At 62.5% G+C, this 57,671-nt stretch carries 50 protein-coding genes, 1 tRNA gene and 1 pseudogene; 20 read left to right on the top strand and 32 right to left on the bottom strand.

The annotated features are described in order from the left end of the window. The first annotated feature begins 253 nt into the window (after positions 1-253). Positions 254-865 (top strand): LabA-like NYN domain-containing protein, encoded by a 612-nt coding sequence (locus XI08_RS01855; protein WP_271573123.1) that lies wholly within the window; start codon positions 254-256, stop codon positions 863-865. A 23-nt stretch (positions 866-888) separates the two neighbouring features. On the opposite strand, the gene pcaG is transcribed toward XI08_RS01855, so the two are convergent. Then, entirely contained in the window at positions 889-1,515 is a 627-nt protein-coding gene (pcaG, locus tag XI08_RS01850) for a protocatechuate 3,4-dioxygenase subunit alpha (protein WP_271573122.1), read from the bottom strand. Between the two features lie 4 nt (positions 1,516-1,519). Further along, positions 1,520-2,308 carry a protocatechuate 3,4-dioxygenase subunit beta gene (pcaH, locus tag XI08_RS01845; RefSeq protein WP_271570814.1) on the bottom strand — a complete coding sequence of 263 codons (789 nt, stop codon included), beginning with the start codon at positions 2,306-2,308 and terminating at the stop codon, positions 1,520-1,522. Positions 2,309-2,403: 95 nt separating this feature from the next. Here pcaH and XI08_RS01840 point away from each other — a divergent pair, with 95 nt between their 5' ends. The 3 genes from XI08_RS01840 to XI08_RS01830 all read left to right on the top strand — a co-directional run bounded on the left by XI08_RS01840 (position 2,404) and on the right by XI08_RS01830 (position 6,271). Further along, a complete protein-coding gene (locus XI08_RS01840; RefSeq protein ID WP_271573121.1) occupies positions 2,404-3,333 on the top strand; it encodes a LysR family transcriptional regulator in 930 nt (309 codons plus the stop codon). A 79-nt stretch (positions 3,334-3,412) separates the two neighbouring features. Further along, complete coding sequence (pncB, locus tag XI08_RS01835; RefSeq protein WP_271573120.1) at positions 3,413-4,717, top strand: nicotinate phosphoribosyltransferase; 1,305 nt, start codon at positions 3,413-3,415, stop codon at positions 4,715-4,717. 246 nt (positions 4,718-4,963) lie between these two features. Beyond that, entirely contained in the window at positions 4,964-6,271 is a 1,308-nt protein-coding gene (locus XI08_RS01830) for a GGDEF domain-containing protein (RefSeq protein ID WP_271573119.1), read from the top strand. 14 nt (positions 6,272-6,285) lie between these two features. Here the strand turns inward: XI08_RS01830 and XI08_RS01825 are convergent, their stop codons facing one another. Continuing rightward, positions 6,286-6,906, bottom strand: a complete 621-nt coding sequence (locus XI08_RS01825) for a TetR/AcrR family transcriptional regulator (RefSeq protein ID WP_271573212.1) — start codon at positions 6,904-6,906, stop codon at positions 6,286-6,288. Between the two features lie 674 nt (positions 6,907-7,580). Between XI08_RS01825 and XI08_RS01820 the strand changes: the two genes are divergently transcribed. Together XI08_RS01820 and XI08_RS01815 are read left to right on the top strand one after the other, a co-directional pair. After that, entirely contained in the window at positions 7,581-10,985 is a 3,405-nt protein-coding gene (locus tag XI08_RS01820; protein WP_271573118.1) for an acyl-[ACP]--phospholipid O-acyltransferase, read from the top strand. A gap of 5 nt (positions 10,986-10,990) precedes the next feature. After that, the gene (locus XI08_RS01815; RefSeq protein WP_271573117.1) at positions 10,991-11,665 is read left to right on the top strand and encodes an esterase/lipase family protein; all 675 of its coding nucleotides are present in this window, start codon (positions 10,991-10,993) and stop codon (positions 11,663-11,665) included. Positions 11,666-11,669: 4 nt separating this feature from the next. Here XI08_RS01815 and tcuB read toward each other — a convergent pair whose 3' ends face one another. The 3 genes from tcuB to tcuA are packed head-to-tail and all read right to left on the bottom strand — an operon-like array spanning position 11,670 to position 15,222. Continuing rightward, positions 11,670-12,770, bottom strand: coding sequence for a tricarballylate utilization 4Fe-4S protein TcuB (gene tcuB / locus XI08_RS01810; protein ID WP_271573116.1), 1,101 nt, complete (start codon positions 12,768-12,770; stop codon positions 11,670-11,672). 4 nt (positions 12,771-12,774) lie between these two features. Next, positions 12,775-13,803 (bottom strand): esterase, encoded by a 1,029-nt coding sequence (locus tag XI08_RS01805; protein WP_271573115.1) that lies wholly within the window; start codon positions 13,801-13,803, stop codon positions 12,775-12,777. A gap of 27 nt (positions 13,804-13,830) precedes the next feature. Next, positions 13,831-15,222 carry an FAD-dependent tricarballylate dehydrogenase TcuA gene (gene tcuA, locus XI08_RS01800; RefSeq protein ID WP_271573114.1) on the bottom strand — a complete coding sequence of 464 codons (1,392 nt, stop codon included), beginning with the start codon at positions 15,220-15,222 and terminating at the stop codon, positions 13,831-13,833. A gap of 156 nt (positions 15,223-15,378) precedes the next feature. On the opposite strand from tcuA, the gene XI08_RS01795 reads away from it, so the two are divergent. Further along, a complete protein-coding gene (locus XI08_RS01795) occupies positions 15,379-16,059 on the top strand; it encodes a GntR family transcriptional regulator (protein ID WP_271573113.1) in 681 nt (226 codons plus the stop codon). A 17-nt stretch (positions 16,060-16,076) separates the two neighbouring features. On the opposite strand, the gene XI08_RS01790 is transcribed toward XI08_RS01795, so the two are convergent. From XI08_RS01790 to mobB, 9 genes are all read right to left on the bottom strand, one after another. Beyond that, entirely contained in the window at positions 16,077-17,162 is a 1,086-nt protein-coding gene (locus XI08_RS01790; RefSeq protein ID WP_271573112.1) for a HupE/UreJ family protein, read from the bottom strand. Positions 17,163-17,180: 18 nt separating this feature from the next. After that, on the bottom strand, positions 17,181-17,654 hold the full coding sequence (gene ybaK, locus XI08_RS01785) for a Cys-tRNA(Pro) deacylase (protein WP_271573111.1): 474 nt from the start codon (positions 17,652-17,654) through the stop codon (positions 17,181-17,183). A gap of 275 nt (positions 17,655-17,929) precedes the next feature. Then, positions 17,930-20,698: a formate dehydrogenase subunit alpha gene (gene fdhF, locus XI08_RS01780; protein ID WP_271573110.1), complete on the bottom strand. Its 2,769-nt coding sequence runs from the start codon at positions 20,696-20,698 to the stop codon at positions 17,930-17,932. Continuing rightward, complete coding sequence (locus XI08_RS01775; RefSeq protein ID WP_271573109.1) at positions 20,695-22,398, bottom strand: NADH-ubiquinone oxidoreductase-F iron-sulfur binding region domain-containing protein; 1,704 nt, start codon at positions 22,396-22,398, stop codon at positions 20,695-20,697. The genes fdhF and XI08_RS01775 overlap by 4 nt, the downstream gene beginning before the upstream one ends. A gap of 154 nt (positions 22,399-22,552) precedes the next feature. Further along, entirely contained in the window at positions 22,553-22,834 is a 282-nt protein-coding gene (locus XI08_RS01770; protein ID WP_271573108.1) for a hypothetical protein, read from the bottom strand. A gap of 94 nt (positions 22,835-22,928) precedes the next feature. Further along, positions 22,929-24,584, bottom strand: a complete 1,656-nt coding sequence (locus tag XI08_RS01765; protein ID WP_271573107.1) for an OFA family MFS transporter — start codon at positions 24,582-24,584, stop codon at positions 22,929-22,931. 320 nt (positions 24,585-24,904) lie between these two features. Beyond that, positions 24,905-25,168, bottom strand: a complete 264-nt coding sequence (locus tag XI08_RS01760) for a sulfurtransferase TusA family protein (protein ID WP_271573106.1) — start codon at positions 25,166-25,168, stop codon at positions 24,905-24,907. A 44-nt stretch (positions 25,169-25,212) separates the two neighbouring features. Continuing rightward, entirely contained in the window at positions 25,213-26,469 is a 1,257-nt protein-coding gene (locus XI08_RS01755) for a molybdopterin molybdotransferase MoeA (protein ID WP_271573105.1), read from the bottom strand. A 9-nt stretch (positions 26,470-26,478) separates the two neighbouring features. Then, positions 26,479-27,006 carry a molybdopterin-guanine dinucleotide biosynthesis protein B gene (gene mobB, locus XI08_RS01750; protein ID WP_135177827.1) on the bottom strand — a complete coding sequence of 176 codons (528 nt, stop codon included), beginning with the start codon at positions 27,004-27,006 and terminating at the stop codon, positions 26,479-26,481. A 244-nt stretch (positions 27,007-27,250) separates the two neighbouring features. On the opposite strand from mobB, the gene fdhD reads away from it, so the two are divergent. Next, positions 27,251-28,141, top strand: coding sequence for a formate dehydrogenase accessory sulfurtransferase FdhD (gene fdhD / locus XI08_RS01745; RefSeq protein ID WP_271573104.1), 891 nt, complete (start codon positions 27,251-27,253; stop codon positions 28,139-28,141). After that, a complete protein-coding gene (gene mobA / locus XI08_RS01740; protein WP_442869748.1) occupies positions 28,122-28,763 on the top strand; it encodes a molybdenum cofactor guanylyltransferase MobA in 642 nt (213 codons plus the stop codon). The genes fdhD and mobA overlap by 20 nt, the downstream gene beginning before the upstream one ends. A gap of 362 nt (positions 28,764-29,125) precedes the next feature. On the opposite strand, the gene XI08_RS01735 is transcribed toward mobA, so the two are convergent. Genes XI08_RS01735 through XI08_RS01725 form a run of 3 tightly spaced genes read right to left on the bottom strand, consistent with a single transcriptional unit; the run spans position 29,126 to position 33,083 of the window. After that, positions 29,126-31,075, bottom strand: coding sequence for a molybdopterin biosynthesis protein (locus XI08_RS01735; RefSeq protein WP_271573103.1), 1,950 nt, complete (start codon positions 31,073-31,075; stop codon positions 29,126-29,128). 13 nt (positions 31,076-31,088) lie between these two features. Further along, complete coding sequence (locus XI08_RS01730) at positions 31,089-32,195, bottom strand: molybdopterin-binding protein (RefSeq protein WP_271573102.1); 1,107 nt, start codon at positions 32,193-32,195, stop codon at positions 31,089-31,091. Between the two features lie 54 nt (positions 32,196-32,249). Beyond that, complete coding sequence (locus XI08_RS01725; RefSeq protein WP_271573101.1) at positions 32,250-33,083, bottom strand: substrate-binding domain-containing protein; 834 nt, start codon at positions 33,081-33,083, stop codon at positions 32,250-32,252. A gap of 31 nt (positions 33,084-33,114) precedes the next feature. On the opposite strand from XI08_RS01725, the gene XI08_RS01720 reads away from it, so the two are divergent. From XI08_RS01720 to XI08_RS01710, 3 genes are all read left to right on the top strand, one after another. Further along, a complete protein-coding gene (locus tag XI08_RS01720) occupies positions 33,115-33,240 on the top strand; it encodes a hypothetical protein (RefSeq protein WP_271573100.1) in 126 nt (41 codons plus the stop codon). A 161-nt stretch (positions 33,241-33,401) separates the two neighbouring features. Further along, the gene (locus XI08_RS01715; protein ID WP_271573099.1) at positions 33,402-34,295 is read left to right on the top strand and encodes a helix-turn-helix transcriptional regulator; all 894 of its coding nucleotides are present in this window, start codon (positions 33,402-33,404) and stop codon (positions 34,293-34,295) included. 97 nt (positions 34,296-34,392) lie between these two features. Further along, a complete protein-coding gene (locus tag XI08_RS01710; RefSeq protein ID WP_271573098.1) occupies positions 34,393-35,622 on the top strand; it encodes an ABC transporter substrate-binding protein in 1,230 nt (409 codons plus the stop codon). Positions 35,623-35,759: 137 nt separating this feature from the next. Here the strand turns inward: XI08_RS01710 and XI08_RS01705 are convergent, their stop codons facing one another. Beyond that, positions 35,760-36,734 carry a TAXI family TRAP transporter solute-binding subunit gene (locus XI08_RS01705; protein WP_271573097.1) on the bottom strand — a complete coding sequence of 325 codons (975 nt, stop codon included), beginning with the start codon at positions 36,732-36,734 and terminating at the stop codon, positions 35,760-35,762. A gap of 107 nt (positions 36,735-36,841) precedes the next feature. On the opposite strand from XI08_RS01705, the gene XI08_RS01700 reads away from it, so the two are divergent. The 3 genes from XI08_RS01700 (at position 36,842) to XI08_RS01685 (ending at position 40,084) form a co-directional block, all read left to right on the top strand. Then, entirely contained in the window at positions 36,842-37,816 is a 975-nt protein-coding gene (locus tag XI08_RS01700) for a Bug family tripartite tricarboxylate transporter substrate binding protein (RefSeq protein ID WP_271573096.1), read from the top strand. Positions 37,817-38,236: 420 nt separating this feature from the next. Next, positions 38,237-38,312 (top strand) — tRNA-Ile (locus tag XI08_RS01695). Between the two features lie 1,496 nt (positions 38,313-39,808). Continuing rightward, positions 39,809-40,084, top strand: a complete 276-nt coding sequence (locus tag XI08_RS01685; protein WP_271573095.1) for a helix-turn-helix domain-containing protein — start codon at positions 39,809-39,811, stop codon at positions 40,082-40,084. A gap of 44 nt (positions 40,085-40,128) precedes the next feature. Here XI08_RS01685 and XI08_RS01680 read toward each other — a convergent pair whose 3' ends face one another. Further along, positions 40,129-40,332 (bottom strand): hypothetical protein, encoded by a 204-nt coding sequence (locus XI08_RS01680; protein WP_271573094.1) that lies wholly within the window; start codon positions 40,330-40,332, stop codon positions 40,129-40,131. Positions 40,333-40,589: 257 nt separating this feature from the next. Here XI08_RS01680 and XI08_RS01675 point away from each other — a divergent pair, with 257 nt between their 5' ends. Beyond that, on the top strand, positions 40,590-41,345 hold the full coding sequence (locus tag XI08_RS01675) for a DUF3800 domain-containing protein (protein WP_271573093.1): 756 nt from the start codon (positions 40,590-40,592) through the stop codon (positions 41,343-41,345). 102 nt (positions 41,346-41,447) lie between these two features. Here the strand turns inward: XI08_RS01675 and XI08_RS01670 are convergent, their stop codons facing one another. From XI08_RS01670 to XI08_RS01655, 4 genes are all read right to left on the bottom strand, one after another. Beyond that, positions 41,448-42,104 (bottom strand): SGNH/GDSL hydrolase family protein, encoded by a 657-nt coding sequence (locus XI08_RS01670; protein ID WP_271573092.1) that lies wholly within the window; start codon positions 42,102-42,104, stop codon positions 41,448-41,450. A 58-nt stretch (positions 42,105-42,162) separates the two neighbouring features. Beyond that, positions 42,163-43,257, bottom strand: coding sequence for an acyltransferase family protein (locus XI08_RS01665; RefSeq protein WP_271573091.1), 1,095 nt, complete (start codon positions 43,255-43,257; stop codon positions 42,163-42,165). A gap of 879 nt (positions 43,258-44,136) precedes the next feature. Continuing rightward, the gene (locus XI08_RS01660) at positions 44,137-44,274 is read right to left on the bottom strand and encodes a hypothetical protein (protein ID WP_271573090.1); all 138 of its coding nucleotides are present in this window, start codon (positions 44,272-44,274) and stop codon (positions 44,137-44,139) included. A 492-nt stretch (positions 44,275-44,766) separates the two neighbouring features. Continuing rightward, positions 44,767-44,946 (bottom strand): hypothetical protein, encoded by a 180-nt coding sequence (locus XI08_RS01655; protein WP_271573089.1) that lies wholly within the window; start codon positions 44,944-44,946, stop codon positions 44,767-44,769. A 75-nt stretch (positions 44,947-45,021) separates the two neighbouring features. Between XI08_RS01655 and XI08_RS46125 the strand changes: the two genes are divergently transcribed. From XI08_RS46125 to XI08_RS01645, 3 genes are all read left to right on the top strand, one after another. Beyond that, positions 45,022-45,408, top strand: coding sequence for an HNH endonuclease (locus XI08_RS46125; RefSeq protein WP_442869749.1), 387 nt, complete (start codon positions 45,022-45,024; stop codon positions 45,406-45,408). Between the two features lie 210 nt (positions 45,409-45,618). Continuing rightward, positions 45,619-46,707 (top strand): acyltransferase family protein, encoded by a 1,089-nt coding sequence (locus XI08_RS01650; RefSeq protein WP_271573088.1) that lies wholly within the window; start codon positions 45,619-45,621, stop codon positions 46,705-46,707. Between the two features lie 285 nt (positions 46,708-46,992). Continuing rightward, complete coding sequence (locus tag XI08_RS01645) at positions 46,993-47,676, top strand: hypothetical protein (protein ID WP_271573087.1); 684 nt, start codon at positions 46,993-46,995, stop codon at positions 47,674-47,676. A gap of 114 nt (positions 47,677-47,790) precedes the next feature. Here the strand turns inward: XI08_RS01645 and XI08_RS01640 are convergent, their stop codons facing one another. The 6 genes from XI08_RS01640 to XI08_RS01615 all read right to left on the bottom strand — a co-directional run bounded on the left by XI08_RS01640 (position 47,791) and on the right by XI08_RS01615 (position 54,004). Next, a complete protein-coding gene (locus tag XI08_RS01640; protein ID WP_271573086.1) occupies positions 47,791-48,174 on the bottom strand; it encodes a hypothetical protein in 384 nt (127 codons plus the stop codon). Between the two features lie 283 nt (positions 48,175-48,457). Beyond that, positions 48,458-49,198 carry an HK97 family phage prohead protease gene (locus XI08_RS01635; protein ID WP_271573085.1) on the bottom strand — a complete coding sequence of 247 codons (741 nt, stop codon included), beginning with the start codon at positions 49,196-49,198 and terminating at the stop codon, positions 48,458-48,460. After that, complete coding sequence (locus XI08_RS01630; protein ID WP_271573084.1) at positions 49,198-49,695, bottom strand: hypothetical protein; 498 nt, start codon at positions 49,693-49,695, stop codon at positions 49,198-49,200. Before XI08_RS01630 ends, XI08_RS01635 begins: the two co-directional genes overlap by 1 nt. Before the next feature lie 83 nt (positions 49,696-49,778). Beyond that, positions 49,779-50,228 carry a hypothetical protein gene (locus XI08_RS01625; protein ID WP_271573083.1) on the bottom strand — a complete coding sequence of 150 codons (450 nt, stop codon included), beginning with the start codon at positions 50,226-50,228 and terminating at the stop codon, positions 49,779-49,781. Positions 50,229-50,375: 147 nt separating this feature from the next. Then, complete coding sequence (locus tag XI08_RS01620; RefSeq protein WP_271573082.1) at positions 50,376-51,326, bottom strand: hypothetical protein; 951 nt, start codon at positions 51,324-51,326, stop codon at positions 50,376-50,378. Positions 51,327-51,937: 611 nt separating this feature from the next. Next, complete coding sequence (locus tag XI08_RS01615; protein WP_271573081.1) at positions 51,938-54,004, bottom strand: GAF domain-containing protein; 2,067 nt, start codon at positions 54,002-54,004, stop codon at positions 51,938-51,940. A gap of 245 nt (positions 54,005-54,249) precedes the next feature. Here XI08_RS01615 and XI08_RS01610 point away from each other — a divergent pair. Continuing rightward, positions 54,250-55,651 (top strand): annotated as a pseudogene (locus XI08_RS01610) (IS1182 family transposase). Positions 55,652-55,830: 179 nt separating this feature from the next. Here the strand turns inward: XI08_RS01610 and XI08_RS01605 are convergent. Together XI08_RS01605 and XI08_RS01600 are read right to left on the bottom strand one after the other, a co-directional pair. Beyond that, the gene (locus tag XI08_RS01605; protein ID WP_271573080.1) at positions 55,831-56,196 is read right to left on the bottom strand and encodes a hypothetical protein; all 366 of its coding nucleotides are present in this window, start codon (positions 56,194-56,196) and stop codon (positions 55,831-55,833) included. An 897-nt stretch (positions 56,197-57,093) separates the two neighbouring features. After that, on the bottom strand, positions 57,094-57,495 hold the full coding sequence (locus tag XI08_RS01600; RefSeq protein WP_271573079.1) for a c-type cytochrome: 402 nt from the start codon (positions 57,493-57,495) through the stop codon (positions 57,094-57,096). Between the last annotated feature and the right edge of the window lie 176 nt (positions 57,496-57,671).

The raw sequence follows: 57,671 nt of genomic DNA, 5'->3' as shown, positions 1-57,671 counted from the left end.
CGTTGCCGGCGCAGCCACCTACCTTCGTATATGGGGTCCTATCCTTTGGATAGAGGCCCTTTACCTCAGTACGATTGAGTGGGGAATGCGCGCGCCTTACCCTGGCTGCATTCGGCGCCCTGGCGCTGGTGGCATTGGGTCCTCCCTAACCTAGGCGCAAGACGGCCGCCCCTGTCCGGTCGTCTGCGCTGCTTTTTTCAGCAAGCCATCGGCGCTTTCAGTACTTTCGCGTACAACTGGAGATTTTTGCATAATGCCTTCGATTGGGAAGATTGCACTCTTTATCGATGGCTCCAATCTCCATGCCACCTCCAAGGCGCTCGGCTTCGACATCGATTACAGGCGTCTGCTCGGCGAATTCCAAAGCCGAGGCGCGCTGTTGCGGGCCTTCTACTACACGACCGTCGTCGAGGATCAGGAGTATTCGTCAGTCCGCCCGTTGATCGATTGGCTCGACTATAACGGATACACCGTCGTCACCAAGCTCACGAAGGAATTCGTCGACGCGATCACCGGCCGCCGCAAGGTGAAGGGCAGCATGGATGTCGACCTCGCCGTAAATGCGATGGAGCTCGCCGAGCACGTCGATCAGATCGTGCTGTTCTCGGGCGATGGGAATTTTCGTTCGCTGGTGGAAGCCCTGCAACGCCGCGGTGTCCGCGTGACGGTCGTCTCCACGCTCTCCACTCAGCCCGCCATGGTCGCCGACGACCTGCGCCGACAGGCGGACATATTCATCGATTTGGCAGAACTGAAACCAAAAGTGGGGCGCGATCCGGCCAATCGGCCGGGATCGCGCGAGATGCGTCAGTCGCCGCAATTCCTCGCGCGCGTAGCGGTCGATCGCGGCGACCAGGTGGAGTGATCCTGCGGAAGGCCGCCCGACTCTCAGACGTCGAAGAACACGGTCTCCTCCGGCCCCTGCAAATTGATCGTGAAGGAATACACGACCTTGCCGGCGCGCTCGCTTCGCGTGGCGATCAATGTCTTGCGCCGGGCCGGCTGCTCGATCAGGTTGAGCACGGGGTCGGCGGCGTTGGCGGCCTCTTCATCCGAGAAATAGAGCCGCGTGTTGAGACCAATATTGATGCCGCGCGCGACGATCCAGACATTGACGTGTGGCGCACATTTGCGCCCCGCCTTGTCGGTGATGGCGCCGGGCTTGATGGTCTCGAAGGTCACGAGCGCGCTGTCGAAGTCGGAGCCGGCGCGGCCCCAGCCGCGAAACTCCTGATCCAGCGCGCCGGCCGAGCGGTCGGCCGGATGATTGTAGCGGCCGGCCGCGTTGGCCTGCCAGATTTCCAGCAGCACGTCGCGCAGCGGCGTACCGCTGCCGTCGAGCACCCTGCCTTCCAGCGTGATGCGTTCGCCTTGCGTGTTCGGCGTCACCAGCACGCTGGAAAAGTTCTTCTCGAAAATATCGAAGCCGGCCATGGCCGGGATCAGGCCGATGTGGACGTAGGGGCCGGCGGTCTGCGAGGCGGTTTCCTTGAGATAGTTGAGCGGCTGCGGCATTGGCTCAGTTCCCCTCGGTGCGATTTTCAAAATAGGTGGAGCGCTGGCCGCGCAGGACGATGTCGAAACGGTAGGCGAGCGAATCGAACGGCGTCGAGGCGTTGAGGTCGAGCGGCGCGACCAGGCGGTCGAGCGCATCCTTGTCCGGAATCGTCGTCAGGATCGGGCAGACCGGGATCAGGGGATCGCCCTCGAAGTACATCTGGGTGATCAGGCGCTGCGCGAAGCCCGAGCCGAACACCGAGAAGTGGATGTGGGCGGGACGCCAGCTGTTGACGTAGTTGCGCCAGGGATAGGGGCCGGGCTTCACGGTGCGGAAATAGTAATAGCCGGTGTCGTCGGTCAGCGCGCGGCCGCAGCCGCCGAAGTTCGGATCGATCGGCGCCAGATACGTGTCCTTCTTGTGCCGGTAGCGGCCGCCGGCATTGGCCTGCCAGAACTCGACCAGCGTGTTGGGAACACCGCGGCCGGTCTCGTCCAGCACGCGGCCGTGGACGATGATGCGCTCGCCGACGGGATCGCCGTCCTTGGCGTAGTTGCGGATCAGGTCGTTGTCGAGCGGGCCGAGATCGTTGTGGCCGAACACCGGCCCCGTGATCTCCGAGACCGAGTTCTCCAGCGACAACAGCGCCTGGCGCGGCGAGCGTAGCACCGAGGATTTGTAGCCGGGCGCATGCGCCGGTGGATGGATCGAGCGATCGCGCTGGAAGAAGCCACCATCGCCGAGCGGCGGCGTGAACGGCTCGGGGCGGTTGAGGCGGGGATCCCGCAAGGCTGGCGCCTGGGCATTCATCGGCGTTGTCTCTCCCTTGGGCGCCCCGGTCCGGGCGCACGGCTTATCGGGAGATCATGGGACGGTCTATTCTCAAGATAAATAGATCGATTATAATGAATTCCATGAAGAAAATCGATCATTTGGCCCTCGACGGCCATGCCCTCGAACTGTTCCTGGCCGTGCTGGAGGAAGGTTCGGTGACGGCAGCCGCCACACGTCTCGGCTTGACGCAATCCGCGGTCAGCCACGCCCTGAACAAGCTGCGGCGGATCGCCGGCGATCCGCTGTTCGCCAAGTCGGGCCGCGGCATCGTCGCCACCGCACATGCGCAGGCGCTGGCCGCGAAGGCGCGGGCACTGATCGACGAGATGCGCAGCTTTGCCGGTGGCGTCAGCTTCGAGCCGGCGCAGGCCCAGCTTTCGCTGACGGTCGCCGCCAACGACTTCCAGCGCGACCTCTTGCTGCCGCGCTTCTTCGGCCATGTCGCCAGCCAGGTGAAGGGCCTGAACCTGCGCGTGATCCCCTCGCAATCGCCCTCGCCCGCGATGCTGCGAGAGAATCGCTGCGATCTCCTGATCACGCCGCTGCCGCCATCCGGTATCGACGTCGTGCAGAAGCGCCTGCTCAGCGATCACTACGTCTGCTATTTCGATCCAAAGGCACGCGCGGCGCCCGCCGGCCGCAGCGCCTATCTCGCAGCGCGCCACGTCACCGTGGTCTATACCGACAATGAGCGGCTCGACTTCGACCGCCGGCTGGCGGCGAACGGCTTCCACCGCGACATCGCCATCTCCGTGCCGAGCTTTTCAGGCGTGCCGTCGTTCCTGCGCGGCTCGCAGATGCTCGCGAGCATGCCGAGCCTGCTCGCGTCCGGCGTCATGCAGGGCTTCGCGCAAACGCTGATACCGCTGGCCTCGCGCACCCGGACGCTGGCCGAGCTGCCGATGTTCATGGTCTGGCACCAGCGCTACCAGAAGGACCCGGCCCATCGCTGGATCAGGAGCCAGCTCGAGACCGTGGCGGCGACGGCCGCCGGAGACTGAGCCTCGGTCACGGTTCGCGGAAGCCTGCCCTCCGCCGAACCCACTGGTTGCCTTGCGGCAGCCACGCTAGAATTGCCCCATGACAGTGACCGATATTGCGAGCCGGACCTACAATCACAGCTGGCGGCTGGATCCCATCATCCGCAGCCTGCTCGATACCGACTTTTACAAGCTATTGATGTTGCAGATGATTCGGGAGGATTACCCGGATCGGCAGGTGACCTTCTCGGTCATCAACCGCTCCCGCCATGTGCGGCTCGCCGAGATCATCGACGAGGGCGAGCTGCGCGCCCAGCTCGACCATGCCCGCACCATCCGCTTCACCAAGAAAGAGCTGATCTGGCTTGCCGGTAACACCTTCTACGGCAAGACCCACATGTTCTCGGCGGATTTCATCCGCTGGCTCGCCGAATTCCGCCTGCCCGAATACGAGCTGCGCAAGGTCGCGGGCCAGTACGAAATACATTTCCACGGGCCGTGGACCCACACCACGATGTGGGAGATTCCGGCGCTCGCGATCCTCAACGAGCTGCGCTCGCGCGCGGCGATCAAGGGCCGCGGCCGCTTCGAGCTGGACGTGCTCTACGCCCGCGCCAAGGCCAAGCTGTGGACCAAGGTCGAGCGGCTGCGCAAACTGGAAAACCTGAGGCTCTCCGACTTCGGCACCCGCCGCCGTCACGGCTTCCTCTGGCAGCGCTGGTGCGTCGAGGCGGTGAAGGAAGGCCTGGGCCCCTCCTTCATCGGCACCTCCAACGTGCTGCTCGCGATGGACAACGATCTCGAGGCCATCGGCACCAACGCGCACGAGCTGCCGATGGTCGCGGCTGCGCTCGCCAAGGACGACGAGGAGTTGCGCTGGGCGCCCTATCGCATCCTCGACCAGTGGCGTCAGACCTATGGCGGCAATTTGCTGATCGCGCTGCCCGACGCCTTCGGCACCAAAGCTTTCCTGCGCGATGCGCCGGAATGGGTCGCCGACTGGACCGGCTTCCGCCCCGACAGCGCGCCGCCAATCCAGGCCGGCGAGGAGATCATCGCGTGGTGGGAGAAGAAGGGCCGCAACCCCAGGGACAAGCTGCTCGTCTTTTCCGACGCGATGGACGTCGGCTCGATCGAGGAGACCTATCACCACTTCACCGGCCGCGTGCGGCTCTCCTTCGGCTGGGGCACCAACCTCACCAACGACTTCGTCGGCTGCACCCCGGACGGCTCGTTCAATCTCGATCCGATCTCGCTGGTCTGCAAGGTGTCGTCGGCCGACGGTCATCCGGCCGTCAAGCTCTCCGACAATCCGGAGAAGGCGACCGGCCTCCCCTCGGAGATCGAGCGTTACCTGCGGGTGTTCGGCGACGCCGGCCGCGTGCGCAAGCCGGTGCTGGTCTAGCACCGGCCCCAACTCTCTCGATCAAGTAAACCGCGCGGGACGAATGCGAGGCATTGGTTCGCCGATGCCGCACAGGTTCCGGTTTGTTGGCATTTGCAACGATCTGCACGCATCCACTTCACGACGCCTTCACCCTGCGATGCAGTCCCTCGTCTCTTTCAGGGCGAGTTAAGCAACCATCTCCTCTACTTGGCGTTGCAGGCGCAACACTCCGCTGGGGTCGTTGATCGATTTGGGGAACTGAGGGTGTTTCGGAGAACATCGACGTCGACGAAGGGACACAGCTTCCTTCACGTCATCAAGCTCGTCTCGCCTTTCGTGATGGTCGTCGTCCTCCAGGCGACGATTGCGGGATTCAGCCTCGAGGTGATGTCATCGGTCCGCGCCTATGTCGCGGGCGAAGCGCTATGGTCGCGCTCGCAGAAGAACGCCGTCTATTTCCTCAATCGCTATCTGCATTCGGGCGACAAGGGCCAGTTCGCGCAGTACCAGGCCTCGCTCGCCGTTCCCATCGGCGACGAGTTCGCTCGCTGGGCGCTCGAGCGCGATCCGGTCGACGTCGAGGCCGCCCGCATCGGCTTCCTGCAAGGCGGCAACCATCCCGATGACGTTCCGGGATTGATCTGGCTGTTTCGATATTTCAACCGCGTCAGCTTTCTCCAGGAAGCCATCCGCGAGTGGACCGCCACCGATCCCATGCTGCTGGAGCTGAGCGTGTTCGGCGAGGTCATCCGGTCGGAGCTGGAGAACGGCCCCGTTCGGGATGGCAGCCGCCTGCAGTTCCTGTCGTCGCGGCTCTCGGAGCTCAACACCCAGTTCACGGTACATGCGAACCGCTTCTCCACGGTCCTGGGCGAAGGCTCCCGCGCGATCAAGTTGACGCTGACCTGCATCAACATCGTCACCGCCGTGATGCTGATCCTGCTCCTGATCTGGCACACGCGGCGATTGGTGCTGCAACGACAGGCGTTCGAGGATGCCCTGCATGACGAGAAGGAGCGCCTGGCCTGGCAGGCTTCGCACGACTGGCTGACGGGCCTTGCCAACCGCCGCGCCTTCGAGGCGCGCCTGCAAGGCGAGCTGGACAATCTTGCGGCAGGCTCGCTGGGCCTGATCCTACTCGACCTCGACCAGTTCAAGAACGTCAACGACAGCTGCGGCCATCTGGCGGGCGACCGCCTGCTCTGCCAGGTCTCGCGCCTCCTGCAACAGGACCGCCGCCCGCATGATCTGGTGGCCCGGCTCGGCGGCGACGAATTCGGCCTGATCCTGCCGCAGTGCTCGCCGTTCGACGCAGCCGACATCGCCGAACGGCTGCGGCGATCGCTCGAGCTGTTCAGCTTCGCCTGGGACGATCGTTGCTTTGCAGTGACCGCCAGCATCGGCATCACCTGCATCACCGAGCGCGACACCACGCTCGAGGACGCGATGCGGCGCACGGATGCCGCCTGCTATCGCGCCAAGGAAAAGGGACGCAACCGGGTTCAGGTCGACGGAGTGCGGCCCGACGTCGTCCTCATTGCAGCACGGCCACGCGAAGCTGCACGCGCCTGAGGCTGCTCGCCCTGTCACCGCAAAGGCAGAATCCCGAGGCCCGCGAGGTGCGCGTCGAGGAACTGCTCAACCTGCTGGCGCAGCAACTGGGGCGGCACGGCCACCATGCGCTCCTCGAGACCGAGCGAGATGATGCCGTGCACCGCGGAAAACAGAGTGCGCGATAGCAGCGCGATCTTCACGTCATCCGCATCCGGTAGCAGCCGCACAAGAGGCGGGTGCATCAGCGCGAAGGCGTCCATCACCATCTGAAGGATGTCGTCCGGATAGGGGCGATCGTCCTCCATCCGATGCTCGAACAGCGAACGCAGCAGATTGGCGTGCTCCGCAAAGAATTCGAGATAGGTCTCGGCAAGCCCGTAGAGCTGGCGAACCGGATCCTCGGCCGGAACCCCGGCAAGCCGTGCCGTGAGCGCCTGAACCGTCTCCCGATTGACGGTCAGGATCACCCCGTCGAAGTCGCCGAACTCGTTATAGACGCTGCCGACCGAGCAGCCGGCGGCTTCGGCGACGTCCCGAACCTTGAGTGATCTCAATCCCTTAGTGGCAATGATGCCGCGGGCGATCTCCAGGATCTGGACCCGGCGGCGATTTTTTTTCTGGTCCCGCAACGATTCTTCTTGAACATTGTTCATTTTCGAGCTACCAATGTGAACATTGTTCAATTTAGCCCGGAGACCTGCGAAATGCAAACCCTCGCTGTTGATATCGTCACCACCTTCATCGATGACGCCGCCGCCCTCGTGACCGGCCTTGGCCGGGCCGCCCTCAAGCTCGCGATGACGCCGATCGATCGCATCGCAAACGCCTGCGACATTGCCGGCGTGCTCGCCGAGCGCCGCGCGACCTTCCGGATGTGGCGCGCCAACCGTAGCCGCGTCCGTCGTGAAGGCCGCAGGTTCAGCCTGCTTGGTCGCTTCTCGCCCTTTCGCCACCTCGCCCATCTCACCTGAGACGCGCGCCGCGAAGCGGTTCGAATGCAAGAAAAGGCTGCAATGAAGGACTTACCATTTGCCGACATTCGCAGCCGATGTCGCGGGCCTTACCGGTACGGTTCAGTTTTTGCTCACGGCCCGTCGCATATCCGGGTCAGCGCGGCCCTCCCACCCAGAGCCGACGCGGCCGCGACCGGAAATTTGCGAACCTAACGAGACCATTAGGAGACCAACAGGATCGGAGGGATCGAGGGGACAGAGGCAGGCCGACGACAATCGTCACTCTGCAATCGTTCGTCCCATGCCCTTCCGGTCGTGACGCTTTCACCGCCACCGAAACAACCTCAGGCTGCCTTTCCAAAACAGGACTAGTCATGATCAGGGAATTGATGTCGTCACGCCGCTTCGCGCCGCTGTTCTGGGCGCAATTCTTCTCGGCGCTCAATGACAATGTGCTCAAGAACGCACTCGTCATCATCTTGCTCTACAGCGCCGCGACCGGCCACGGCGATGCCCTGGTGACGGTGGCAGGCGCCGTCTTCATCTTCCCCTATTTCATCCTGTCCGGGCTCGGTGGACAGCTCGCCGACAAATACGTCAAATCCGTCGTCGCAAGGCGGCTCAAATTCGCCGAGATCTTCGCCGCTTGCTTCGCCGCCGCCGGCTTCTTCCTGCACTCGGTGCCGCTGTTGTTCGCAGCGCTCGCGCTGTTCGGGATCATCGCCGCCCTGTTCGGCCCCGTGAAATATTCCATGCTGCCGGACCAGCTCGACCTCGGCGAGCTCGCGACCGGCAACGCGCTGGTCGAAGGCGCCACCTTCATGGCCATCCTGCTCGGCACCGTCGCCGGCGGCCAGTTCGTGGCCGGCTCCGCCCATATGGGCTGGGTCGCATCGGCCGTGGTCGTGCTGGCCCTGTTGTCCTGGGCTTTCGCTTCCCGCATTCCGCAGACAACGCCCTCCGCGCCCGATCTGCCCGTCAACGCCAATCCCTGGACCTCGACGCTCGGCCTGTTGAAGACGCTCTACGCGGACAAGCGGCTGTGGGACGGCACCGTGATCGTCTCCTGGTTCTGGCTGGTCGGCGCCATCGTGCTGTCGCTGCTGCCGGCGCTGGTCAAGGAGGTCGTTGGCGGCACCGAAGGCGTCGTGACGCTGTGCCTGGCGATCTTCGCGATCGGCATCGCCATCGGCTCGCTGTTCGCGGCGCAACTGAGCCACGTTCGCCCGAACCTCGCGCTGGTGCCGATCGGCGCCATCATCATGGGATTTGCCGGCCTCGACCTCGCCTGGGCCATCGGCGTGACCAGCAAGGGACACGAGATCACCGCGCTCGACTTCGCAACCTCGTTCGCCGGCCTGCGCATGCTGATCGATTTCGTCGCCTTCGCATTCGGCGGCGGCTTGTTCGTCGTTCCGTCCTTCGCCGCCGTGCAGGCCTGGTCGGCACCGTCCGAGCGCGCTCGCATCATCGCCGCGGGCAACGTGTTGCAAGCCGCCTTCATGGTGGTCGGCTCGCTGTTCGTCGCGCTGTTGCAGGCGACTGGCCTCCATATCGGCTGGATCTTCTTCGGCCTCGGCGCCGCCAGTTTCGGCGCGGTGTGGTTCGTGCTGACCAAGTGGGGCAAGGAAGGCGTGCGCGACTTCGGCGCGCTCTTGTTCCGCGCGCTGTTCCGCACCGAGGTCCGCGGGCTCGAGAACCTACCGCCTCCAGGCACGCGCATGCTGATCGCGCCGAACCATGTCAGCCTGATCGACGGCCCGCTGCTGCACGCCGTGCTGCCGATCGACGCGAGCTTCGCGGTCGATACCGGCATCTCCAAGGCCTGGTGGGCCAAGCCGTTCCTGCGGGTGGTCAAGCACTACACCATGGACCCGACCAAGCCGCTGGCCGCGCGCGACCTGATCAAGCTGGTTGCCGCCGGCGAACCGGTGGTCATCTTCCCGGAGGGACGCATCACCGTCTCCGGCTCGCTGATGAAGGTCTATGACGGCACCGCGATGATCGCCGACAAGGCCGACGCCGTGGTCGTGCCCGTCCGCATCGAAGGCGCGCAGCGCTCGCATCTCAGCTACCTCGACGGCAGCCAGATCAAGCGCTCGTGGTTTCCGCGGGTGACGGTCACGATCCTGCCGCCGGTCAAGCTGCCGGTCGATCCGTCGCTGAAGGGCAAGGCGCGCCGCAATGCCGCCGGCGCCGCGCTCCAGGACGTGATGATCGACGCTCTCGTCAAGAACGCCATGCTCGATCACTCGCTGTTCGAAGCGCTCGGACACGCCTATCGCGACCGCGACACCGGCAAGGTCATCATCGAGGACGCGCTCGGCACCAAGCTGACCTATCGCAAGCTGATCCTGGGCGCGCAGGTCTTGAGCCGGAAGCTGGAGAACGGCACTTCCGTCGGCGAGAATGTCGGCGTGCTGCTGCCCAATTCCGCGGGCGTCGCCGTCGTGTTCATGGCGTTGCAAAACATCGGCCGGGTCCCGGCGATGCTCAACTTCTCCGCCGGCCCGGTCAACGTGCTTGCCGCCATGAAGGCCGCGCAGGTCAAGACCGTGCTGACCTCGAAGGCCTTCATCGAGAAGGGCAAGCTCGACAAGCTGATGGCCGCGATCTCCGCGGAGGCGCGCGTCGTCTATCTCGAGGATGTCCGTGCCTCGATTGGGATGGCCGACAAGATCAAGGGCCTGCTCGCAGGCACCGCGCCGCGTGTCGTCCGCCAGGCCAACGATCCGGCCGTCGTGCTGTTCACGTCGGGCTCGGAAGGCACGCCCAAGGGCGTGGTGCTGTCCCACCGCAACATCCTTGCCAACTCCGCGCAGGCGCTGGCGCGCGTCGATGCCAACGCCAACGACAAGGTGTTCAACGTGCTGCCGGTGTTCCACTCCTTCGGGCTGACCGGTGGAATGATGATGCCGCTGCTCGCCGGCATTCCGATCTACATGTACCCCTCGCCGCTGCACTACCGGATCGTGCCGGAGCTGATCTACCAGACCGGCGCAACGATCCTGTTCGGCACCGACACGTTCCTCACCGGCTATGCGCGCTCGGCCCATGCCTACGACTTCCGCACCTTACGTCTCGTGATCGCCGGCGCCGAAGCGGTCAAGGATCGCACGCGGCAGGTGTTCATGGAGCGCTACGGCATCCGCATCCTTGAAGGCTATGGCGTCACCGAGACCGCGCCGGTGCTGGCGATGAACACGCCGATGGCCAACCGTCCCGGCACCGTCGGCCGCCTGTCGCCGCTGATGGAAAGCCGCCTCGATCCGGTCCCCGGCATCGAGGAAGGCGGCCGCCTCTCGGTGCGCGGACCGAACGTGATGCTCGGTTACTTGCGGGCCGAAAATCCCGGCGTGCTCGAAGTGCTCGCGGAGGGCTGGCACGACACCGGCGACATCGTGGCAATCGACGCGGCCGGCTTCATCACCATCAAGGGCCGCGCCAAGCGCTTTGCCAAGATCGCAGGCGAAATGGTCTCGCTGTCGGCGGTCGAAAGCATCGCGGCGACGCTGTGGCCGCAGGCCGGCTCGGTTGCCGTGTCGATCCCCGACCAGCGCAAGGGCGAGCGCATCGTGCTGCTGACGACGGAGAAGAACGCCGAGCGCAGCGCGATGCAGGGCCAGGCCAAGGCGATCGGCGCGTCCGAGCTGACCGTTCCCGCCGCGATCATGGTGGTCGACAAGGTGCCGCTGCTCGGCAGCGGCAAGACCGACTATGTCACGGCAACGACGATGGCCCGTGAGCAGGCGTCCGCGCCGGAGCGCGACGTGGCGTAAGCCAGATGCACAAGGCGCCTGAAACAGGCAATGCGCGATGCCCGGGAGTGGTTCTGCTTCACGGCATCGCGCGCACCTCGGCATCCCTGACCAGGCTCGAACGAGCGCTTCAGGCGAGCGGGTTCGCGACGCTCAACATCGACTATGCCAGCCGCAGCAAACCGATCGCGGCGCTTGCGGACGATATCCATCCGGCCATCGTCGGCTTCGCCGAACGTGACGCGCCGCTGCATTTCGTCACGCATTCGATGGGCGGCCTCGTCGCGCGCGCCTACATCGCAAGACACCGCCCGGCCCGGCTTGCCCGCGTCGTGATGCTGGGCACGCCGAACAGCGGCAGCGAGGTCGCTGATCTCCTGCAGGGATTTCTGCCCTACCGCGCATTCTACGGGCCAGCCGGCCTTGAGCTCACCACCACGCCTGCAACCGCGCCGAATACCCTCCCCGCCATCGACTATCCCGTCGGCGTGATCGCAGGAAGCCGCTTCATCGATCCCGTCTCCGGCCTCTTCGTCCTGCCGAAGCCCAACGACGGCCGGGTCTCGGTGCGGAGCGCGATGCTGAGCGGCATGGCCGAGCATATCGTGGTGAAGGCGTCCCACACCGGGCTGCCGCGTCACGCCGCCGCGATCGCACAGACGATCGCCTTCCTGCGCGAAGGCCGTTTTCAGTCGGCGTAGCGGGTCACGGCGCCGTCCGCCGTTCCTGTGCATAGCGCACCAGCGCCGCGAAGCGATAGATGCCGTGCACGAACTTGCCGTAGGGCATGGTGATGAACAGCGCGAACACCGCGCCGAGATGCAGCGCCAGCAGCGGTCCCATGGCGGCCGTCTCGCGCAGGATCAGAAGCAGCATGCCGGTAAGACCGGTCAGGAACAGCATGGCGATGAAGCCGACATCCATGCCGTAGCGTTGCTCGTCGAGCAGCTCCGGCGCCCCGCGCAGTTTCGCGAGGAACAGGCCGATCGGCCCGACGATGAGGCCGATGCCGCCGAGCGCGCCGAGCACGACGGGCAGATCCCACCACGGATACGGCGCCTCGCGTCCGAGGAGATAGTGATAGAGCGTCGCGACGGACGTCGCGGCAAAGCACAGCAGGAAGCCGTAGAACGTCAGGTGGTGATAGAGCTTGCGCCGGTCGGTCGGCTTGTCGTCCTCGTTGTAGCAGCCGACGCCGCCGCCATGGAGATAGCGCAGCTCACCGGCATCGCGGACCGCCTGGACAATCGAGCCGCCGTCGGCGCGGCCGCCGATCGGCGTGCCGATATCGCGCCAGAATGCGCGCACGCTCATGACCAGCGCGAGGATGGCATAGAGGAACGCGGCGCTGAACAGCGCGGCCATCACATTGTGCGGCATCAGTCTGTAGAATGCGCCCGGCCCGGTATGGACGCCAAACAGCACGCCGCGGTCGTTCAGGGCGGCGAAGCCGAGGATGAAGAGCGCCATGCTGAGCGCAGCGACGATGCTGATGACGAGACCGTTGCGCGCGAAGGCGCCGGACAGCGCCTGCGGCCAGGCATAGGCCGCATAGGACTCCGCGCGCGCGATCGCGAGCGTCTGCGGGACGTTGACGTTGAATTCGTGCGGCGGCGAGAACTGGCAATCGACGTAGCAGGCGCCGCAGGCATGGCAGAGATTGGCGAGATAGTTGAGGTCGCCGTCGGAGAACGCACGGCGCATCTCCATCGCCGGGAACACCGCGCACAATCCCTCGCAATAGCGGCAGGAATTGCAGACCGTCATCAGGCGGTCGGCTTCGTCCAAAATTCTGGTTCCGTGCATGGCTTTACTTCGTCAGGCCCTTTCCCTCGAGCCATTTCTGGATCAGGGCTGCTACCTCGAGGTTGTTCTTGTCCATCATCACCATATGCGAATTGCCCTTGATACCAGCCCGCGGGAGGTCGACGATGTCGACGCTGCCCCCGGCCGCCTTGATGGCGTCCGCAAAGGCAATGCCGTTGGCGCGGATCTTGGGCCAGCGTGAATCGCGCTCGATATAGTCGCCGTAGATGATCAGGGTCGGAATGTTCTTCAGCGCATCCGCCCTGGCGGGATCGCCGATGCCGGCCGGCTCGATCGCAATCAGCGCCTTGACCTTGTCAGGCCGGGCTTGCGCGACCTTGAAGCCGAAGCTGCCAGCCTGGCTGTGGAACAGGATCACCGAGGGGCCGACGCGATCGATCTCGGCGATATAGGCGGCGATGGTCGCATCGTCAGTCGTGGTCCAGCGCGGCACGTTCTGCTTGACGAAATTCTCGTAGCCCTCGACCGGAAACTGGTTGCCCGGCAGCACCTTTCGCTTGGCGGGATCGGGATCGTAGGAACTTGGCCCATCGCCGATGCGGAAACGTTCGAACGGATTGGCTGTGGTGAGGAAGACCGGCTCGCTCTTGAAGATGTCGGGGTATTGCGCCCAGCCCGCGCGTCCGCGCTCCACCGCGTCGGAATTGTAGACCGCCCACCCCTTGCGCAGAAAATAGTTCAGCCAGCCTTCGCGTCCGTCCGGCGTGGTCTCGTAGGTGACGCCGGTCAGTCCGCCGCCATGCCACATCAGCAGCGGATAGGCCCCCTTCTCGTTCGCGGGCAGGAAATACTGCACGTACATCTGCTCGACCTGATAGGTGCCGTTGGGATCGACCTTGGCTGGTACGCCGCCAGGCGCGAACACGACCTCCTTCACCGGCTTGCCGGTAATTTCGACAAGACGCCCACCGACATGGAACGAACCCATGTCGCGCAGGGTGATCGGCTCGGCGGCACAGGCGTGGCCGGCGATCAGCAGCGTCGCGATCAAAGCAATGGCAATGCGTGACATGGTTCCTCCCAGAGCCTTTTCTTCGTTCTAGTTCTTCGCATGGCGTGCCGCTTCCCGTCCTGCGATCCGCCCGAACACGCTGCCGATGGTCATGCCCATGCCCGCCGCATAGCCTTTGCCGAGCACATTGCCGGCCATGATCTCGCCGGCCGCGAACATGTTCGCCGACGGCTTGCCGTCGGCCATCAGCATCCGTGCCTCCCTGGTCACACGCGTGCCAAGATAGGTGAAGGTGATGCCGGGCCGCACCGGATAGGCGAGATAGGGCGGCGTCTCGATCCGCCGCGCCCAATGCGTCTTGGGCGGCGTGATGCCCTCGGTGCGGCAGTCGTCCAGGATGGTGTGATCGAAGGTGCCGGGCCGCACCGCGGCGTTGAACTCGGTGACGGTCTTTTCGAACGCGGCCGGATCGAGCTCGAGCTTGCCGGCAAGCTCGGCCACCGTCTGCCCGGCGATCGGCGGGAACAGCGTCGGCATGAAGCTCGTGACGACGGTGGAATCGAAGATGATGTAGGCGATCTGGTCGGGCTGCGCCGCGACCAGCCGGCCCCAGATCGCGTAGCGCTTCGGCCAGATGTCCTCGCCCTCGTCGTAGAAGCGCTGCGCGTGCTTGTTGACGACGATGCCGAACACCACGGAGTCGTGGCGGGTGATGATGCCGCCGTCGAATTTCGGCGCGCGGGCGTCGATCGCGACCGCATGGCACTGCGTGGGATCGCCGACCTCCTGTACGCCCTTGTCGAGCAGCATCTTCAGGATCGAACCGCGATTGTAGGGCGTGCCGCGGATCAGGAAATTGTCGGCGGCTTCGCCCCAATATTGCTTCAGCCACTCGATGTTGGCCTCGAACCCGCCGGCCGCGGCGACCAGCGACGTCGCGCGGATCTCGGTCTCGCCCCTGATCGGCCGTTTGAGGCGGGCGGCCAGGAACATCCCGTCCTCGATCACGAGGTCGATGACCTCGGCATCGTATTCGACATCGACGCCGAGCCGCTCGGCGGTGAGGTAGAGCGCATTCAGCATCGCGCGCCCGCCGCCGAGGAAGAAGGAGTTGGTACGGCCGAGGCTCAGCGTGCCGCCGAGCGAGGGCTGCCAGCGCACGCCCTGCTCCACAATCCAGTTCAGGATGTCCTTGGATTCGCGGATCATGTGACGAGCCAGCACTTCGTCGGTCTGCCCGCCGGTCACGCGCAGCAGGTCCTCCCAGAACTCCTCCTCGGTGTAGGGGCCGGTCAGGATTTCGGTGGCCGCGTCATGGGCGCAGCGCATGTTGCGGGTATGGCGGGTGTTGCCGCCGCGATAGAATTTTGGCGCGCCTTCGAGCACCAGCACCGAGGCGCCGCCCCGACGCGCCGCGATCGCCGCGCACAGCGCCGCATTGCCGCCGCCGATCACCAGCACGTCGTATTTGCTGCTCATGCCGTCTGCCCGATGCGACGAAGTTGGAGACATTCTGCCCGCCGGCGGCCTCGGTCAACCGGTCCGCCATTGCGTACTTTTGTATACAAAGATATACAGAAAATGCGCAAGCGACATCTCTGCATGGGCAGGATGCGCTTGGCGCTTCGAGGATGCATGACCAGACGCGCGGCAAAGGCAGGATCGATCGATCGCGGCGCGGGCGTCGCGCTGGGCGAAGCCGTGTTCCGCTCGCTCTGCGAGGCGCTCCAGGCCGGTAGCTACCGCGCGGGCGATCGCCTGCGGGAGGAGGAGGTGGCGCAGCGGCTGAAGGTCAGTCGCACGCCGGTGCGCGAAGCGCTGGGCCGGCTCGCGGCGCGCGGCTTCGTCGAACCCGCCGGCGGCCGCGGCCTGATCGTCCGCAACCTCGACATCTCCGAGGTGCTCGAACTCTACGCCATGCGCGAGATCATGGAAGGCGCCGCCGCGCGCCTTGCCGCCGAGCACGCCTCGGCGACGGAGATCGACGCACTCAGGGACATCGAGCAGACCTTTGTCGAGGCGTCCGCGGCCGACGCCACCGAGATGGCAAGGCTCAACCGCGCCTTCCACGAGGCGATCTGCCGCGCGGCGCGCAACCGCTATCTCGACAACGCCTCCCGCGAACTTCAGGACTGGATCGCCCTGCTCGGCCCGACCACCTTCACGGTGACGGGACGTCCCACGACCAGCCACGGCGAGCACCAGGCCATGATCGACGCGATCGCCGCGCGCGACGGCGACAGGGCCGAGCAGCTCGCGCGCGCGCACATCCGCGAGGCACTGCGCTGCCGGCTGAAATTGTTGCAGAAGCAATAGGCCGATCGTCCGCCCGATCACGCCTCGAACACACGCGTCAGCAGCCAATAGCCACCGAGCAGGCTGATGATTGCGGACACCGTGTAGACGAGCTTTGCGGTTCGCACCGGCCCGGTCGGGCCGGCGCTGGTCAGCCGGTCCAACAGGCCGAGCATCGGCAGCATGACCGCAACGATCGCAATCTGCCCGATCTCGACGCCGACGTTGAAGGCGGCCAGCGCCGGGACAATGGCATCCGGCGGCAAGCCTATCTCCCGAAGCGCGCCGGCAAAGCCGAAGCCGTGGATCAGGCCGAACAGAAAGGCCACGCGCCAGCGCTTGTCGATATCGCGCGAGACAAAATTCTCCACCGCCACGAACACGATCGAGGCCGCGATCGCGGGCTCCACGATGCGGCCCGGGATGACGAGGACATTCAACGCCGCCAGCGACAGCGTCATGGAGTGAGCGATGGTGAAGGCGGTAACGATCTTGATGACCGGAACGAGCCCGCGTGCCCAGAGCATGACTGCGACCAGAAAGGCGACATGATCGTAGCCGAGGAAGATGTGCTCGATGCCGGCGACGAGATAGCGCTGCATGGTCGAGGACAGCGATGGCGGCGCCGTCGAGAGCGTGACCGTCGTATTGCCGGCGTCGAGCAGGGCCTGCGCCTCGGACCTGCCCTGCGCGATCAGCACGATCTGGCGCGCGGCCTTGTCCTTCTCGGTGAGCACGGTGGAGCGATAGACGATATCGCCGGTCGTGTTCGCGCAGGCGAAACTGTTGCGATAGACGACGCCATCACCGTCCGGGAGGATCGCCGCAGCAGCTGGCGCGCAAGCCGTGCCGCCGCCTGTTACGGCCAGATGCCCGTCGAGATAGGCAAGGATGGCGGTCCTGGCCGCTTCGACCGCGGCCGGATCGACCGCATCCTGCCTCGCATCATAAATCTTCGTGCCGATCAGGCGATCGACGTCGCTGCCCTTCAGTCCCAGCTCGACGGTCACCGTGCGATCGCCGGTCAGCGCCACGCGCGCCGTCGCAAGGTTGACCTGATGCGCCTCGGCCGGAAAGCAGAGGCCGAGCAGAGCCGCGAGCCACAGCAGCCGTGGCCGCCTCATGATCCCGCTCCATCGCCTTCACGCCAGCACATCCGCGACGACCGCTTTGGAGACATCCCGGACGTCAGTGGGCTTGAGCCGCACCTGCAAGCCGCGCTGGCCGCCATTGAGATAGACGTAGTCATGCGCGAGCGCGCTCTGCTCGATCACGGTGCGCACGGGCTTGCGCTGCCCGAACGGGCTGATGCCGCCGACCTTGAAGCCGGTGACGCGCTCGGCTTCCGGCGGCTTCATCATCTGCGCCGACTTGCCGCTCGCCGCCGCGGCGAGCTTCTTCATCGAGACTTCCTGGTCGGACGGAACGATCACGCAGACCGGCTTGCCGTCCACGAGCGCCATCAGCGTCTTCAAGACGCGCGCGGGATTCTCGCCAAGCGCGGCGGCGGCCTGGAGCCCGATGCTCTCGGCATCGGGATCATAGTCGTAAGCGTGCACGGTGAAGGCAACACCTGCGGCCGCGAGCGCACGTGTGGCGGGAGTGACTTTGGACATGGGCGATGTTTAGCACCGTCACCGCGCGGAGCGAAGGGACGGCGACGTGGATGCACGCACGCGCCACACCCCCGGTGTCGTCCCGGCCTAGTGCGCAATTGCGCACGGGGGGCCGGGACCCATAACCCCAGGGAGCAGTTTTGCGAAGACCCGTCGCTCGGGACTGCGACCATCCGCAATCGGCAGATCACGCGGTATGGGTCCCGGCCTTCGCCGGGACGACACCGCATATTTGGAGGCATTGTGCCGCCAAGAGACCGGCGAGCCCGCCGCCCCTACTCCGCCGCGTCCCGCATCTCGGCGCGCTCGGCTTTGACCGCGCAGAACTTGAATTCGGGGATCTTGCCGAACGGATCGAGCGCCGGGTTGGTCAGGAGGTTCGCAGCCGCTTCCGCGTAGCAGAACGGCATGAACACCATGTTCTCCGGCACGTCGCGGTCGGAGCGGACCTTGACCTCGACAGCGCCGCGGCGGGTCTCCAGGCGAATGAAGTCACCCGGCGCGAGCTGCTTCTTGCGCATGTCCTTCGGGCTCATGAAGGCGACCGCCTCCGGCTCGATCTGGTCGAGCACCTGCGCGCGGCGGGTCATCGAGCCGGTGTGCCAATGCTCAAGCACGCGGCCGGTGGAGAGCACCATCGGATATTCGGCGTCGGGAAGCTCGTCCGGCGGGATGACGTGGGCCGGCACGATCTTGCCGCGCCCGCTCGCGGTCGGGAAGCCGGTGGTGAAGATGATCTCGTTGCCCGGCTTGTTCGGATCGTCCGCCGGATAGGTGACGGCGCCTTCGCGCACCAGCCGTTCCCAGCTGATGTTCTTGAGCGACGGCATGAGCTCTGCCATCTCGGTGTAGACATCGCCGGGGCCGGCATAATTCCACGGCAGGCCCATGCGCTTGCCGATCTCCTGGATGATCCAGAGATCCTGCCGCGCATCGCCCGGCGGCTTGATCACCTGGCGCGCGAGCTGCACGCGGCGATCGGTGTTGGTGAAGGAGCCGTCCTTCTCGGCGAAGGCCGAGGCCGGCAGGATGACGTCGGCGTGGAACGCGGTCTCGGTGACGAAGAGATCCTGCACCACGAGATGGTCGAGCATGGCGAGCGCGTGCCGCGCATGCTGGAGATCGGGGTCCGACATCGCGGGGTTCTCGCCCTCGATATACATGCCCTTGATCTCGCCGGCATGGATCGCGTTCATGATCTCGACCACCGTGAGGCCGCGCACGGGATCGAGATCCTGCTGCCACAGCTTCTCGAAGGCGCCGCGCAAGTCGTCGCGGCCGACCGGCTGGTAGTCCGGCAGGAACATCGGGATCAGGCCGGCGTCGGAGGCGCCCTGGACGTTGTTCTGGCCGCGCAGCGGATGCAGACCGGTGCCGGGGCGGCCGACCTGGCCGGTGATCAGCGCGAGCGCAATCAGGCAGCGCGCATTGTCGGTGCCGTGGACATGCTGGCTGATGCCCATGCCCCAGAAGATGATCGACGACTTTGCCCGCGCATAGGTGCGCGCAACTTCGCGCAGCGTTTGGGCCGGGACGCCGCAGATCGCCTCCATCTTCTCCGGCGTGAATTCCTTGATCTTCTCCTTGAGGTCCTCAAAACCCTCGGTGTAGCCGGCGATGTACTGGTCGTCGGTCAGGCCTTCCGTGATGATCGTGTTGATCATCGCGTTCAGCATGGCGACGTCGGAGCCGGGCTTGAACTGCAGATGCTTGGTCGCATGGCGCGACAGCGTCTGCCGGCGCGGGTCCATCACGAACAGCTTGGCGCCATTCTGCTTGACCGCGTTCTTGATGAAGGTCGCGGCGACCGGATGGTTCACGGTCGGGTTCGCCCCGATCACGATGATGACCTCGGCGTCCATCGCCGCGGAGAACGGTGCCGACACGGCGCCCGAGCTCAGACCTTCGAACAGCGCCGCCACCGACGAGGCGTGGCACAGCCGGGTGCAGTGGTCGACATTGTTGGAGCCGAAACCGGTGCGCACCAGCTTCTGGAACAGATAGGCCTCTTCGTTCGAGCCCTTGGCCGAACCGAAGCCGGCCAGCGCCTTCACGCCGTTGGTGTCGCGGATCTTGACGAGACCCTTGGCCGCGATGTCGAGCGCTTCCTCCCAGCTCGCTTCGCGGAAATGGGTGAACGGATTGGCCGGATCGACCTGGTCGTTGGCATCCTTCTTCGCATTGGGCAGCCGCACCAGCGGCTTGGTCAGGCGATGCGGATGGTGGATGTAGTCGAAGCCGAAGCGGCCCTTGACGCAGAGACGGTTGCGGTTGGCGGGACCGTCGCGGCCCTCCGCATAGATCACCTTCTCGTCCTTGACCTCATAGGTGACCTGGCAGCCAACGCCGCAGAACGGGCAGAGCGAGTCCACCTTCCTGTCGGCATAGGTGACGCGGGTCTGCTTCTCGTCGAGCATCACGGCCGGCATCAACGCGCCGGTCGGGCAGGCCTGCACGCATTCGCCGCAGGCGACGCAGGTGGACTCGCCCATGGGATCGTCGAAGTCGAACACGATCTTCGAGCCATGGTTGCGGTAGGCCATGCCGATGACGTCGTTGACCTGGACCTCGCGGCAGGCGCGCACACACAGGCCGCACTGGATGCAGGCATCGAGATTGACGCGCATCGCCGGATGGCTCGCGTCGGTGGCCCAGCGATCGGCGGCGGGAAAGCGGCTCTCGGTGACGCCGGTGGCCTCGGCCCAGTGCCAGAACTTCGAATCCGGATCGTGCGAGGTCTCGCGCGCCGGCTGGTCGGCGACGAGCAGCTCCATCACCATCTTCTGCGCCGAAACCGCGCGCGCGCTTTCGGTCTTCACCTTCATGCCGACCGACGGCGTGCGCTTGCAGGATGCGGCGAGCACGCGCTCGCCCTCGATCTCGACCATGCAGGCGCGGCAATTGCCGTCGGGGCGATAGTCGGGCGCCGGCGAGTAGCACAGATGCGGGATGTCGCGGCCCTGGCGTTTTGCGACCTGCCAGATGGTCTCGCCGGGACTGGCCTCGACCTGCTTGCCGTCGAGCTCGAACGTGATTTTGGTCATTCGGCCGCTTCCTTGAACTCGTCAGGGAAATATTTGATCACGGTGGCAAGCGGATTCGATGCCGCCTGTCCGAGCCCGCAAATCGAGGCATCGCGCATCGCCTGGCTCAATTCTTCCAGCAAGGCACGGTCCCAGACCGGCTTCTGCATCAGCAGCGCCGCCTTCTGGGTTCCGACGCGGCACGGCGTGCACTGGCCGCAGCTCTCGTCCTCGAAGAACTTCATCAGGTTCAGAGCCGCTGCGCGCACGCTGTCCTTCTGCGACAGGATCACGATCGCGGCCGAGCCGATGAAGCAGCCGTATTTCTCTAGCGTGCCGAAATCGAGCGGGATGTCGTCCATCGATGCCGGCAAAATGCCGCCGGACGCGCCGCCCGGCAGGTAGGCGTAGAAGGTGTGGCCGTCGGCCATGCCGCCGCAATATTCGTCGATCAGTTCGCGCACGGTGATGCCTGACGGCGCGAGCTTCATGCCGGGATTTTTCACGCGGCCGGAGACCGAGAAGCTGCGCAGGCCGTGACGCTCGTGGCGGCCGTGGCCCTTCCACCAATCGGCGCCCTTCTCGACGATGTCGCGTACCCACCACAGCGTCTCGATGTTGTTGATCAGCGTCGGCAGGCCGAACAGGCCGACCTGGAACGGATAAGGCGGCTTGTGCCGGGGCAGGCCGCGCTTGCCCTCGATGCTCTCGAGCAGCGAAGATTCCTCGCCGCAGATATAGGCGCCGGCGCCGCGGCGCATGTGCAGCGTCGGGCCATCCGGCGGCAGCTTTGCGATCTCGCGCTCCAGGATCTCGCGCGAGGCAGGATATTCGTCGCGCAGGTAGATGTAGACGTCGGAGGCCTCAACCACATGCGCGCCGATCAGCATGCCCTCGATGAAGCGATGCGGATCGCTTTCGAGATAGACGCGATCCTTGAACGTGCCGGGCTCGCCCTCGTCGCCGTTGATCGCCATCAGCCGCGGACCGGGTTCGCCCAGCACCGCGCGCCATTTGCGGCCGGTCGGGAAGCCGGCGCCGCCGAGACCGCGCAGCGAGGCGTCGTCGAGCGCCTTCAGCAGATCATCCTTCGGCAACTCGCCCGAGCGAAGGCGGTTGAGCAGCGTGTAGCCGCCGCCCGCGACATAGGCGTCGTAGTCGATATATTCGGACAGATGCGCGTGGGTGTCGCCGGCCTTCGCGGCCGCCATCACATTGGCGACGGTCGCATGATCGACGAAATTGTGTCCGACTTCCGCGGCAGGTGCGGTGTCGCAGCGACCGACGCAGGGCGCGCGCACGACGCGGATGCCGGGACCTGACGCGCTCTGCAAATCCTCCAGCAGCTTCTCGCCGCCCAGCATCGCGCAAGTGAGAGAATCGCAGACGCGGATCGTCAGCGGCGCGATATCAGCCTCACCTTCCTTCACGATGTCGAAATGCGCGTAGAAAGTCGCGGTCTCGAATATCTCGGCGAAAGCGAGCTTCATCTCGTCGGCAAGCGCGGCGAGATGCGCCGCCGAGATCTGGCGATACTTGTCCTGGATCAGGTGGAGATATTCGATCAGGAGGTCGCGCCGCCGCGGGCGATCGCCAAGCAACTGCTCGATCTCGTGTGCGGCGGTGGGATCGACCTGCCGCCCCTTGGGCGTGGCCTTGGCTCGCTTCCGTCCCTCGCCCGGATGTTCAAACGAGCGGACCTCGTGCACGTCATGGCTCATCGATGAGTCTCGTCAACCTTCTTTAGAACAGGTCCAATTCTAACCCTTGGCATACCAGATGCCAAGAGAATTCATCCGTTCCGATAAGCATTTAAGGGCATGCGGCCAACAAGCCTCACGCCCCCTTACCTCGAACTGTTCGCGGAACCCGGCCTCAGGTCTTGCTCATGCACTCTTCGATGTAGAACCAGCGGTCGTCGCCGGCGAGGCCCTTGGACTTCACGTCGGCGCGGCAGGCCTTGAGCTTCGGCTTGTTGGCGGACCACTTCGCCTTCATGTCCTTCAGCTTCTGCATGGTGAGCTTGATCTTGCCCGGCCTGGCCTCCGTCGTCGCCGCCGGCGCTGTGGTGGCAGGTGCTGCCGCGGTTTGCGCGGACGCGGCATGAAGGCCAGCGACCAGCAACACGGCCGCAAGGCAAATTCGGGTACGAAGCATTTCAATTCCCCCTAAGTCCCAGTCTCGATGATGTCTGAAAGGCGAACGCCGCGGGATGCCGATGATGAGCATCCCGCGGCTGTCTTGATGGCGATCAGAATATCTTGACCGCACTCTCCAGCGTCTTCCAGACACCCCACAGGAGGGGAATGCCGACGAAGGCCCAGAACATCGCGGCCTTGGCGTCGAGCCCGCCGAACCCGATGCCGTAGGAGCCGTGCGGCCCCGCCGCGGCGGCGCTGGCGCTCGCCGCCTGCAACTTGGCGACGTCGGCATCCTTCATGTGCCACTTCGAATCGACCGGCTTGATCAGGTAGTTGCAGATCAGGCCCGCGATCAGCATCGCGCACAGGATGTACATGGTGGTGTTGTAGAGCTGGTCGCGCGGCACGCCGGCCGCGAGCTGGAACTCGCGGATGTAGTTGACCACGACGGGGCCGATGATGCCCGCGGTGGACCATGCCGTCAGCAGCCGGCCGTGGATGGCGCCGACGAACTGCGTGCCGAACATGTCGGCGAGATAGGCCGGCACGGTCGCGAAGCCGCCGCCATACATCGACAGGATGATGCCGAAGCCGAGCACGAAGAGCAGCTTCGAGCCCATCGCCGCAAAGGTCGGCGCCAGCGCATAGAGCACGATGCCGAGGATGAAGAAGGTATAGTAGGTGTTCTTGCGTCCGATCTTGTCCGACAGCGACGCCCAGAAGAAGCGGCCGCCGATGTTGAACAGCGACAGCAATCCGGCGAAGCCCGCGGCGATCGCTGCGATCTGCGCCTTCTGCCCGGCATCGAGCGCGTTGAAGCCGACGTCCGGCAGGCCGATCAGCTTGCCGGCGAAGATCTCCTGAAGCATCGGCGAAGCCATGCCGATCACGCCGATACCCGCCGACACGTTCAGGCAGAGCACCCACCAGATCAGCCAGAACTGCGGCGTCTTGTGCGCGTCGTTGAGATGAACGTTGTTCTTCGAGATCATCGCGTTGGCCTTGGACGGCGGGGTCCAGCCTTCGGGCTGCCAGCCGGGCGGCGGCAAGCGATAGCGGAACGCGCCGATCATCATGAACACGAAGTAGATGACGCCCATCGCGACGAAGGTCTCCCAGACGCCGACCGACGTCGGACTCTTGAAGTAGTTCATCAAGAGGTTCGCCAGCGGCGCGCCGATCATGGCGCCGCCGCCGAAGCCCATGATGGCCATGCCGGTCGCCATTCCGCGGCGGTCCGGAAACCACTTCACCAGCGTCGACACCGGCGAGATATAGCCAAGGCCAAGACCGATGCCCCCGATCACGCCCGAGCCCAGCCACAACAGCCAGAGCTGATGGGTGTAGACCCCGATCGCACCGAGGAAGAGGCCGCCGCACCAGCAGAGCGCCGAGACGAAGCCGGCCTTGCGCGGTCCCACGCGTTCCAGCCAGCCGCCCCAGACTGCAGCCGCGATACCGAGCAACACGAAGAACAGGGTGTACATCCATCCCATGCTGGCGACCTTCCAGTCGCAGCTGGTCGTGAACAGTTCCTGGAACAGCGAAATATCCCCGCAGACCTTCGGCGCGGTCAGCCCGATCGCGCGTGAGAGCGGCAACCAGAACACCGAGAAGCCGTAGGCCATGCCGATGCACAAATGGATGCACAGCGCCGCAGGCGGCACCAGCCAGCGATTGAAGCCGGCGGTCGCGATCGTCCGCTCACGATCAAGAAAGCCAGCGCCAGCGCCTGAAATCGTTCCAGCGCTCTCAATAGTAGACATACAGTCCTCCCCTAAGCCGCCCTTCTGAGCAGCCTGCCGCTAAGATCCTGATCCTCAGCCATTCACGGTGCAGCCAGCTGTCCCCCGCTGCCCCGCATCATCATCCGGCGCGCGCCAGGATCGGTCACACGCCTCCGAAAAATAAACCCCGCGAGCGGGGGCTCTATGCCCGATACGACGTGCAGGCTTCGTGTTTGGCCCGTTGATCCGCGTATCGCAGACAAGACTCAACCTCCGCGCCCGCACGGAGAAAGTCAATTTGGGCAGAAGCCATGATCGATGTCGATAGACAAAAGGTCGGTATCAACGCGGTAACGCGCTCACGAACGCAGCGCACCATTGGCACTGCCTATCGGACCATTTGTTTTTTCTATCAAGAACACGATGCGCGCGTCGTTGCGCTCGGTGATCTCCACCGTGTCGCCGGTCTCGCGAATCAGGTTCGGAATATCAATCACCGACAGGGGATCCGTGCAGTACACCTCGAGCTGATCGCCCGGCTGCAACGGTTTGAGCGCCTTGCGCGTCTTCAGGGCGGGCAGCGGGCATTTCAGCCCGGTGAGATCGAGCGTGGTTCTGGTCATGGGCGCAACATGGCGGGGCCGGTCCGTGCCGTCAACGCAAGCGGTCAGAGCAGATCGGCATAGGGCAGGAAACCCACGCCCTGCCCTGGCTCGACACGCGTGATGTCCTCGCCGAGCTCGACCAGGCCGTCGGTCTCGACCAGCGACGACAACAGCCCGGCGCCTTCGCGCGGGAACTTGATGGCCTCCAGCGCGCCGTTCTCTCCCCGCCGCAACGAGACACGAACATATTCGCGGCGGCCGATCTTCTTCTTGTAGGCGAACGCCGCGCGCACCGGGATCGGCAACAGCGGCTCCGGCAAACCACCCATCAGCGCCAGCACCGTCGGCCGCACCACATGGACGAAGGTGACGAAACTCGCGACGGGATTGCCGGGCAGGCCGATCAGCGGCGTGCCGCCGATGATGCCCATCGCCACCGGGCGGCCCGGCTTGATCGCCATCCGCCACAGCACCAGCGAGCCGATGCTCTCGACCGCCGCCTTGACGTGGTCCTCCTCGCCGGTCGAGACGCCGCCGGTGGTGAGGATCAGGTCGTGGCTGCCTGCAACCTGCTTCAAGCCATCGGCAAGCGAGGTCCGCTCGTCACGCAAGATGCCGAGGTCGCTGACCTCGCAGCCGAGCCGGCGCAGCATCGCCATCAGCATGAAGCGGTTGGAGTCGAACAGCTGCGAGGCCGCGCGCGGCCCGCCCGGCGACGCAAGCTCGTCGCCGGTCGAGAACACCGCAACGCGGATGCGCCTGACGACGTCGAGCCTGACAAGGCCGAACGCCGCGGCTAGCGCGACATGCTGTGGCCGCAGCCGCTGGCCGGCACGCAGCGCGACGTGGCCTTCGGGAATGTCCTCGCCGGCAGGGCGGACATTGGCGCCTGGCTTCAGCCCCGGCGGCAGCACGACCTTGCCGGAATCATCGATGCGGACATCCTCCTGCATGAAGACGGTCCCGGCATCCGGCGGCATCGGCGCGCCGGTAAAGATGCGCGCGGTGTGGCCGGGCCTGATCGGCGCCTGAACAGGGCCGCCGGCCTGGATGCGGCCATCGAGCGGGAACGCCCGTTCCGCACTGTCCGGAAGATCGGCATTGCGCACGGCATAGCCGTCGACGGCGGAATTGGTGAAGGGCGGCAACGGCAGGGGCGCGGCGATGTCTCGGGCCAGCACGCGCCCGTCCGCATCGACCAGCGCCACGGTTTCGAGATCGGCGATCGCGTTGACGCGCGTCGTGATCAGGCCAACGGCCTCGTCGACCGACATCATCGGTCCGCCAAAGGCAAAGCAATCGTCAGACAGTTGCGCCATGGTGCCTCGTCAGCGCATCGCAACGCTTTTCGCGACCGCTTCCTCGACCGGCATCGCCGCACGCAACAGCAGCGCCGCCGCGGCCGGGATATCGTCGAGATGGACGGTCGGCAGCCGGGTGTCAATCGGGGCATCGGTCGCGATCCCGGCAATTCCGGGATCGTCGGGAAACAGCAACGGCTTGCCATTGCCGGCACGATAGACCTCGATCTTGCGGTGCGGCTCGCGCTTGAAACCCTCGACCACGACGAGATCGACCGCAGACAGCTTGCTCAGGAGTTCCGGCAGCCGCGGCTCCGCCGCCCCGCGCAGTTCGTGCATCAGAGCCCAGCGGCTTGACGAGGCAACCAGCACCTCGGCTGCACCCGCCTCGCGATGGCGCCAGGAATCCTTGCCGGGCACGTCGACGTCGAACTGGTGATGCGCATGCTTGATGACGGAGACGCGCAGGCCCTGCGCACTGAAATGCGGGATCAGCCGCGTCAACAGCGTGGTCTTGCCCGCGCCGCTCCAGCCTGCAAGGCCGATGACTTTCATAACCGATCCGTCTCCGCGAGCGACTGGGTCTTTGGTGGAACCGCTCTCTCCACCGTCATTGCGAGCCACCGGGTCCGCGCATAGCGCGGCCCGATGACAGGCTCCGCGAAGCAATCCAGACTGTCTCCGCGGGGGCATTCCTGGATTGCTTCGCTGCGCTCGCAATGACGACGAGGCGGCATTTTCGCTTTCCGCCAGCATGCTTATATCGGCTTGACCCGAATGTCATGCTAACGTCGTGGCCATGATGAAGATCGACAAAGCCCCGGTGCCCCTGATCGTCCCCAACCCGGATGACCCGCGCTTGACCCAGAGCGTGACCGGGACCGACCAGGCCGGCGCCAAGGTCGAGATCAAGGTGCCGATGGAGCGGCCGCTGACGCTCTACCTGAACTCCCAGGAGATCGTCACCATGATGACGATCGGCGATTATCCGGAATATCTGGCCCTGGGCTATCTGCTCAACCAGAACATGCTGAAATATAATGACGCGGTCACCGAGGTCGAATACGACGACGATCTCCAGGTGGTCGTCGTACGCACCGAGCACAACACCAACTTCGAGGCCAAGCTGAAGAAGCGCACGCAGACCTCGGGCTGCGCGCAGGGCACCGCCTTCGGCGATCTGCTGGAAGCGGTCGAGAGCGTCGCGCTGCCGAAGGCGGAGCTGCGCACCTCCTGGCTCTACCAGATGACGCAGACCATCAACACCATGCCTTCGCTGTATCTGGAGGCGGGTGCGATCCATGGCTGCGTGCTCTGCAAGGAGGGCGAGCCGCTGTGCTACACCGAGGACGTCGGCCGCCACAACGCCGTCGACAAGATCGCGGGCTGGATGTACCGCCACGGCGTCGATGCCGGTGACAAGATCCTCTACACCACGGGCCGTCTCACCTCGGAGATGGTGATCAAGACGGTGCGCATGGGCATTCCGATCCTGGTGTCGCGCTCCGGCTTCACCGCCTGGGGCGTCGATCTCGCAAGGCAAGTGGGCCTGACGCTGGTCGGCCGCACCCGCGGCAAGCGCTTCATCGCGCTCGCGGGCGAGGAACGCATCGTCTACGACCAGAACCTCACTTACGTCGAGGAAGAGTCGGCCAAGCACAAGCGCAAAGGTGAAGGTGGTGACGACTGAAATTCCGGCAACGCAAGGCGTGCTGCTCGCCGGCGGTCTCGCGCGACGCATGGGCGGCGGCGACAAGCCGATGCGCACCATCGGCGGACGCACCATCCTGGAGCGCGTGATCGCACGCCTTTCGCCCCAGTGTAGCGGACTGATCCTCAATGCCAACGGCGATCCCACGCGTTTCGCCGCGTTCGGTTTGCAGGTCGTCGCCGACGACGTGCCCGGCTTTCCCGGCCCGCTCGCCGGCATCCTCGCCGCGCTCGACTGGACCGGGGCGAACCGGCCGGAGATCGCATGGGTGCTCAGCGCCGCCGGCGACTGCCCATTCCTGCCGCGCGATCTCGTCGCGCGCCTGCATGAAGCCCGTGAGCGGGAGAGCGCGCAGCTCGCGGTCGCCGCATCAGGCGACCAGTCGCATCCGGTGATCGGGCTGTGGAGCGTTGCCTTGCGCGACGAACTACGCCACGCCCTGGTCGTCGAGGACCTGCGCAAGATCGACCGCTGGACCGCACGCTATCCGCTCGCGACGGTGACGTGGCCGGCCGAGCCGCTCGATCCGTTCTTCAACGCCAACACGGTCGAGGACATCGCCGAAGCCGAGCGGCTCGCGGCGCTGGACGACGCGGCCTAGCGGGCTTGCGATTTGGAGACCTCGTTGAGGAGCTGCGTCCAGACGATCGCGAAAGCGATCACGATGCTGCCTTACCTCGCCCCGCTTGCGGGGAGAGGTCGGATTGCATCGAAGATCCAATCCGGGTGAGGGGGACTCTCCGCGAGACCCACTCTCACCGCCCCCGCTGAGACCCCCCTCACCCCAACCCTCTCCCCGCAAGCGGGGCGAGGGAGCGCCGCACTGCCGCGGCCGCCGCTCAGGCCGCCAACGGCACCGACCAGGCGTCGTAGCCGTAGACCCAGCTCGTATCGGTCCTCTCCCTCAGCCAGATGTTGGCGCGCGCGTCGCGCAGCTTGAAACGCGTCGTCGTCGTCTATCGTCTACGCGGGCCTGAAGCCCGCTCGCTCCAGCGCCACACGTGCCTCGTTCGAGCCGAGGGCGTCGAGAAAGGCCAGCACCGCCGGACGCTGCTTGCGCGCCGCCACCAATGCAAAGTCATAATGCTCTTCCGCGAGCGGAATGAAACCGAGGCCGACCGCATGGGCGACCGGCGCAATGGTCATGCCCCAGTCGGCGCGGTGCTGCGCGACGGCCGCGGCAACCGCGTTGTGCGACCGCGGCTGGTTCCAATAACCTTCGGGGCGCGCACCGGCGAGCAGCCGGTCGATCAGGATACGCGTGCCGGCGCCCTGGTTGCGGTTGACCATGATGCAGGCGGGGTCCGTGAGCGCGGCCGCAACGGCGTCCTTTGCGCCGAGGCCCTCGAAGCGCTTGTCGCCCTTGCGGAACACGATGCCCTGCATCCGCCGCCAGCCCGGCACGAGCTCGAGCCCTTCGACCAGGTAAGGCGTGTTGTAGGTCTCGGTTCTGTCGTCGAACAGATGGATCGGCGCGAGATCGCACTCGCCCCGTTTCGCCGCCGCAAGCCCGCCGAGGCTGCCGACCGCGATCGAGCGCACGGTGAGGCCCGCATGCGCGAGCTGCGCGGTGACGAGGTCGAGGCCTGTGCAATGACTGCCGACGATGACGAGATCGGGCACCCGCACATGCGGCGTAAACAGCGTCACCTCGGCCTCGGTCCCCGCGGGCATCTGGTCGGCGAGCGCATCGATGCGCAAAAAGCCGTCGGCCTGCGCGAAGGAGGTGATCGCACCGGAGCCCTTGCCGGAGGGATAGGCGATCAAGCCATCCCTGCCCTCGACCAGCGAGACCATGACGAATTCGGTGCGGCCGAGCTCCGAGGCAATGCGCACCGGCACGGTCGCGCTGACCTTGGCATCGGAGCGCGGCGGCAGGCCGGCCATCCTGCGCAGCACCGGCACGATCATGTCGTGGAAGGTGAACATCGCCGAGGTCGGAAAGCCCGGCAGGATCACCACCGGCTTGCCGTCGCAGACCGCGAGGCACAGCGGCTTGCCGGGCTTGAGCGCAACGCCATGCGCGACGATGCCGGGCTGGCCGAGCCGGCTGATGATGCGATGGGACAGGTCGCCGGCGCCTTTCGACGTGCCGCCGGACAGCACCAGCATGTCGGCGTCCGCCAGCGCGCGACGCATGGCGGATTCGAGCTTCGCTTCGTCGTCGGGAATGGCGCCAAGGAAGATTGCCTCGCCGCCATTCTCGTCGATCGCAGCCGCGACGATCGCGCCGTTGGTGTCGTAGATCTCGGCGGGCGCGAGCATCTCGCCGGGCTGGACCAGTTCGTCGCCGGTCGAGATCACCGCGACCCGCGGCTTGCGCGCCACGGCCACCTCGGCGATGCCGCAGGCCGCCAGCATGCCGATCTCGCGTGAGCCGATGGTCGTGCCGGCGCGCAGCAGCGCCTCGCCGCGCGCGATGTCGGAGCCCGCATAGGACACGAACTGTCCGGGAGATGCGGCACGGCGGACATCGATCGCATCCGGGCCGGCCGGCTGGGTGTGCTCGACCATGACGACGGCGTCGGCGCCGCGCGGCAGCGGGCCGCCGGTGGCGATCGGCGTCGCGGTGCCCGTGGCGACTTGCATCCTCGGCGCGGTGCCGCAATGGATGGTCTCGCCGTTCAACGCAAGGCGAGCAGGCGCACCTTCGCCGGCTGCGGCGAGGTCCGCCGAGCGGACGGCAAAGCCGTCGACATTGGAACGGTCGAACGGCGGGACGTCGATCGGTGCCGTGACGTCTTCGGCGAGCGCCGCGCCGAGCGTATCGGCAAGCTTGCGCGTTTCGCTCGGAACAGCGCGGGGAAACAGCGCCGCCTCGAAGCGTGCCGTCGCCTCCTCGCGCGAAAGGATCTTGAGGAACTGCTCCTGTTCGAGCGCGCTGCGGTCTTGCGATTGCGGGATCATCGTCATGCCGGAACCCATATCACTCCCGCATCAGATAGGCATCGACGGATGCGCCCGCTGCAAATCCCTCGTGGCTGGCAGGAATGATCAGCCACGCATCCGCACCGGCAATGGCCTGGAACGGCCACTCCCCCACCGCAAGCGGCATCCAGGCATGATGTTCCCCGGCCAGCAGTGCGATTTCGGCAATGCCGACGCTGGATGCGATCTTTCGCGCGAGCGGCAGGGTCACCTGTCGGCGGGGCCGGCGCGCCGACAAACGATCGACGAGTGGAAGCACCAGCGCGAACCAGGCTGCGAGCGCATGGTCCGGCGAGCCGGGCAAGACAACGACGGGAACTTTGCCAAGCCGCCCGATCGCAGCGGTGCGGCCGGGCTGAAGCGCAATGCCGTGGGCGATCATGTCACCGCGCCGGGCCAGCGCCGTGACGGCGGCATCGCGGCGGCCGACGCCGCTGCCGCCGACAATCAGCAGCAGGTCGCAAGAGGAAGCATCAAGCATATCGGCGATCGATGCGTCATCGCGCGCGGCGGCCTCAAACGCCTTCACATCCAGTCCCGCGGCGCGCGCGATCCCGGCAATCATATGCGCCGTCGCCGTCGCGCCCGGTACATTGACGATGCGCAGTCGCGGACGTCGCACGCTCAGCCTGTCCACCGCCGCGACGCCGGCGAGCATCAGCGCGGCCGGACCGACCGGATATCCGTCAGCGCCGGCAGGCGTGCGAACCGCGATGTCGCTTCCGGCGCGGCGGACGCCCTGCCCCGGCACGCCCTCCGCCAGCACCTGCGCAAGCGGACCAGATATCTCGACCGCGTCGGCATCGAGCACACAGTCGCATCCGGCTGGCATCGCATCGCCGGCCTCGACCCAGGCCGGCGCCGTCGCCAGAGGCGATGGCGAATAGGCGGACGCGCCGATGAGATCATTGGCGCGCAACGCCCACCCGTCTGTGCCGGCAATGTCGTGCGGCGGATAGGCCGCCAGCAGCGGGGCGTCCGCCGCGATACAGCCGACCGCTTCAGTCAACGGCAACGCGACAGGTGCGATCGGTTCAACGTCGAGCAGCAACGCGGCAAGCGCGGTGTCGAGCGGCGTCAGCGATGGCGGCAGGCGCTGGGTCATGCGCCATGATGGACCATGCATCGCTCCGTTTGGCAACCGCCGCAGATGCAGATGTCAGCCGGCCGACTTGTCCGCATTCGGAAAGAACAGCTGCTGCCCGTCCACCTTGTAGCCGGAGATTGCCGCCTGCCCATCCGGCGAGATCAGCCAGTCGATGAAGGTCTGCGCCAGCTCCTTCTTCACGCTCGGAAACTTCTCGGGGTTGACCAGCATCACGCCGTATTGGTTGAGCAGCCGCTTGTCGCCTTCGACGATGACGTCGAGATCGCCGCGCTCCCTGAAGGCGATCCAGCTGCCGCGGTCCGATAGCACATAGGCATTTGCGACACGCGCAGCTTGGAGCGCCGCGCCCATGCCCTCTTTGGCCTCGCGATACCATGCGCCCTTGGCGGCAGCGATGTCGATGCCGGCGACGATCCAGAGCGCGAGCTCCGCGGCGTGCGTGCCGGAGCGATCGCCGCGCGTCACGAACGGCGCGCCCTTGGCCTCGATCGCCTTGAGCGCGGTCGCGATGTCCTTGCCCTTCACGGCGGCAGGATCGCTCTTCGGTCCGATCAGCACGTAGTCGTTGTACATCACGTCAAAACGCTTCACGGCAAAACCGTCGGCGACGAACTTTTCCTCCTGCGGCCGTGCGTGCATCAGCACGACGTCGACTTCGCCCCGTCGCGGGCCGTCGAGCACTTCATCGGCACGCCGCGCGATCACCGTCACCTCGATGCCGGTCTTCTCGCGGAAGATCGGCAGCAGATGATCGAGCAGGCCGGACTCCTGTGTCGCCGTGGTCGAGGCCAGCACGATCGCGCGGTCCTCCGCGAACGACGCCGCCACGCCCGCGGCGAGGCCGCAGAGAAGCGCGAGTGCAACGGACAGGCGGCGAAAGGCCATGAGCTGGTTCCCATTGGATACGGCTTTGATCATGAGGATCGATTGCGCCGCACTCGTGACGCATTTGCCCCTCGCACGCTACCATTCGGGAAATTTCGGCAATGCACCGAGCGGCGCCGATTGCGCGCGCGACAGCCGCAAGGCCCGCACCACGTGAGCACCTCTCAGGATCGTTCACCAAAGCGGAAGACGCGACTGCGGATGTGTTGCAAAGCAACGAGATCATCAGGCATGGTTCCCGCGGACCGAAAATGAACTGCAGAATTCCACCTGCGACGAAAGTCCAAAAAGAAGCAAGAATTTGCATAGGAATGCAGGATGGAATTCCTGACGACCAGTGAAGCCGCTGACTATCTCCGACTTGGCGAACGCAAGCTCTACGAACTCGTCACCACCGGAGCGATCCCCTGCAGCAAGGTGACCGGGAAGTGGCTCTTCCCGCGGCACGAGCTCGATCTCTGGGTGCTGTCCGGACTGGCGCGCCCTGCGGGCATGCTGGCCACGGAGCCGCCACCCGTCATGGGCGGCAGCCAGGACGAATTGCTGGGTTGGAGCCTGCGCGAATCCGGCTCCGGCCTGGGATCGATGAGCGAGGGAAGCGCGCGCGGGCTCGAGCGCCTCCAGCGCGACGAGGTGACGGCTGTCGCCATGCACTTCCACAGCCTGGATGCCGCCGGCAATCTTGCCTCCGACGCCAATGTGACGGCGCTGCGCGACGCGCCGTGCCTGCATGACGCGCTGCTGGTCGCATTCGCGCGCCGCGAGCAAGGTCTCGTGCTGCCGCCGGGCAATCCGAAGCGATTGCGCGGCCTCGCCGACGTGCTCGCGCTCGGCGCCAGGGTGGCGATGCGACAACAGGGCACAGGCGCGCAGATGCTGCTCGACGTGCTCCTGAAGCGCGCGGACGCCACCACCCGCGACTTGCGCCGGCTGGAGACGCCGGCCCTGACCGGGCCGGATCTCGCCGAAATGGTCCGCGCCGGCCAGGCCGATTGCGGCGTGGCGACACGCGCGGCGGCGCGCTCGGCCGGCCTCGATTTCGTGCCGCTGGTCTGGGAGAATTTCGACCTCGCGATGCGGCAGCGCAGCTATTTCCGCCCCACCATGCAGGCCCTGATCCGGTTCCTGAGCGAACGGCGGCTGCGCCAGCGCGCCGAGGAGCTGACCGGCTACGACCCCTCGCCGGCGGGGCAGATCCGCTTCGCGGCCTGACATTGACGCCTGCCCCCAAATAGTTGCAAAAGAAACCAATTCAGCCGGGCATACCCGGGCAACACCGGCCAACGAGCCGGATCAGGGGAGGACAAGCGTGAATCCAGCAAGATTTCGACTGCCGGTCGCGGCCGTCTTTGTAGCGATGTTCTTGGCGGCGACGTTGCTGCCGGGTGCCGCGTCGGCGCAGGTTTCCGACAACGTCGTCAAGATCGGCGTGCTCACCGACATGAACGGTCCCGCCTCCGCGCCGACCGGCCAGGGCTCGGTGACGGCGGCGCAGATGGCGATCGACGATTTCGGCGGCACCGTGCTCGGCAAGCCGATCAGCATCGTGATCGGCGACCACCAGCTCAAGGCCGATATCGGCGGCGGCATCGCGCGGCGCTGGTACGACGTCGACCAGGTCGATTTGATCGTCGACGTGCCGGTCTCGGCGGTCGGGCTCGCGGTGCAGAACGTCGCCAACGAGAAGAAGCGGCTGTTCATCACCCACTCCACCGGCACCGCCGATTTCCACGGCAAGTTCTGCTCGCCCTACGCGATCCAGTGGGTGTTCGACACCCGCGCGCTCGCGGTCGGCACCGCGGATGCGGTGGTCAAGCGCGGCGGCGACAGCTGGTTCTTCATCACCGACGACTACGCCTTCGGCCATTCGCTGGAGCGCGACGCCTCCAGCGTCGTCACCGCCAATGGCGGCAAGGTGCTCGGCTCGGTGAAGCCGCCGCTGGCAACGCCCGATCTCTCATCCTTCGTGCTGCAGGCGCAGGCCTCCAAGGCCAAGATCATCGGCATTGCGGCAGGCCCCCCGAACAACATGAACGAGATCAAGACCGGCTCGGAGTTCGGCGTGTTCAAGGGCGGCCAGCAGATGGCAGCGCTGCTGGCGCTGATCACCGACATTCACGGCCTCGGCCTGCAGGCCGCCCAAGGCCTGCTGCTGACCACCTCCTTCTACTGGGACATGGACGACAAGACGCGCGAATGGTCGAAGCGCTATTTCGCCAAGATGAACAAGATGCCGTCGATGTGGCAGGCCGGCGTCTATTCGAGCGTGATGCACTATCTCAACGCCATCAAGGAGACCGGCACCGACGATCCGCTGAAAGTCGCGGCGAAGATGCGGGAAAAGCCGATCGAGGATTTCTTCGCCCGCAACGGCAAACTGCGCGAGGACAATCTGATGGTGCACGACCTCTGGCTGGTGCAGGTGAAGACGCCGGAGGAAAGCAAATATCCGTGGGACTATTACAAGATCCTCACGACCATCTCGGGCGACAAGGCGTTCGGGCCGCCGGACCCGGCATGTGCGATGGTGAAGAAGTGACGATCGCTTAAAGCGATCGTCATTCCGGGATGGTCCGAAGGACCAGACCACAGGTGCGCAATTGCGCACCGGGGAATCTCGAGATTCCGGGTTCGGTGCTTCGCACCGCCCCGGAATGACGGCCGCCTAGGCGACCGTCACTTCACCACCCCAACCTCGCGAAAGTACTTCATCACGCCCGGATGAATCAGCTCCGGCTTCGGTGCGGCCGCGACGGTGTTCGCCGCCGTCGTCTCGCAGGCCTGCGCGAGCTTCTTGCAGAACGTCGCCTCGGCACCGTGCAGCGTCTTTGCCAGCCGGTAGGCGACATCGTCGGGCAGGTCTTCGCGCGTGAGCACAAAGCTCCACGAGCCGAGCGAGGCAATCGGCTCCGTCTGCTTCGGGTAGGAGCCCGCCGGCACGGTGAGCGGTTTCAGGAACGCATGCCTGGCGCGAATGCGCGTGATCTCTTCCGCGCTCGGGGCGATGAAGCGCGCGCCTGACGCGCTCGATGCGACCGCGGCAAAGCCGGGCCAGCCGATGCCGGCGCCCCACAGCGCGGCGACGCGTCCGTCCTCGACCATCGCAGGACCATCGCCGGCGCGGTCGAGATAGACGGCCTTGAAGTCCTCGTCCTGCCTCAACCCGAGACCATCGAGCACGTAGCGCGCCAGAATCGGCAGGCCCGAGCCCTTGGCGCCGAACGCCACCGGCTGGCCAACGAGATCGGTAATCGTCTTGTACGGACTGTCCGCGCGCACCACGAACATGCCAGGGTTGGAATAGATCGCGGTGAGGATCTTCAGCGACACCTTCGCGCGGCCGATGCCGGCGAAGGCCTCGTAGGCCGGCTCGCCCGCGACCAAAGCGAGATCGAGCTCGCCCTTCTCCAGCAGCGGAATGTTCTCGTTGCTGCCCTTGGTGTTGCGGGGTGCGATGGTGATTTGCGGATCGGCCGCGTTCATCACCTCCGCGAAGGCGTTGCCATAGAGCGGAAAGCCGCCGCCGGGCGTTGCGGTGCCAAGACTGAGCGAATGGCTGAGTGTCGTGGTCGAAATGGCCGTGCCTCCGGTTTGAGCAGCGGCGGGGCTTAAGAGCAGCACTGCCGCGAGAAGGATGATTGCGAATCTCATGGTCGTTCCCGGCGGACCTGCGTCAACACCGACTTGCGACGATGTAGGCAGCGGCCCGATTTTATGAAAGCATGCTGCGCAACGACAATAATGCAACGGGAGGCGTCATGTTGCGAATTTTGCGTAACAGTGTTTTCGGGCTCGCAGTTCTCATAGGTCTTTTCAGCGCGACACCTCCCGCCTCCGCCGCCTATCCCGACCGCCCCGTGCACTGGATGATCGGCTTCGCCGCCGGCGGCCCGGTCGACATCGTGGCGCGGATCATGGCGCAGTGGCTGTCGGATCGTCTCGGCCAGCAATTCATCGTCGAGAACCGCGCCGGCTCCGGCGGCAACATCGCCGCCGCCGCCGCGATCAACGCCCCGGCCGACGGCTACACGCTGCTGTTCGTCGCGCCCAACAACGCGATCTCGACCTCGCTCTACAAGAAGCTGCCTTACGACTTCCTGCGCGACACCGTGCCGGTCGCGAGCATCATGCAGCTCACCAACATGCTGGTCGTCGCCAACGCGATGCCGGTGAAGACGGTTCAGGAGTTCATCGACTATTGCAAGGCCAACCCAGGCAAGATCTCCTTTGCCTCGTCCGGCAACGGCACCTCGGTGCACATGTCGGCGGAGCTGTTCAAGGTGATGACCAAGTGCGACATGGTGCACGTGCCCTATCGCGGCTCGGCGATCGCCTTCCCCGACATCATCTCCAACAAGGTGCAGCTGATCTTCGACAACCTGCCGTCCGCGCTGGAGCAGGCGAAGGGCGGCAATGTCCGTGCGCTCGGCGTGACCTCGCCGCAGCGCTGGCCTAGTGTGCCCGACGTGCCCGCGATCGCGGAGACCGTGCCCGGATTCGAATCGGTCGGCTTCTACGGCATCTCCGCGCCGAAGGGCACGCCGGGCGAAGTGGTCGAGATCCTCAACAAGGCCGTCGGCGAAGCGCTGAAGGACCCGAAGCTGGTGGCCCGCCTCGCCGAGACCGGCGGCATTCCCAAGCCGATGACGCCGGCCGAGTTCGGCAAGCTGGTCGCGGACGAGACCGAGAAGTGGCGCAAGGTGGTGGAGTTCGCCGGGGTTTCGGTGGATTAGGCAGCGGCCCCGCAAGGGGCCGTTGCTCGCCGGCAGGACGTTTGAGGGGGCCGACAGGCCCTCTCGCAACAAAAGTTGCGAAAACAACCCCATGCACAGTAGAAGACGTGAGCAATCACAGCGGGTTAGGGAAGCGAAAGGACAGGCATCGGCTGGATGATCGCCGGCGCCATTTGACACGTCGGGCAAAACAGTGGCTAAATGCGATTATTCCGAATCCAGCAATCAGCCGATGCGCAACGCTTTCCGCGCAGCCCCGGCGTTCCGCCTCGATCAGGGCCCTTTGTTTGACGCGTTTTCCCCGACGCGGGCCGGCGGCCACCTCGCTTGAAAACGCTTGAGGATTGCACCCTCGCCTCCAGCCTTGTAAACGAACCGCGCACCGTTGCCGGCCGCAGCCAATGCGGCCGTCTCGCGGCGGGGCCTGTAGCTCAATGGTTAGAGCCGGCCGCTCATAACGGTCTGGTTGCAGGTTCGAGTCCTGCCGGGCCCACCAATATTTACAAGGGCTTGGCCCGCCTTTTCTCGCTTGGCCTTTTCATCAACCAACGAAACAACCAATCCTACGTTCTTGCTCGGTGTCGAATGCGTTCCTATGGCGTTCGCGGCGCCCCGCAGGTGGTCGGGATGATGATGGCCGTAAGTGTCACGAAGGGTCTTCTCGCTCATGCCAAGAAAGCCGGCAGCTTCCCACATGGGGGCTGCACGCTGCATTAGCCAAGTCGCGGCGGTATGCCGAAGTGTATGTGGCGTGACATTGCCCGTGGACACGTCAAGGCCAGCAATTCTCACCCCGGAAGCAAACCCGGTTTTGACCGACGCTACCGGCCGGCCGTTCCATTCCACAAAGTAGCTCTTTGCAATGCCAAGCCGAGCCCACCTTCTAAGGTGAGCAAGCAGCCTGTCCGGCAACGGAACCGGTGTTTGACGCTTGGTGCTGGCGCGCTTGCCAATCGCGAGTCGATTGAAGATGCCGCTTTCCAGATCAACGAACGATTTGCCTTCCGCACGGAAAGGCGAAGCCGTCGCTATCGCCCCTGCTCGCGTGCCAGTGTAGAGGCCAATCAATGCAAACCGCGCCACGTGCCTTAGTGGCCGTTTGTCGGTCTCAATCTTCCGCCCCTTAAGGGGCCCAACGTGAACAGTTTGCGTCTCGCGGTATCGCCAACATGCCCAAAGAAACTTCGCGGCCTCATTACGAGTCAGCCACCGCTCACGTGGCAAACCCTTCTCAGGCAGCACCACGCGGACGATACCGCGGTGAAAGCCCTCTTTGGCGTGGTGATTGATCGCGGCTCGAAGGTCTTCTAGATCACGGCGCGCCCCACCGCTGCTGCCACGGGACTTAGTGTATGCCCGGCAAATGGCACCGTTGACCTCTGAAAGCGTCTTGCCGCCCCACCATCTGTTTAGGCGCGCTATCCGTTCGTCAAACTTTGATTTGTTCGCCTGAGTTTCGCGGCGATCGTCGTCATAAATAGAAAGCACGTCTGCAACGTCGATATCCTCAATATCTTTGAGGCGACGAACCGGCGCGTATTTCTGCGCGATGTGCGCGGCTAGGCGCTCTTGCGCCTGTCTATCTTCGCCTGCAAAGCATCCCGTGGCGATATGCTCCCGACCGTCGATAATGATCCACGATCCTTTCGCAGTGACCTTGCCTGCCTTGCGTCGCTCACTTCGCCACCAAAGGCGCGGCCCTCTACTTCGACGCGGCATAGCTTCCTCATTTCCTCGACAGCTCGGAGACTCGTGAAATCCTTGTTTGCAATTCGCTCAACCACCAAGCGACCTGCCTTCGCTTCCCGACGCAATCCGCTTTCTGTCATCCCGCCGAACGGAAAGGCGCAAGCGACAGCATCCCGAAGCCGCAAAGGTGTGTCGGGCCCGATGTTGTCATTGGGTGACAATGGACTTGCAGGCATAATTTCCTCATTATGGAACAAATACATACCCGACAAAATGTCGGATTTCAATATATGATAAGAGATAATGACCAGCCGTAACCTATCGCTCCTAGCGGCACAAATTAGGGCCGCACGCGGCCTCCTAGGCTGGTCACAGGCCCACCTAGCCGAAAGCTGCAACATTCACCGCGCGACGCTCGTCGACTTGGAGGCCGGGAAGCGAGAACCTCAGGAAGCAACTCTTGAGGTTCTGATGAGTGAGCTGACCGCCGCTGGGATTGTGTTCACCGAACGCGGCGTTGAATTTCGGAAGTGGCCGGCGAAGGGGTTTGTACCGGCGGGGATCAAGCGAAAGCGGTAAGCCGCCCCGCTAATGCCGGGACGGCCCAACCAACCGCTTGCAGCTTACGCCTCTTCTGAGGAAGGAAGATTATCCAACACCCGGCACTGCATATCTGCCACCATTGAAACGATAAACTCGATACCCTCTAGGAACGCTTCGCGCTCATGGTTCGGAGCAGCGACTGCTTCGGCTTTGGCAAAGGTACCAATGAGTTCGATCCCTTGCAGAACTCTGAACGTCAATGCTTGGAGTTCACTGGCGTCCAACGGTGCTCCCGCAACATGCATAAGGGAGCAATTCAAAGCAATGCTCCGATCGCACGAGGGTCAGGCGACAGATCGCGCGAATGCAGTTGCGGCCGTCCGCGACGCAGAGGTGACTCGTTAAGCGCGTTGCCGCCCCCCTGCAGGAGGCTCGGCTAGCTGCCGGCGGCAGGCTTGAAGGGAGTGACCGCTCCCCCTGAGGGAGTGGACGATCAATCTCAACAATGCGAGTTTCCCCGTCGCAATTGGATGGGACCATCATGAAGGCGATCGAAGTATATCTCGACGAAAGCGGGACCCATGCTGGATCAAAAGTACTGTGCGTTGCCGGCTACCTGTTCGAACGTGAAGCAGCTCAAGCCCTCACTGCTGAGTGGCAGCAATGGCTCGAATTCTACGGCCTTCCCCACTTTCACATGACCGACTGCGCCCAAGGCGCCAGGCATTTTAAGGGATGGACTAATCTTCGGCGAAACAAGGCCAAATGGAAGTTCATCCGACTGATCAATCGATTTGCCTGGACCGGATTTGCCGCCACCCTCATACCTAGCGAATATTCCGATTTTCCCGAAGAACTCTATCCGTTGCCCCGGATGGGCCCCTATAGCCTTTGCCTACATAGTTGCATTGCAAACGTGGCAACACATTGGGTGACGAATACCGGGTACACTGGGGAAATCTCCTATTTTTTTGAGAGCGGTCATGATGATCAGGCGGAGGCCAACAGGCTAATGCGCATACTGGCCGAAGATCCCAAATCGCGTGCAGCTTTGCGGTATGGCTCTCACCAATTCGTCGGCAAGACCGCAGCCATCCCCGTACAAGCCGCCGACCTGCTGGCATGGCAGTGGTACACCGACAGGAAGCGTCAGCTCGAGGGATTGCCGCGGCGCAAGGACTGTGAAGCCCTGCTCGCCACAAATCGCGTGCTAACCACCCATCTGAGCGTCGATCATTTTTGGCAACGCCTTCAAGAACACCCCGTAGCCGGTCCACTGCTTCGTTCAGGCGCCTGAGGACAGCCCGCAGCTCCCTTGAAGCGAGTGAACCGCTACCCCTGGGGAGTGCGAACCAAATTAAAGACGTTGCGCGGAGGTGTGCGAGGTTTGTCCTCAGTCTCAGTGCGCGTCGATCATTGCAGCAACGCCGGCCGCCAAAGCTCGGTTTGATGCTCCGCTAAGATGCAATCCATCCGTCCACTTCGACGGTACCCGACGGATCAGTTCAGCAGTATCGACGACTGGCGTACCTTCTTCCTTAGCCACTTCTCTAACGACGTGCCGATAATTATCGAGCTTCGTCTCCCAATCTTCGTCCTGCGATGGCGGAGGGGTCATGAGGATAACCCGGGCCCCCGCACTCTTCCGTCGCATTACGAGCTCGTGTAACACAGCCTTGAACGACGCTGGATCGACAACTCCGTCTGGCCTATGGCCGAAGTTGCCGCAGTCATTGGTACCATACATGATGAAGACGATCGATGCGGGGGGCGCCTCCGCCCATCGCTTAAGTCCATCAATGCTGCGGTCGCCAGGGTAGCCGCGGTTCAGAATTTCAACACGGCCAGAAAGCAGCCTTGCTACCTCTTCAGGAAATGGAACTGCGCTCCGTGGCTGCAACGATCCGTTTAAAGGCGGCTTACCCTTAGTTTCGGAGAAATCTACGCCGTAGGTGAGACTGTCGCCCTCGAAAGCCACGATGGCCCCGGGCGGAACGGAGAGCTGAACCTGATGGCCGGCTGCGCAAGCGGACGAATTGATGATCCACAAGATCATCCAGAAAACTACGCGTCGGCACTTCACTAACACCTCCAAGGCCTCGGGCCAAATAATGTCAGCTCGATGCCTGTGCCGATGGCTGGTCAGGCAAAGCCCCGCGTTCCGGCTCGTTGCGGCGCGCTCGCAAGCGATCCTTGTACTTCAAGATTGGCGTTTCGATGAAACGCCAGGACAGACCGGCGATCGCCACCGAAAGAGCGATCTCGACCAATGCGCGCAGATGTAAGAAATGAGGCCCAACGCCGTCAACAAAGGGAAGATTGATCGCGTCGTGATAAAGATAGAGACCATAGCTGATGGTGCCGATGTAGCGAACCGGCGCAAGTTCGAGGAAACGAACCAACCGGCTTGACTGATCCGACACGATTCCTGCCAGCGCTAAGGCAACCAGAATTCCGGAGCCATACAACACCAGGTAGGAAAAGCCACTGTAGCGTCCGATCGCTGCGGAGACAAAGGGAGATAGCAAATACAGAGCGAGTGCTGGTAGCGCGGCTTCGGCAAGCCGAAAGTTCGGCGCAACCGCTACAACAGTCAATCCGCCGAGTGCCATCAGCCCGAAGTTTGTCAGCGAACCCGTGTAAATTGAGCGAAGATATTGGCCCGATAAGTAGGTCAACACACCAACGAGGATCGCCTGCGCGATCACCGCAAGACAAACTAAAGCAAACTTTCGCCGTGGGATCAGTAGAAAGACTGGCGCGGCCCAAACGTAGAACTGTTCTTCGATGGCGACACTCCAAAGAGGAGCAATCAGCAGCGGATATGTCAGCCAGACGTAACTTTGAAAAATATTACTGGTGAAGGTGAACAGTGCAATTGTTTCCTGACCGCTCAGCGGCCTCGTCAGCCCCAGGGCACCTGCAGCCATCACAGTAAAGACGAGCAAGAAATAGATCGGCCATATCCTAAACAGCCTGTTCTCGTAAAAATGGATTATCTCCTGCCTGAATGTTGTCTTTCCTTCTGTGATCGCGTGCCGACGGTTGGAGAGAATTCCGATGATCAGGTAGCCACTCAGGACAAAAAACAGGTGCACACCATATTCACCTAGCCCGATCTGAGCGGCCATGTAGAATTTGTGGTTCAGGACAACGAGAAACACCGCAATCCCTCGAAGTCCGTCGAACCCTTTTATCTTCCCGCGCATTCATCCCCCGAAATATTGGGAAACCTCGGGAAACAGTTAGGCGGTTTTCTGACGCAATACCACCCTCAGCAGATCATAGCGCCCCTCTAGACCTAAGGTCACACCACTCGTCCGCCATCACCAGAGGAGCCGCCGACGACAGCCAGTGCGGTGATTAGCTGAGCGAGGCCTTACAGCGCCGGCCTCATTACCGGGGGCCTCCTTGATCTCGCCTCGGACGTGTGCGCAATACTGAGCCGTGCAAAGTTTCGAACGATATATGACATTGGATGCCATTCGCGGCGTCGCCGCGGTCTGCGTTGTTTGGCTCCATTGGACAGTTCCGATCGGCGTGCCTAAGCCGCCAGCAGGGTTGGCCGTGGATCTATTTTTTCGGCTCAGTGGTTTCGTGCTTTGCCACAATTATGAGCAACGCTTCCAAGAAGGCTTGATCTGGTCCTGGGCACCTAGCAGCTTCTCGGTTGGGGGGCGTTCATGATATACGTTGCCTACGCCATAATGGGCGTCATGGCCTGCTACATTCTTGCCGTTGTCTATTGGTCCATCCGAAAGCCACCAAACCGAGAGGACCTCAAAGGCCCGGTCAGCGGATGGGGCACGCCAGAGGATTGACAGCTACCGGGCCCCATGCCTGATGGTACGACGGAAGCATCACCCCGTTGCGGAGATTGGTAAGCTGGATCAGGCTTAGAGATGCCCGCACCGCCCCCCACGCGAGTTGAATTCCGGAGCTGATGCTCGCAACGTCACCAAGCAAAGTAATCGCCGTTGTCGGCAATTATCCTGCTTCGTGGCCGTCGCAATGACGCTCACCAGATCATCGATCGTGCTGATGGTCTGACTCGCACCGTTTCCGTCCTTGACGACAATGCTCATTGATCAGGCTCCGATTGCGGCGAGCAGGCCGCTGTTGGTGAGGATCGAGAAATTCAACGCGTTCGGCGACGCGGCTCCGCCTGGGCCGAGCAGCGGCAAATATTGGCTATTCCGCGCATCGCCGAAGTCGAGCCGCGGCACGAAAGCCGGCAGCGGCGGCCGTCCGCGCCACCGGTACGACTACCCGCTGATCATCTTCATAGGCTGCTCGGTCGCTCCCAACCGCACATAGCCATTCACCTCCGCCACGACGTTGCGAAGGCTCTCACCGCAGCCCCAGTCTGTCGAGACTGTTGGGTGTCCGCGATAAGCAGAGCCGGCAACCACCTGTCGGAGCAATCGTAGGTATCAACCGGCTGGCCTGTGTTCGGCTGCAAGCCGGTGCTATCCTAACATTGCGCATCTAGCTTTTGTGTCATCCACCCAGAAGCCGACCTATGCCGCAGACTAGCGTGTGCTTGAACTTCTCAAAGGTTGGATTGTAATCCTTTACTGGCAAACTCGCCCATCATTGACACCGGCGAGTCTAAAATCCTCGCGATGGGTCACGGTGAGCGCATCATCCCTTGCTCACCACCAATACAGAACGGACCGGCCAAGCACCGACGTAATGCGGGCCGGTCCGGTTCTGGATCAGGCACGCATCGACAAAGACACGCCTAGCTTAGAGGCCATCACCATCGTAGCCGCGGGAGTCCTTTTGAGCGACTTCGCTATCTTGCTAACGCCTGCTTTGGCTTTTGCCATAGCCTTCATTTGCCGCACTTCATCCTTGGTCCACTCGCGGCGAACCGCCTTCTTTGCTTTGGGCATTCTTCTTTGCTCCAATTTACGAAGCGGGCTTTTACATCAGAAACAACGACCGACGAAGTGATCATTGCTCTTGACATGAAACACGCACGTATCTGCGCATGCGGCCACCGCGTAGCCGGAGGCACCCTATGCGCATGCCAGAAGCAAAGGCAGGCAGCACGTCCCAGTGCAAGCCAGCGAGGCTATGGCACAGACTGGCAGGCTCTTAGGGCCGCCGTGCCCCATACGCCCTGCACGGCTTGCGCTAGGCCGTGGAAGGCCGGCTATCACCCCGACCACATCGTGGCCCGCAACGCAGGCGGCACCGATGACGCCGGCAATCTGCACTGGCTCTGTCACCCTTGCCACTCACGGAAGACGGCCAAAAAGGATGGTGGTTTCGGGCATAGCGTCAGCCGGATGATGTCTGCTCCGGAGAGGAGTGAGGACGTTGGTACTGGAAGCCACCATTTCCGAAAATGACCCAACACCGACATCTGCCACAAATCTGACCTCGATGCTTTCCTAGCGCGAGGGACGATGCAGGTGCAGTTGGTCCCCGCTCAGAGGCGCGGATCGCCGAGCACTGGATGTCGGTCGTCTGCAACATTATGACATGTATTGTCAAGAATTTGCCTTACTTCGGCCAATCCGCTAAGCGTTGGCCTTTACTTCGGGCTGGGGCAAAACGCATTGCAAGTTTCCGCCGATCGGCATTTTGCGATCCTCGATGCGCATCGCGGTATCGCGGCCATAATCGTCCTCTTATTCCATATTTGTGCACCACTACATCTCGATTGGGTCGCTCCGCATGGTTACCTAGCGGTGGACTTCTTTTTCCTGTTGAGCGGCGTCGTGATCGATCGCGCCTATGGCACCAAGCTCCGCGATCCGACATTCCGTACTCGCTTCCTGTTGCTGCGCCTGGCCCGGCTCTGGCCGATGATCCTGATCGGTACTCTGGTCGGTTGCTTGGTCTCGGCTGCTCGGCTCGCGATGCGGGAGTCGCTCGACCTCGCCGCGTTGCTGTCGGCGCTCGCCTATGGTTTGGCCTTGCTGCCGTTCGGTCGTGTGCCCCCAAGTGGCTTCATCTTTCCTTTCAACGGACCGCTTTGGTCACTTTTCTTCGAAGTCGTCGCCAACCTAGCTTATGCGTACGGCTTTCGCTGGCTTCGCGGGTGGCTGCTCGTGTTGATCGTTCAGCTCGCGGGGGCCGGTGTTGCTTGCCTTGCCTTCGCCAAAGGCGACCTTGAGCTAGGTGCGCAGGCCGCGACGTACGACTACGCCGGCGGCACGGCACGGGTCTTTTTCTCCTTCCTGGTCGGCGTGCTGATCTCGCGGCACGCGGCCCGTCTACCGCGGCTCGGCATCACGGCCCCGATGCTGACCATCATCCTGGCAGGCGTTCTAATGTCGCCTTGGCCGAACCGTGCGCCGCTATTCGACACGATCGCGGCGCTGGTCGTGTTCCCGATCTTGGTTAATGAAGGCCTCGCTTGTGAGGTGCCTACGTCTTGGCGCCCGGTCTGCCGGTTTTTCGGCGATCTCTCTTACCCGCTCTACGGCATTCACTACCCGATCATGCGGGTGTTTCTCTATGTGCAGGAAACTCGCGACCTCAAGGGCCTTGTACTGGCGACCTCGGTAATCGCTGAAATCGCGGCCTGCCTGATCGCGGCCTACTTCACGATGCGGTTTTTAGAGGCCCCGTTGCGCGACGTATTGATGTCGCGCGCTCGGCGCGGGATTGACACCGCCCCGGCCGGGACAATGGCGCAATGAGTCGAGCTGGGCAGGAGACGTAGAGGATCGCGACTGGTGAGGTTGAGCAGTTGGCCTCGTGGGCGGAAGTCAAACGGCGCTTATGGCCATTTGCGGACCATATACGCGAGCCCGCCGCTGTCTGAGCGTCGATGCAAAGCGGACAGCCGGCGCCCCGCGCAAACTTTTGACATGGGGCCGCCTGACCGCATGGGTCGACAGTTCGGTATTACGCCAAATTGGAGATTTGGGTGAACGGCTGAACCCGCTATACTTAGACGGGTCGATCACTGTTCGGGAGATTCCGTGACTCGCGTCGGACAAGCGTTGAGAAATGCCGCGAACTATCTCTCTAAGCTCACCGTTTGGCTTTTCAGCGCCCGGCCACTCGTTGCCATCGTTGCGGCAATTGCCGTCGTTGTTTTGGCTTCTATTCTCGCCACTTCCTGTCACGAGCGACAAATACGCTTTTCAGGAATGGTGCTGCAATTGGTTGGAGTGGGCCTAGTCGCCGTGGGGCTACGTGACACGCGCAAAGCATTCGAAGATCAGCCAACAATTTGGGGATGGGTCACACTATTCTTGTCACGCCGCCCGTCGTGGAGACCAACAAATCAAGTCATTCAAGCTGAAGGAATTTCGGCTAGCGTATCATTCGGTTCGGCACGAATTAGGCAAAGTCCGGCGTTAGACAGCTCCATTGAGCAAAGATTGACGATGCTCGAAAGACAATATTCAGCGTTGTTCGATGAGGTTGGAATACTGGCCGGAAAACTCCAGACAAAACTCGACGAAGTAGAAGGCACACTCTCAGTAGAACGTAATGAGCGCCGACAAGCCGACTTACAAGCTAGAGAACAACTAAGGAAAGCAGTTGCAGAGGGCATACCCCTGGCTAGCGTAGGTGTAATTGCTTTTCTAGTTGGCATCACGACCGGAACCGCGTCTCCAGAGATCGCATCGCTATTTGGTTGGGGTGCGTGCCAATAGGACTAAACACAATTCATATTTCCTGATTGATGAAAGATACAGCAGCTTGAAAGGCCGAAAGCCAGAAGTAACTGCCCTTGCCGGCGCATTAGACACAGCACCACCTGCGCCGAACTAGAAGTATTTGGCGGAGGGATCGTCTTCGTTGGTCTCGTCAGGCATCCTGACTTTCGAAGCATCACAAGGCGTGGCGCCCATTTGACCCAGGATCATTCTGAGCAGGTTCATTCCCTTCACACCGACTTCTTCGCCAGCGATCAACCGCCCCTGAATGGTGGCGGCGATACCGACTAGCGATCGATGGGATTTGTTGAGCCATGGCAGCTCAGCCGCGATCGTGTTCCACGCCTCGCGATCTGTCGCCTTCTTCATCCACGCTGGCGGCTCGCCGAGCGGGCCGTATGACGGCGGCTCCTTGCGATTCTTGAAGCGTTGCGGGTTGCGAAGCACCCGACCGGTAGTTTCTGCCTTAATGAGGGGAACGCGGGGTCTTGCCATCGATGAAACATCTCTCTTGAATGAAAATTGGGTATGGGGTCTCCAATTGCAGCAGTGCGAATGAAGACCCATGTCGGTCAAAGGTGGGTAGACCGCTGAGGGATCGAATCCCCCCCTGCCCCTCCGGGGAAGGTCTCGTGCCCGCTGCCGGATCGCCCGTTACAAATAGATCGCCCAGCAGCGGGCACGCGCCAGAACGCGTCTAGCTGGACGCGGACCACGCCTTGTACCACTTGGCAATTGCCGGGGATTCTACCTCGATATCAGCACTGCGATTGCGATATCATCGGCCGGCATCGGGCCGCACACCAGCTTCAACGGAAGCAATCGGCCGTTTGCCTTCCATGCGATCCAGCTTGGCCGATATCGAGTCGACCGCTGCGTTACGCTCTGCAATCGACTTCTTCATTCGCTTGAGCTTGTGCTCGGCGAAGTTAGCCGTGAACATCACGCCCTTCTTGCCCGGCTCAAGCGTCTCAAAGCCAGCGTTCACAATGCCAGCAAACGCATTAGCGCATTTTCCGGCTCCCACTAGCGAAACCTCAATCAAGTCCGCCCTGGTGATAAAGCGGACTGGATGTTTACCAATCGTCTGGACGCGTGTTTCTTCATTTCTGATTCCAACAGAGATGGCAGCACGACGATCCGTGTCGACCATTCGCTTTAATTCCGCGCCCCGTTCAACTTCACTCAAATCAAGACGGAACGCCAAACCAATTTCATTATCCGCAAAACTCACTGCATCACGCGTTGATGCAAGCCGCTGCTTATCATCGTGATCCAATTGGAAATAAATCGCTTGGCCTGACTTGAGTGAGTCCGAGAAACAGCCTGCTTCAAAAACCCAAATCTCGTCGTCGTAGATTAGAGGCTCGTCATACACTATTCCGTAACCGTCGAGTGCCAAGCCGGTGACGGCCTCGCTTGCCGGCTCGCGCCAAACGCGCATCCGATTCAGGATGCTTCCGTAACGCCGATTCATCCGGTCAATGACGCGCATGTCGGCGGCATCGATATCGATCATCAGCGGACCACTTCCGGAATTTGATTCATCGTGATGTGGCCGTGTTCCCGCATCTCCTTGTAGGTCCAGTGATACGAGGCGCTGGCGTCACGTGGGTGACCGATGGCGGCTGGCCACACCGGCCTGAGGTAGCTCATACTAGCCCCTGAGGCTTCCACAGCATCAAGGAAATCGACATACTTTGTATGCGCGGCATGAAGCGCCGACAGCTTGGCTGCGAAGTCTGACACCAACGCAGTGTGTTCCGGCGTTACAGCCTCACATAGCTTATTCGAAGCTACGGCCTTCTCTCGCTGCAACGCGCCATCGAACGCCGCGGACAGTCTCACGCGCTCATTGATCTGACGGCGGAGGAAATCGAGTCGATCTGGGTCCGACAGAATCTCTGGTTCCGGTTTCTCGCCGCGCATGATCCTGAAACTGTTGGCTTCGACGTTGCCCGATTTTGGAACGCCGTCGCGAATACGCTGACCAATAACGATCGCCTCGGACCTCATCGCAGCGATTTCTGCATAGCTGTTGGCGTGGTCCGCCCGTGCAACTGCAAGCGGCGGGTGTAGACTCTCTAGAGTTGGTAGCTTCACTTGATGATTCCGATTTCAAAATTGATTGTTGAAACGATTTGATTCACGTTGATGGCCAGCGTTGCGTCGTCCAACAACGCCGATGCGTCTTCCTCTGGTTTAACGTTCACAACTGACGCCTTTCGCGCAGGGGAATGCACAATCCATGTTGTTCCGACCGGGAATAGCTGACCGAGCGGCCGTCCATACTGAGGCACGTCCGTGAACTTCTCAGCGAGGGCCACGGCCATGTTGGCGGGGAGGCCGAGCAAAGCGACCTTGTGGGCAATGGCGAGCTTCACGAGAGTGCGCGGGCCGAAACGACGCGGCTTGCCTCGGCCGTCCCCGGGGATGTCGTCAGGCGATAGGCTGATCACTTTGCGATCCAGCCAGCGGTTAAACGTATCCTTGGGCATTCCGATCGCCGCCACGGCGGCAGCGCTTTTGTATTTGCCGTGCGCGGGCATTTGGTTGTCCTGTTAATGAGTGAACCCCAGAAGGGGTCTAAACGGTGAAAAAAGCTCCGCCGCAGCCACGAGGCTGGGCGGGTCTAAGTCTGTTGGGAGGTGAGGCCCTACTATAAAGTAAGGGCTTTCAAGTTGTAGAAAGGGACGCTAGGCGGCAAGTCTCTCTAAAATCACAGATAACGCCTTCGAAGCTTCGAGAGCGAGCCGCTTGCCCTGCCGCTCCGCAGCCTTGCCGGTGAAGCCACCTGCGATGCCGACATCAGCGAAGTTCCGGGCTGTGATTGCGGCGTCCAGGGTTTTTATTTGGTCAGAAGTCAGATTGTCGTTTGCGGCAATCGCATCTTCCATTGCGATAAGTCGCTCAAGGGGGTCACTGTACTGTTTTGGAGGGGGCGGAAAGAATCGTTCCGAACCTCCCTTTGGTTTGCCAGTTTTTTTCTGGCCGATATTCCACCGCAACACGGAGCCAAGTGGCTTCGATCCAAGATCACTATCCGAGAATGTTACTTTGCCTAATCGAACAACCGACCTCAAAAGGCAGCCCGGAAAAGCAGCCGACTTGTATTCGGTGGACAGCGCGATCTTCGGCGGCACGCCGGAGACATTTGCTATGCACTGCAAATCGGGGACTAACTTCGCCCGTCGCGATCTATGGGTGGCGACAGTCCCGTCGCGTTTTCGGGTGTAACAGATGATGGTGTCATAGCTATCTTTGAAAATGATCCCGTTACTGAATGCTGACACCATCTTTTCGGCACTTGGCCCGTCATTCAAAGCCCGCAACACGTCCCGATATTTGGCTTCGCCATCCTCGTCTTCGTCGGGCACTTCGCGGTCGTTTTGGAGGTAGTTAGTTTGTAATGGATCCGAATATTCCTTCATGGATTTCCAAGCGAGCATGGATTTTAGATCGTCACACAGTCCGGCATGTCGCGGACCAGCCGATGCTTTTGGCTTGTCGGGAACTACGTCTGAGTCATTGGCGGGCGCGCTCTTCTTCCACTCAATGTAAAACGTTCGAAACTCAGTGGGACCCAGCAAGGGGTCTGCATAATGCTGCAGCCTGACCGCTTCAGGCGCGATCGTCTGTTCTGTCAAATAAGCCTCACATGAAATGATTTTTCCCGCTGCCGTTCTGGCTAGTCGGGTCGCAATGAATCAAAAATAGGTCTTCGCCCGCCAACGCGTGCGTTGAGTCTCCTTCGATGCGCGGCAAAGCGCTCGCCCAAGCGAGGCGCTGTCCGGCTGGTTAGCTTGCTGCTGTGTCCCGAACCGCTCAAGACGGCGAAAATCAATCAATCAACGTCGATATCTATAGCGAAATTCGCGACAGATTTCTAGGCTGTTCAAGCTTTTGCAATTCGATGCTTGTAGCAAAGTTGCCAACAGAAATCGACCCCGATTGCACTTTACAGTTTGCGGCCTCCGAGCACTTCGCAATCAGGCAGACCGAGAGAATAGATTGTAATCTTCAAATCGCGTGTCAGTGTTGTAGCCGCAAACGGGACAAAAATCGACCCCGTTTCCACTTTCTGAATTTCCATGTGGTTCGCACCGTGGCCCGGACGTTAGGCGGTACACCATGCGGTGAGTCCGCTTTGGAGCACACTGCGGTCGTAACATGAACGTCGGTCCAGGTCTGAGATGGGCCAGGAACAGACGCACGCACCGCAGCAAAATTGGACGTAGGTCAACCGGTTCTTGGCAGACTACCTTTGGCTTGTCCGCGGTAATACGACCGTGAACTCAGTGAACAGTCCGGGCTCCGTCTCGACGTCGATGCTGCCGCCGTGTTGCTTTACGATAATGTCGTGGCTCATCGACAGGCCAAGCCCGGTACCTTCCCCGGAAGGCTTGGTCGTGAAGAACGGGTTGAATATTTTCCCTTTGATCTCTTCCGGGATGCCGGTGCCGTTATCGCGAATACGGATTTCAACCTTGTCTCCGAGATTTTTGGTCGTAGCGGAAAGCATCGGCTCGAAGCCGTCACCGGCTTCCACTTTGCGTTTCGTCGTGGCGTAGAATCCGTTCGATATCAGATTGAGCATTACCCGCGTGATCTCTTGCGGATAGACATCAGCCATACCGACGGACGGGTCGAGATCGCGATGGAACGCGATACTGAAGCCTGCCTTTTCTGCTCGAGCACCATGATAAGCCAAGTCTAGGCTCTCATCGACTATCGCGTTGATGTCAGTAGGTCGATGCTCGCCGGATCCTTCACGGGAGTGCTGCAGCATGTTTTTCACAATGGAGTCGGCTCGTTTGCCGTGCTGAACAACCTTTTCGAGGTTGTCTTTCAGCATCTTGGTCAGTTCGTCGACTTCCGCACGGATATTGTCGGTCAGCGCGGCGGATCTGAGCACGTCGTTCAACTCGTCCGTTAGCTCCGCCGAAAGAGCTGAGAAATTATTGACGAAGTTGAGAGGGTTCTTGATCTCGTGTGCGATACCGGCGGTGAGCTGGCCGAGCGAGGCCAGCTTCGCGGTCTGCACCAGGCGATCCTGCGCGGTGCGCAGATCGTCGAGGGAAGCCGCGAGTTCTTTTGTGCGAGCCTGAACTTCGTCGAACAGACGCACGTTTTCGATGGCAATCACGGCCTGGTCTGCAAAGGTTGTGACCAATTCCACCTGCTTGTGAGTAAACGGCCGCATGGTTCGGCGCAACAGCACGAGCGCGCCAACCGGATTGCCTTCGCGCAGAAGGGGTACCCCTAGAAATGTCCGGGGATTGCCGCTTAGTCTCTGTCCTTCCGAAAAAGTGTAATCGGGATCGGCAAGCACGTCGGGCACATGGATCACCTTTCCCTCGAGCAGGGTTCGGCCGGTTATGGTCGAGCGTTCCGGCTTGACGGGGATTTCTTTTACGTAATCCATGAACTCCGCCGAAAATCCGTATGATCCGGCGCGGAAATATTCGTTCCCTTTCTGCCGCGTAATCGCCGCCATATCCGCCTCGCACAATCGAACCGCCGACTCGACGAGAGTGTCCAGCACAGTTTGCAAGTCGAAGGCAGAGCGGCTGATGACCTTGAGCACGTCGGCGGTCGCACTCTGCTGCTGTAGCGACTCTCGTAGATCCTCGGTGCTGGCGCGCAGCTCACGAAGCAAACTCGTGTTTTCGATAGCGATGACCGCTTGAGCTGCGAACTGTTTCAAGAGCGATATCTGCTTCTCCGAGAAACGCGCCGGCTCCTGCCGAAAGATCATGATATTGCCGACCACCCGATCGTTCTTCAGGAGCGGAACGGCGAGAATACTACGCGCACCGCCTAGATCGACCAGCGCGCGCCGGTTGGGTTCGCCTCTGCGATAGGCATCCGACTCGCGGAGATCGAGAATTTCTACAATCGGTTCGCCCTGCAACAGGCGGGCCGGTGCCGTGCCCGGGCCGTACGCCAGCGGCTGGCTGCGCCGATATTCGTCATAGGCGGGAGGGAGCCCGCGCGTGGCAGCAGTATGGAATAGCTCGCCGTCGAATGTATTGAGCACGCCGAAATCGGCAGCGCAAAGGTCCATCGCCTTGCCGAGCATCGCGTTGAACACGGGTACTAGGTCGCCGCGAGACGACGAGATAATTTGAAGAACCTCGGTGGTTGCCGCCTGCTGCTCGCGTGCTTCAGCCAGCTCGACGGTACGGCGGCTAAGTTCCCGCCGCAAATCGGCAGCCGACCGACCGCTCGGGTGCCGGGTTTTCGCCTTAGGCTTGCGCTTCGCCTTGGGAGCCTTTCCGCCGAATTTGCGTGCACTACTCTGTTCCGGGGAACGTTGCGCCATATACAGCCCCTGATCTCAGGAGCAGGCATTCTATCGGCTTAAGGCGTTATGCCGGAAGGCAGAAACTCCAAAATATTGCGTGCCATTAACGAGCCCATCCGATGTCCGAGATGGGTCAATCGCGTCGGTTTGACAGGACACCGAGGACTTCCGGTCAAGCCTGGATTGTGTTGCAAAACTCCGGTTGAGGCGACTCGCGAACCGTGATTCCGTTGGTTTGAGGCGGCATTTGCGGGGAGCAGCGGATGTTAGGGCGGCAGGAGAGCGGTCAGGGCCAGTTCTTTTACTCCTTTGATCTCGACAAGGTGGTGCCGGCTGATCACCTGGTACGGCAAATCGACGGTTTGCTGGACCTGAGTTGGGTGCACAACGAGCTCGCTCCATTCTACTCGCACACTGGCCGGCCTTCGATTGATCCGGTGCTCATGATCCGGATGCTGGTCTTGGGCTACGTATTTGCACTTCGTTCCGAAGCGTCGGCTCTGCGCCGAGGTCCAGGTCAATCTGGCTTACAGATGGTTTTGCAAGCTCGGCATCGAGGACCATATCCCTGATCACTCGGTGTTCTGCCGGGCGCGGCGCGATCGCTTCCGTGAGAGCGATGCCTTACGCCGGGTTTTTGAGCGTGTAGTGGCGCTGTGTATTTCGGCGGGGCTGGTCGGAGGCGAAGCGTTCTCAGTCGATGCGAGCCTGATCAAGGCAGATGTGAACAAGACTAGGCGACTTCCCGGCGACCAGCCTATTACCTGGCCAAAGGCGGAGGAAGCATCCCATGCGGTTCGCGAGTACATCGCAGCGCTTGATGCTGCCAATAGCGATAAGGACAGTGATGAAGACGGCGGCGGTTCAAGTGAAGGCAGCCGTCGCCGCAAGCCTCCCAAGGAAGTCTCGCTCACCGATCCGCAAGCAACATGGGTTACGAGGCCGGGCGTGGATCCATTCTTTGCTTATGATGCGAACTATCTGATCGACAACAAAGCCGGGATCATCCTCGATGCGGTAGGCACGCGCGCGAACCGTGCGGTTGAGATTGCTGTCACCCAGACTATGGTGGACCGTGTTGAGCGTCGCTTCGATCTGCGCCCCAAAAGGTTGGCAGGCGACACGGCTTACGGCGCGGTCAGACTGCTCAAATGGCTGGTGGATCGCAAGATCACGCCGCACGTTCCGGTGTGGGACAAGTCGGCACGCCCCGATGGCACCTTTAGCCGAGCCGACTTCGTCTTCGACCAGAAGCGCAATGTCTATGTTTGCCCGGGTGGCGCGGAACTGACCAGCACCGGCAATATCGATCAAGGTCACATCGTTTACTTCAGGGCCAGCAAGAACGACTGCTCTGGCTGCGCCTTGAAGCCCAAATGCACGACGGCGGTCGTGCGCAAAATTACTCGCGACATCAACGAAGATGTGCGCGATCGTGTCCGTGCGCTGGCCAATACGGAAGCCTTCGAGCAATCGCGCCGCGAGCGCAAAAAGGTCGAGATGCGGTTTGCTCATATGAAACGCATTCTCAGGCTCGACCGGCTTCGGCTGCGGGGCTTGAATGGCGTCAGGGACGAAGTGTTGCTCACAGCCACCGCGCAGAACCTGAGGCGGTTGGCCAAGCTAATCTGCCGTCCCCCGCCACAACTGGCAGTCGCGTGCTGAAATCCACAAGCAAAACGGAAACCGCCGATACCCCGTACCAACAGAAACCGCCGAAACTCAAAAGCCAAGCTCGCCCCAAGTCAGAAACGAGTTTTGCAACACAATCGCCTGGTGAACGGACATGGTCAGTGCTGATCAGCTTGTCTCAAACGGGCCATTTCCGGACTAACCACGCGCCCCTAAATCATACTACCCGGCATGAAACAGCGAATAGTGGGATGGCCGTCCTCATAGTAGGGCCAAACAACCGTTCTCCCGAAGCGGTTGGGTCCCTTCACGACCGCAACGTCCGGAACGTCAATCCACTCGTTCGCAAGAAAGACTTGGAAATGCCCGTTCTGGCTTCGCCAATCTGTGTCCCGCAAAGTATTTCCGTCGGAAAGAGCGCAGCAGGCCTCTCCTCCTTCGGATTTCAATTGCTCGAACCATCTGTGCATTTCCGGATCGACTTGCGCGTATTTGCCTTCTGGATCGCGAGCCGCCACGGGGGTGGACATCAGCAGCAATGCCACCATCATCGATCTTACGGTGTGGGTATTCTGCAACCGGGCTCTCATAAAAGCCCCTGTTCAAAATTCAATTGTTTGAACGCGATCACGCCGAGTAATAAACTTGCCTCCGGGGCAATGGGAACGGAGGGAAATGCATCAACGACATCGCCCAGCCGACTTTGAAATGCGCCCGGAGGCGGGGCGCCAAGGCCCAAATATTCCCTATTCCAACTGAACGGGTTGACAGTCAGTAAGCCCGATCGCCCGCCCCATCACAACCAGAAGAATGATTGAGCCTCGAAACGTAGCAATGGTTTTCCGCCAGTTCAACCTGAAGTCAGTTCGGCGCGGCTACGGGCCTTCTGTGGAAGTGCAACGACGCTGACCTTTCTCAACGCAATTGAACCTTTGCGGAATGCCTCGGACCAAAAGTGAAGCAGTTCACATGGTTTCAAGTGGGCCAAGATTAGGATGAGTATGGAATTTGTGGTGGGAATATCTTCTAATCCAAGAGAGGGGAAATCCCATGAAGAGAATGTTTCTGATGGTGACCGCCATTTCGGGCATTGGAAGCGTGGCCGTCAATCACGCCAACGGATGCGCACTACAGCGCCCAACTTTTGAAGTTACAGGCTTCCCGATCTCCGGGCATCAAGTAGCGGTGCTGGGCTCGGCACGGGTGGAGGAGAGCGCGGCTGCACCGACGCTCATGTTAGCTGGGATGCCGGCTTCTCCCAGTCAGATTGACATTCTGACGCCACGCCCGAAAACAAGAAAAATAGTCGAGGCTTCAGCAGATGCCAGTCTCCTCACCGTTGGTGTGGCGAGACCGAGCGCGCGCAGAAGCACGGGAGAGGCATCGTGCGGCTCAGAGTGATCTAGGGATCACGCAGTATCTTGCGCCCCGCCTCCGGGCGGGCTGTTTTTTGCGCTTGCACGTGAGCGACAGCCTTATTGGGATCGCATCGATTGCAGAAAACGCACGATCTTCTTTCGATCCTCAACGGACGCAAGACCTCCGTAGGGAGCCATTCTATTCCCGGGAACGACCTCATCTGGATTGGCTATGAAGCGCGCGAGTTTTGCTTCATCCCAGATGAAATCACTGTCTCTCATCGCTGACGAGTAATTGTACTCCGACAGCGATCCCGCTTTCCTTCCAATAATCTGGTGCAAGTTAGGACCAAGACGATTGTCGTCCTTTTGGATCGAATGGCAAGTTCGACAAGCGTTGTTGAATAACTGTTGCTCTGCGCCTTTCGAGAGAACGTCCTGAGCCGAAAGCGAGGACGACGATAGCAGGTACAACATTGCGCTCGATATCACGAGGCCCAGCCGGCCGATACGCTTCATGCCAACCTCCCGTCGCCTGCGAAGGGCGAGAAACCGCCGCCTGAGTCATTCCAGCTTGTAACGGAAGTCCAGCCTCAACCGGCCATCTGCCTCCAGTCGGCTCTGGGTCTTGGCCGTGTAAAAACGGCTTTAATGGGCGTCGGTCCGGAAGCTAGGGACCGCGCCCTGTCTCAGGC

The organism is Bradyrhizobium sp. CCBAU 11361 (assembly GCF_028128935.1).
GTDB lineage: Bacteria > Pseudomonadota > Alphaproteobacteria > Rhizobiales > Xanthobacteraceae > Bradyrhizobium > Bradyrhizobium niftali.
This window is presented reverse-complemented; position numbering and strand designations above follow the sequence as displayed.

Coding starts and splice junctions, on each gene's coding strand:
- XI08_RS01855 (WP_271573123.1), top strand. CDS start 254: ATGCCTTCGATTGGGAAGATTGCACTCTTTATCGATGGCTCCAATCTC.
- pcaG (WP_271573122.1), bottom strand. CDS start 1,515: ATGCCGCAGCCGCTCAACTATCTCAAGGAAACCGCCTCGCAGACCGCC.
- pcaH (WP_271570814.1), bottom strand. CDS start 2,308: ATGAATGCCCAGGCGCCAGCCTTGCGGGATCCCCGCCTCAACCGCCCC.
- XI08_RS01840 (WP_271573121.1), top strand. CDS start 2,404: ATGAATTCCATGAAGAAAATCGATCATTTGGCCCTCGACGGCCATGCC.
- pncB (WP_271573120.1), top strand. CDS start 3,413: ATGACAGTGACCGATATTGCGAGCCGGACCTACAATCACAGCTGGCGG.
- XI08_RS01825 (WP_271573212.1), bottom strand. CDS start 6,906: ATGAACAATGTTCAAGAAGAATCGTTGCGGGACCAGAAAAAAAATCGC.
- XI08_RS01820 (WP_271573118.1), top strand. CDS start 7,581: ATGATCAGGGAATTGATGTCGTCACGCCGCTTCGCGCCGCTGTTCTGG.
- XI08_RS01815 (WP_271573117.1), top strand. CDS start 10,991: ATGCACAAGGCGCCTGAAACAGGCAATGCGCGATGCCCGGGAGTGGTT.
- tcuB (WP_271573116.1), bottom strand. CDS start 12,770: ATGCACGGAACCAGAATTTTGGACGAAGCCGACCGCCTGATGACGGTC.
- XI08_RS01805 (WP_271573115.1), bottom strand. CDS start 13,803: ATGTCACGCATTGCCATTGCTTTGATCGCGACGCTGCTGATCGCCGGC.
- tcuA (WP_271573114.1), bottom strand. CDS start 15,222: ATGAGCAGCAAATACGACGTGCTGGTGATCGGCGGCGGCAATGCGGCG.
- XI08_RS01795 (WP_271573113.1), top strand. CDS start 15,379: ATGACCAGACGCGCGGCAAAGGCAGGATCGATCGATCGCGGCGCGGGC.
- XI08_RS01790 (WP_271573112.1), bottom strand. CDS start 17,162: ATGAGGCGGCCACGGCTGCTGTGGCTCGCGGCTCTGCTCGGCCTCTGC.
- ybaK (WP_271573111.1), bottom strand. CDS start 17,654: ATGTCCAAAGTCACTCCCGCCACACGTGCGCTCGCGGCCGCAGGTGTT.
- fdhF (WP_271573110.1), bottom strand. CDS start 20,698: ATGACCAAAATCACGTTCGAGCTCGACGGCAAGCAGGTCGAGGCCAGT.
- XI08_RS01775 (WP_271573109.1), bottom strand. CDS start 22,398: ATGAGCCATGACGTGCACGAGGTCCGCTCGTTTGAACATCCGGGCGAG.
- XI08_RS01770 (WP_271573108.1), bottom strand. CDS start 22,834: ATGCTTCGTACCCGAATTTGCCTTGCGGCCGTGTTGCTGGTCGCTGGC.
- XI08_RS01765 (WP_271573107.1), bottom strand. CDS start 24,584: ATGTCTACTATTGAGAGCGCTGGAACGATTTCAGGCGCTGGCGCTGGC.
- XI08_RS01760 (WP_271573106.1), bottom strand. CDS start 25,168: ATGACCAGAACCACGCTCGATCTCACCGGGCTGAAATGCCCGCTGCCC.
- XI08_RS01755 (WP_271573105.1), bottom strand. CDS start 26,469: ATGGCGCAACTGTCTGACGATTGCTTTGCCTTTGGCGGACCGATGATG.
- mobB (WP_135177827.1), bottom strand. CDS start 27,006: ATGAAAGTCATCGGCCTTGCAGGCTGGAGCGGCGCGGGCAAGACCACG.
- fdhD (WP_271573104.1), top strand. CDS start 27,251: ATGATGAAGATCGACAAAGCCCCGGTGCCCCTGATCGTCCCCAACCCG.
- XI08_RS01735 (WP_271573103.1), bottom strand. CDS start 31,075: ATGACGATGATCCCGCAATCGCAAGACCGCAGCGCGCTCGAACAGGAG.
- XI08_RS01730 (WP_271573102.1), bottom strand. CDS start 32,195: ATGACCCAGCGCCTGCCGCCATCGCTGACGCCGCTCGACACCGCGCTT.
- XI08_RS01725 (WP_271573101.1), bottom strand. CDS start 33,083: ATGGCCTTTCGCCGCCTGTCCGTTGCACTCGCGCTTCTCTGCGGCCTC.
- XI08_RS01720 (WP_271573100.1), top strand. CDS start 33,115: ATGAGGATCGATTGCGCCGCACTCGTGACGCATTTGCCCCTCGCACGC.
- XI08_RS01715 (WP_271573099.1), top strand. CDS start 33,402: ATGGAATTCCTGACGACCAGTGAAGCCGCTGACTATCTCCGACTTGGC.
- XI08_RS01705 (WP_271573097.1), bottom strand. CDS start 36,734: ATGAGATTCGCAATCATCCTTCTCGCGGCAGTGCTGCTCTTAAGCCCC.
- XI08_RS01700 (WP_271573096.1), top strand. CDS start 36,842: ATGTTGCGAATTTTGCGTAACAGTGTTTTCGGGCTCGCAGTTCTCATA.
- XI08_RS01685 (WP_271573095.1), top strand. CDS start 39,809: ATGACCAGCCGTAACCTATCGCTCCTAGCGGCACAAATTAGGGCCGCA.
- XI08_RS01675 (WP_271573093.1), top strand. CDS start 40,590: ATGAAGGCGATCGAAGTATATCTCGACGAAAGCGGGACCCATGCTGGA.
- XI08_RS01670 (WP_271573092.1), bottom strand. CDS start 42,104: ATGATCTTGTGGATCATCAATTCGTCCGCTTGCGCAGCCGGCCATCAG.
- XI08_RS01665 (WP_271573091.1), bottom strand. CDS start 43,257: ATGCGCGGGAAGATAAAAGGGTTCGACGGACTTCGAGGGATTGCGGTG.
- XI08_RS01655 (WP_271573089.1), bottom strand. CDS start 44,946: ATGCCCAAAGCAAAGAAGGCGGTTCGCCGCGAGTGGACCAAGGATGAA.
- XI08_RS46125 (WP_442869749.1), top strand. CDS start 45,022: ATGAAACACGCACGTATCTGCGCATGCGGCCACCGCGTAGCCGGAGGC.
- XI08_RS01640 (WP_271573086.1), bottom strand. CDS start 48,174: ATGGCAAGACCCCGCGTTCCCCTCATTAAGGCAGAAACTACCGGTCGG.
- XI08_RS01635 (WP_271573085.1), bottom strand. CDS start 49,198: ATGATCGATATCGATGCCGCCGACATGCGCGTCATTGACCGGATGAAT.
- XI08_RS01630 (WP_271573084.1), bottom strand. CDS start 49,695: ATGAGGTCCGAGGCGATCGTTATTGGTCAGCGTATTCGCGACGGCGTT.
- XI08_RS01625 (WP_271573083.1), bottom strand. CDS start 50,228: ATGCCCGCGCACGGCAAATACAAAAGCGCTGCCGCCGTGGCGGCGATC.
- XI08_RS01615 (WP_271573081.1), bottom strand. CDS start 54,004: ATGGCGCAACGTTCCCCGGAACAGAGTAGTGCACGCAAATTCGGCGGA.
- XI08_RS01600 (WP_271573079.1), bottom strand. CDS start 57,495: ATGAAGCGTATCGGCCGGCTGGGCCTCGTGATATCGAGCGCAATGTTG.